This window comes from Segatella copri, from assembly GCF_009495355.1.
Classification (GTDB): Bacteria; Bacteroidota; Bacteroidia; order Bacteroidales; family Bacteroidaceae; genus Prevotella.
This window is the reverse complement of sequence record NZ_VZAD01000027.1, coordinates 1-57,671: the sequence shown is the minus strand read 5'-3', so window position 1 is coordinate 57,671 and position 57,671 is coordinate 1. Positions and strand designations below refer to the sequence as shown.

Sequence of the window (57,671 nt, the reverse complement as noted above, 5' to 3'; positions counted from 1 at the left end):
TAATGCAGATTTCCACATAAGCATCAGCTATCGAGGCGCTCACCATCACACGGCCACCCTGAGGGGTGAACTTGCGGGCATTGTCGGCCATGGTGTTAATCATGAAAAGCGTCAGCGTACGGTCGGCCTTCACCACTGCCTCGGTGGGCTCTACAACCAGTTCCACGCCCTTCATGTCGAAATTCATCTTGCCCTTCAGCACAATGTCGAACAGGGGCTGCAACGCAAAACTCGTAATACGGAGATTAAGAGTTCCCTGCCGCATCTGGATCCACCGGGTAAGCACCTCGTTGTACTGGTTGATTTTGGCAGTCAGCTCTGAGATGTACTGGTACCTATCCTTCTTCACCGAGTCGGGTTCGTCGCGGTGTTTCAGGCAGTCCACCTCGTGAATCATGCGGTCGATGAAGGGCGTTATGCTGTTGACCAATGCCACCTTGGCACGTTGCTCCAAATGGCGTTTCTTGTTGTCCCTCACGTGGAAGAGCGTCATTTGCAGTTCCTCCTCTATATCCTCCTTCCTGTCGTTCAACTCGCTGATGTGCTGAGCATTGCTATCCTTCCATTGCTGTAAGGGTTCAAGCAGTTTGGTGATAGAGCCACGGTGCACATTCCTGCGGCGCATCCTGTCGAAGAGATAGAGCAGGAACACCACAAGAACGATCATTCCTATCACGGATGCTATCATCCAGTTGAGCAGCACAGCATTGTTGTCGAGCACGGCTGCACGGGCTTCCAACTGCTTGTCCTGTCGGGTTCGCTCCTGCAGGTCGAGATACATGTTGCGGTAAAAATCGCTGTGTGGCTTGTCGTCGATGGCAGAATAGACCAGACAGAGGCGCTCAGCAATGGAGGCCACCAAGTCGGGTGCTGCCTTGATGCGCTTATTGTCGTTGAGCGCATGGTTGAGACAGTCTTCTGCCGAACGGTAGTCGTCTATAGCCCAGTAGCATTCAGCCAGTGTTCGGTAAGCTCCGGCTGTCTGATAAACATCGCCGTAAGACGAGAACAGATTGAGCGCCATCTGGGCCAGGTTGCCTGCCAATAAGCTGTCGGGCACCTGATCAATATTAAGATACTTAATGGAAGGTCTGTTGTTGCGAATCAGGTAACTGCGCAGACTGGGACTCTGCAGATGCTCACTAATGGCCTGCAAGGCGTTAGCCTGCCAATAGGGATAAGGGGTTCCTGAACAAGCCAGCATAAAGCATCGCATCAGGTAGTCGAACTCACCCTGTCCGATTTCCTCAGCTGTTCCGCTGACGATGGCTCCTCCAGCGCCAATATTGTATAAATAGTTGAGATACTGAGCCGTATCTGCCTCCAAGGCTTCAGCATCAATATCGTTTAGAGCCTGCAACATGGGTTTCTCCTGACCTACATAATAGAAATAGGTAGCGGCAACGATGTCTAACTCGGAATGGGCATAAAGGGCACGCTTACGTTCGCGCGGAGGCAGATTGTCGGCTTCCTCACCAATACGGCGGAGCAGGCGCATCGCTTTCTCACGATAAGCATAGAAATCCTTATTGCGCGACTCGCGCTGGCAAAGGCGCATGTTCTGTACGTGGGCAACAAGAATCTCTATCTGGTTGTCGCTGCGCTGTTCCACCTCCACCAAATGTCGGCGAGCCTGCTCGTAATCCATCTTGGCTATGGCTACGAAAGCCAGGTTGTTGTGCGCCTCAGCATAACCTGCAGGATAGTCATCGGCAAGCCTCAAAGCCCTATGTGCCAGAACCTTGGCAGAATCGAGATTACGGTAATGATAAGCATAAGAAAGAGAATTCAGCTCATCTACTTCGCCCTTATGCGACGGCGAACAAGCTGAAAAGAAAAACAGCGCTATCATCAGAAAGGTGATAGCGCTATTGTATAAACGATAATATGTGACTCTACGAATCTCCAATATTATACACGCATATTAAGCGCGAGCCTTTGCGATGTACCCCAAAGCCTCCTGGCACTTTGCTGTAATAGCAGCCCAGTCGCCAGCAGCTACGGTCTCCTTAGGGAAGAGCTTAGAACCCATACCTACACAGAGAACACCGGCCTTGATCCAGGGAGTAAGGTTCTCCTCGGTTGGCTCTACAGCACCTGTTACCATGATGTTGCTCCAGCGCAAAGGTGCCATCACGTTCTTAACGAATGAAGGACCACCTACGTTGCCTGCTGGGAATACCTTGGTTACGTCGCAACCTGCTGCCTGAGCATTGTTGATCTCGGTTACAGAACCACAACCTGGTGAATAAGGAACCAAGCGACGGTTGCAGACAGGAGCAATCTCTGGGTTGAAGTTAGGACCTACGATGAAGTTGGCACCCAACTGGAGGTACAAAGAAGCTGTACCTGCATCAACTACAGTACCAGCACCGAGAATCATCTCTGGGCACTCTTTGTCGGACCACTTCACCAACTCGCCGAAAATCTCGTGAGCGAAGTCACCACGGTTAGTAAACTCGAATACACGAACACCACCCTCGTAGCAAGCCTTGATGACGTTCTTACAAATCTCAATATCCTTGTTGAAGAATACAGGAACCATACCAGTCTCTTTCATGGCTGCCATGACCTGCATTTTGCTAAACTTTGCCATTATCTATATAATATTTATTGTTTATTATTTAATGTTTAGTTGAACTTTAGCAAGTTCAGAAGTTATCGCTGTACACGGCCATTGGCGTTACCACCAGCCAGACTCTCTACCTCGTCAGCAGAAACCAGGTTGAAATCGCCAGGGATAGTATGCTTCAAAGCAGAAGCTGCAACAGCAAACTCGAGAGCCTCAGCCTGATTTGGCTTGGTCAGCAAACCGTGAATCAAACCACCTGAGAATGAGTCACCACCACCTACACGGTCGATGATTGGGTTGATGTCGTAGTGCTTGCTCTGATAGAACTCCTTGCCGTTGTAGATAAGAGCCTTCCAGCCGTTGCGGGTAGCAGAGAGTGACTCACGCAATGTAGAAACTACATACTTGAAACCGAACTCCTTCATCATGCCCTGGAAAATACCATAGTAACCCTCGGCGTCGGTCTTACCGCCCTCTACGTCAGCATCTGGTTTGAAGCCAAGACAAAGCTGAGCATCCTCCTCGTTACCGATGCAAACGTCAACATACTGCATCAAAGGACGCATGACAGAGATGGCCTTCTCAGAAGTCCAGAGCTTCTTGCGGAAGTTGAGGTCTACAGATACTGTCACACCATGACGCTTGGCAGCCTCGCAAGCCAACTTGGTCAACTCGGCAGCCTTATCGCTGATGGCAGGAGTAATGCCACTCCAGTGGAACCACTGAGCACCCTCCATGATTTTATCAAAATCGAAATCAGATGAATCAGCCTCGGCGATTGAACTGTGGGCACGGTCATAGATAACCTTAGAAGGACGCATAGAAGCACCTGTCTCTGCATAGTAAAGACCAACACGCTCACCGCCACGGGCAATGAAGTCGGTATTTACGCCATAACGACGAAGAGCGTTCAGGGCGATCTGACCAATCTCGTGCTTTGGCAACTTAGATACGAAGTAAGCATCATGACCATAGTTGGCTACGCTGACAGCCACATTAGCCTCACCACCGCCAGGGATGATGCGGAATGACTCACTCTGAATGAAGCGATCGTTGCCTTCGGGTGACAAACGAAGCATAATCTCACCTAATGTTACAATTTTTGCCATTGTTGTTTGATAGTTTTTAATTTATTGTTTGTTATTACTTGAATTTATTTCCGCCTATAAGGAATTTCTTGATTTCATTTCTTCTATGATGAAGTTTCTTGGGGCAAAAATAAGCCTTTTTTCTTGAATAAAGAAATAAAAACGACTTTTTTTTTGTTTTTATAGCAAAAAACACGCTGTGCATTCGCACAATTCGATTTTTTATTGTAAATTTGCCCCAAAAATAACTTGTTGTGGTCGCACACAACACAATATACGAATAAGAAGAACTATCCACATTGTGGCTTCGCACAATCCTACTTAAATATATTAAGGTACGCGTGAGCCGCTAACAAAACAAACAAGAAGAAAGAGAATGGCCGAAAAAATCAGAATCAAAGACATTGCTGAAAGAGCTGGCGTTTCTGTAGGTACCGTAGACAGGGTCTTACATGATCGCCCCAATGTTTCGGAACCAGCCCGCAAGAAGGTAGAACAGGCTCTCAAGGAGATGAACTACCAGCCCAATATGTACGCCAGCGCACTGGCTTACAACAAGCAGTACACCTTCTACATGCTGCTGCCAAAGCACGAGTCGGAGGCTTACTGGGAGGAGATAGAAGAAGGGGCACGAAAATGCGAGGACACCAGGCGAGATTTCCACATCGACGTGGAAATCTGTTTCTTCGAACGCTCCAGCGATGAGTCGTTCCGTGAGAAAGCCAGCGAGATCATACAGGCTAAGCCCGAAGGTGTCGTTGTCGTTCCATCTTCACTCGATGTCACACGAGAGTTCACCGACCAATTGCACGAGCAGAACATTCCCTTCATTCTTCTCGACTCCTACATGCCCGACCTCAAGCCCCTGTCGTTCTACGGACAGGACTCTTTCTGCAGCGGATATTTTGCAGCCAAGATGCTGATGATGATTGCCTGCAGGGAGACGGAAATCATGCTCATGCGACAGACGAAGGACGGACGCGTGATGAGTAAGCAGCAGGACAACCGAGAAGTGGGATTTCTGCACTACATGCACGACCACTACCCTAACGTGAAGGTTACCGACCTCGACCTGCCACTCAACGGAACTCGTGCCGAATACAATAAAATGCTGGAGAAGTTCTTCTCTTCCAACCCACAGGTACACCATTGCATCACCCTGACATCCAAGGCACACATCGTGGGCGACTTTCTGCTGAAGACCAACCGACGCAACATCCAGATCATGGGTTACGATATGGTAGAGAAGAACGCCCGCTGCCTGCGCGAGGGAAGCATATCTTTCCTCATCGCCCAGCATGCATACATGCAAGGCTATGCGTGCATCGATACTCTCTTCCAGGCCATCGTGCTGAAAAAGAAAGTTACTCCGGTAAACTACATGCCCATCGAGCTTCTAATGAAGGAAAACGTGGACTTCTACCGCAGAACTCAACTCTAAGAACTCCCTCACATACGAAATAAAAAACAATATAAAAAACAACCTACAAAAAAATGAAACAATCAAGCTTTATCAAGATCAACCCTGCCGACTCGGTAGTGGTTTGTCTCCGCCCATTCAAGCAGGGCGAGATTATCGAGGTTGACGGCAAGACCATCACCTTGTTACAAGACACCCCAGCAGGACACAAAGTCCTCATCGACAATGCTGCTGAAGGAACCAATATCCTGAAATACGGCTACCCTATCGGTCATGCAAAGAAAGACCTGAAACAGGGAGAATGGGTCAACGAGAACAACCTCAAGACCAACCTTGCCGGAACTTTGGAATACACCTACAATCCTGTAGAGGAGATCCTGAACATCGAGAACGAGAACCGTACTTTCAAGGGCTATGTACGCAAGAATGGCGAGGTAGGTGTGCGCAATGAGATTTGGGTCGTTCCTACAGTAGGCTGTGTGAACGGTATTGCCGAGAAGCTCGTCGACCTGCTCAAGCAGGAAACCAAGTGCGAGGGCATCGACGCTATTCACGCATGGCACCACAACTTCGGCTGCTCTCAGCTTTCGGGCGACCACGAGAACACACGCAAAGTGCTTCGCGACATCTGTCTTCACCCTAACGCAGGCGCAGTACTCGTACTCTCCCTGGGTTGCGAGAACAACCAGCCAGACGAGTTCATGAAGATGCTGGGCGACTACGACAAAGACCGCATCAAGCTCTTGGTAACTCAGAAAGTGGAAGGCGACGAGCTCGAGGAAGGCATGAAACTGCTCCGCGAACTCTATGTTCTGGCCAAGGAAGACAAGCGACAGGAGGTTTCGGTCAGCAAACTGCGCGTAGGTTTGAAGTGCGGTGGATCAGATGGATTCAGCGGAATTACTGCCAACCCATTGGTAGGCGAGTTCTCCGACTGGCTCGTGGCACAGGGCGGAACTTCTATCCTCACCGAGGTGCCTGAGATGTTTGGCGCTGAGACCATCCTGATGAACCGTTGCGAGAACAAGGAACTCTTCGACAAGACAGTTCACCTCATCAACGACTTCAAGGAGTACTTTCTCTCTCATGGTGAGCCTGTAGGCGAGAATCCTTCTCCAGGCAACAAGGCGGGTGGTATTTCTACACTCGAGGACAAGGCTCTCGGTTGTACACAGAAGTGCGGTCGCGCTCCAGTCAGCGGTGTACTCCAGTATGGTGACCGTTTGGAGACAACGGGTCTGAACCTTCTCTCTGCACCAGGCAACGACCTCGTAGCTTCCACAGCCCTTGCTTCTGCCGGCTGTCAGCTGGTTCTCTTCACCACTGGTCGCGGTACGCCATTCGGCACCTTCGTACCAACCATGAAGATTTCCACCAACAGCAACCTCTACCGCAACAAGCCAAACTGGATTGACTTCAACGCAGGCGAACTGGTGGAAGGTACTGAAATGAAGGACTTGGTACGCAAGTTCATCGACAAGATTATCGCAGTAGCCAATGGCGAAGAAGCTCGCAACGAGTACAACGGCTATCGCGAAATCTCTATCTTCAAGAACGGCGTAACGCTGTAAATAAAGTGAATAAATAGACTAAAAAATGAGCAATAAGAAAGGATTACTGGCACTCTCGCCATTGTTTCTGTTGATACTGCTGATAGCTGTCTTTACCATCCATTCGGTAAGGAGCAACGGTTCGGGCGACAATCTGTCGCTTACGGTGGCTTTCATGATTTCCAGCATCTATGCTGTGGCAATATCAGGAGGACTGCCCATCAAGAAGCGCATCGACACCTACAGCCGTGGAGCCGGAGCCAGTAATCTGATGCTTATGCTCTGGATTTATGTGCTGGCAGGAGCATTTGCTGCATCTGCCAAGGCCATGGGAGCTGTCGATGCTACCGTCAACCTGGCTCTCAGCATCCTTCCTGCCAGCATGATTCTGCCAGGACTCTTCCTGGCGGCTTGTTTTATCTCTCTTTCCATCGGAACAAGTGTGGGCACAGTAGTAGCACTCGTTCCTATTGCTGCAGGACTGGCACTTTCGGTAGACGCCAACTTAGGGCTTACCGTAGCTGTCATTGTGGGTGGAGCCTACTTTGGAGACAACCTCTCCTTCATCTCCGACACCACTGTGGTGGCCACGCAGACGCAGGAATGCCGCATGAGCGACAAGTTCCGCATCAACTCACTCATTGTCGTTCCCGCTGCCATCATCATACTCATCGTCTACGCCATCATGGGAGCAGAAACCAAGGCTCCTACGCAGGTGGCAGAGGTAGAATACATCAAGGTGATTCCTTATCTCCTGGTTCTCGTCACAGCCATTGCCGGCATGAACGTGATGGCTGTTCTCACTATGGGAACTCTTCTTTGCGGAGCCATAGGCATTATCGAAAACCTCATGGGAATCCCGAACTCATACGATTTCTTCGGTTGGTTCTCGGCCATGGGAAACGGAGTCATCAGCATGGGCGAACTCGTCATCATTGCCATGATGGCTGGCGGAATGCTCGAAACCATCAGGGAGAACGGAGGCATCAACTTTATCATCAGCAAGATAACTGCTCACGTCAAAAACAAGCGGGGAGCCGAGCTCTCGATTGCTGCCTTAGTGTCGTTCGTCAACCTCTGTACGGCCAACAATACCGTAGCGATTCTTACCGTGGGAAATATCTCCAAGAAGATAGGCGACAAGTTCGGAGTTGACAACCGAAAGGCCGCAAGCATCCTCGACACTTTCTCGTGCTGCGTGCAGGGACTCATCCCGTACGGCGTACAGATGCTCCTGGCAGCAGGACTGGCGCACATCAGCCCCATCGACATTCTTCCCTATCTCTACTACCCCATGGCCATAGGCGTAGCGGCACTAATGGCCATTCTGTTCAGATATCCACGACGTTACAGCTGATAAAGAAAAGAGATTAGCTTAACTCTTTGATAACTTCTGAACTTGCAAAATTAAATAATTACCTACACCCCTAAAAATATAGTAAAAGAATGGACTTTTTGCAGCGCAACCTTTTCGCCCAGTTACGTACCGACAACTTCGGAACCAAAGAAGAACTGGAGCCTATGACTGTCTTCAAAAAAAAGAAGATAGCCCAGATGATGAAGAATCTCAATGCCGTTCCTGCCGGAGCTGTATTGATGAACAATAATTTCCTGAACAGACGACTCATCAAGATTCAAAAAGAGGAGCGCCACTCCATCGACACCTCCACTGAGACGCTCTATCTGTTGCGCTTACTGGTAAGCAACATCAACGGAATTCTCGCCAATGGAATCAGTATTAGAGGCATTATCCAGTTGGGACAATACCTCAGAACAAGAGGCGATAAGGTTGACTTCATCAAGTTAGAATCCTGGCTACGCAAACTCCACATCCAGCGCATGGCTCAACTGGAGGGCAGCGTGCTCATCACCTTCTTCAACTTCGAAAAAGACGAGATTCCCTTTGTACGCAGAGTGGAAAAAGGCGCCTACAAACTCACCCTACGCTCCCTCTATTACAACACGCAGGAGGCAAAAGACATCGAGTTCGAACAGACTGCCACTGGCTTTGTACGTACAACAGGAGGCACCATGCGCAAGAGCCTCAGACGAAGCATGCGCTACATAACTTATGCCCCCATTGAGACCATCAGCAACTTTACCCACAAGGTATTCCACTCGCTTTCTGAAATCGAAGAGTAAAATATATCTAAAAAATCACGCTCTTCGGTGGCAGATAGCATGTTTTTTAGTAACTTTGCAGTTATGAAGAAAATCATCATAACTATTATCACCACCCTACTCACCCTCAGCACCCACGCACAGTTCGTACAGTGTGAGGATACTTGCCAACATGTGCATGGCATCGACCTCAGCCACTATCAGGGAAATGTGTTCTGGGAAACCGTAGGCGACAACACCAAAATGGCGTATGTTTATCTCAAGGCTACAGAAGGAGGGACCAATGTAGACAGCAAATACAAACAGAATATAGACCTTGCCCACAGATACGGACTCAAGGTTGGTTCTTACCATTTCTACCGTGCTCGCATTCCACAGCAGACACAGCTCAAGAACTTCATGGCTCAATGCCGTCCAAGCGATCAGGACTTGCTGCCCATGATAGACGTCGAGACAAAGAGCGGAATGGACACAGAGCAATTCTGCGACTCCCTTTTCAAGTTTCTGTTGCTTGTAGAGAAAGCCTACAAGCAGAAGCCGCTCATTTATACGGGAGCCAACTTCTACGATCATTACCTTCTGGGCAAGCTCGACAGCTATAAACTCATGATTGCGCAGTACACCAAGCGCACACCTGTTCTTAAGGACGGACGCGACTTCGAGATGTGGCAGTACACGGGTAAAGGCAGACTCAATGGAGTCAACGGATATGTGGACAAGAGCCGATTCATGGGCAACCACAGGCTCAGGGAAATCAGATTCCGGCACCGATAAATATTCACCTATCAATACAAGGACTCAACTTTCCAAGTATGCAAAATAAAAAAAGTAGTTAGAAAAGTTAAAACCAAATACATCTCAATACAGGATGTGTAATGGTCTATGTTAAGTGCGGAGACAAATGCCTGGCATCCCCAGCAAAAAAGACAGTTGTCTTAACTCCCGGAAAATCTCATTTTAAGAATATACACTCAACTAAAAAACATAATAAAAATGGCGATTATAAAATGTCCAGAATGCGGACACCCCGTTAGCGACAAAGCACCCACATGTCCTACTTGTGGCGTAGAGATAGCTGGCAAGATTACCACTTGTACCAACTGCGGCACTGCATATTTCAGCAATCTGAATATGTGTCCCAACTGTCATTGTCCTAACACAAGAAGCGTTGCCACTCCTTCTGTACCAACGACTCAGAAAGGAGCAACAACACCTCCAGTTCCTACAATTCAACCAGGCACAGTCATTCCTCCCATTCCGGAATCACCAGCTGCCAACGAGGACAAAAAGGAGAAGAAGAAGTCCAACCGCACCATCTTGATTTGCTCGTTCATCTTTGCACTCATCGTTTGTGGCACACTCTTTTATTTCTATCACAACGCCAACGAGCAACAGGAAGAGGAAGCCTACGAATACGCCATGCAGAGCAACGATCCGGACGTTCTTCAGAGCTATCTCGACACCTACAAGGATGCCGACCAGGCTCATATCGACTCCATCATGTCGCACCTCAACGCCCTCAAGACCATAGACAACGACTGGACCAACGCCGTGGTGAGCGGTTCAAAAGAGGCAATAGAAGCCTACTTGCAGAAATACCCCAACTCGCCCCACAGACAGGAGGCATGGAACAAAATCGACTCCATCGACTGGCAGGTAGCCAAGAAAGCAGACACGGCTGAAGCCTATCAGATTTACCTCGACCAGCACACCGACGGATCACATATCGAAGAGGCAGAGAACGCCATGAAGAAAGCCTTGAGCCGCGACCTACAACCCGAAGAGAGCCAAATGGTCAGCAGTCTGTTCCGCAAGTTCTTCCAGAGCATCAACTCGCGCAACGAGGACGGACTCACCTCTACCTGCGAAGATGTCCTATCTTCACTTTTAGGCAAGACAGCCGCCACCAAGAACGACGTGCTCACCTTTATGCACAAGTTGTATAAAGAAGACGTCACCAATCTGAACTGGCGCCTTAACAACGATTATCAAATCAAGAAACGAGAGATTGGCGACGAGGAATACGAGTACCAGGTAGTGTTCACTGCCCGTGAGGATGTAAGCCGCACAGACGGAAGCACCCAGGAAGGCACATTCAAAATTACCGCCACCGTCTCACCCGACGGCAAAATCTCATCTTTCAACATGGCTAAGATTGACCTATAGTCACACCTTCTTCTGGGAGTAACAACGTGCATCTTTAAGGAGTAAGGAGGCTTATTCTTATCGGATGACAATGGCGTTACCGGTGTTGACACCAGATTAAGTTAACTTCATGAATAGATTAAGTTAACTTCTTGTGCTCGTTGAACTAAGTTCTTGCGCCCGTTAAGATAGATGCGCCCTGAAGAACTAAGACACAATCAAAATCTTGTGCTTTAGCTCATCAGGGCGCAGCTTTTATTGAAGTAAAAAGAATGCAAAAGAAAGGGAAATGCTGGACAGAGAAAACTCTGCCAACATTTCCCTGCAGTAAAGGATGAAGCGCTTACTTAACCTTAGCACCCCAGTACTTCACGTACTTTATCTTTTTGCCCTGAGTGCCCGTGGGTTTGTTCCACTTGCCACCCAGGATGAGGATAGTTGTCTTCTTACCAGCAGGCACTGCGTTAACAGCATCCTGAAGGGTCATGAAGTTGCCACGGCCTTCTGCTGACACCACATAATCGTAGTGACGGACATGCTTTCCGAGATCAGGAACAGCCTTACCAATAGCATCTGCCAAGGCTCCAGCTATGATGCGCGCGCCATAAACATTATAGTGGGTATTGTCCATACGGCCCTTAGGAATACTGGGAACCTCGCCTGGCTTATACCACATATGCAGGCTGCGGCTCCCCTTAATACCGAGGGAAGTCTCTATGTCGTGCGTGATTTTTGTAGCATCAACAAAAGGAACATTCAACTCCTGAGCAACACAGCGTGGGGCTACGACATAGGCTCCGTGAGTGTCGATAAGGGTATCGCTGTTGATTTTCTCTTCTCCATCGAACACAGTCTTGCGAAGCTTCTCATCGTCGTCATTCTTCAGGTTCTCAGCATACCAGCAACGACGAACCACAGAGTTGAACAATACAGGAATGCCGCCTTTCTGACGGGTTTCCTCTACGAAACGACGCAAGTTGGCATCGAATGTTGACCCCGGATCAGTATGACGGTCGGGCTTAGGCTTTTCGTCGTTATGACCAAACTGGATGAACACATAGTCACCTGGCTTCAGTCTGTCGAGAACCTTCTGCCATCGTCCCTCATTGATGAAACTCTTGGAACTGCGACCATTCACAGCATGATTGTCAACCAATATCTTGTCATCGAAAAATCCCTGCAACACCATTCCCCAGCCTCGCTCGGGATTGTCCTTGAAGTTAGATTTCTCGGCTGCAGTAGAGTCGCCAATAACAAAGATAGTTGTAATCTTTGTGCTCGACGTCATGACAAACAGCGTCATTGCAAGACATAATAAAAGTGATAGTTTTTTCTTCATATTTTTTTGTTCTGTTATTAGTTTTATTAGAGTAAAAAATCCATGACCTACTCACGCAGCCCATGGACATGAAATAGTTATGCCCTCACACCAGAGGGCTATGTAAAAAGTAATTTACTTATTGTTTTCTATGTAAAGGGCAATCGCCTCTCTCCTACTTCACGGTAGCAATCAGTTTCTCAGCTGTTACGAGGGTCTGCTCGCCACTTTCCATGTTCTTGAGAGTCACTTTGCCTGCAGCCATTTCATTCTCGCCCGCAAGTACAACAAACGGAATGTTCTTGGCATTAGCGTAGCTCATCTGTTTCTTCATCTTTGCCTTGTCGGGGAAGATTTCTGAACGGATTCCTGCCTGGCGAAGCTTGCCCACGATGGGCAGACAGTATGCAGTCTCGGTCTCGCCAAAATTGATGAACAACACCTGAGTAGAATTGACAGCCTCCTTGGGATAGAGGTCGAGTGCATTCAGCACATCGTAGATACGGTCGGCGCCAAAGCTGATACCTACACCGCTGAGACCTGGGAGTCCGAAGATTCCTGTAAGGTTGTCGTAACGACCACCACCCGTGATGCTTCCCATAGGTGTGTCGAGCGCCTTCACCTCGAAGATAGCACCTGTATAATAGTTTAATCCGCGAGCCAAGGTAAGATCGAGCTCTATCTCGTTGTTCAAACCTACGGCCTTCAACGTATCAAGGATAAAACGAGTCTCCTCTACGCCCTTTAGTCCTGTCTCTGAACCCGCGAGTACCTGCGAGATGACCTCCAGTTTTTCCTCGTTAGAGCCAGAAAGTGAGATGATGGGCTGCAACTTCTCGATGGCTTCCTCTGAGATTCCGTCATTACGCAGTTCCTCGTTCACCTTCTCGAGTCCTATCTTGTCGAGCTTGTCTATGGCGACTGTGATGTCTACGATCTTCTCTGCCTCGCCTATCACCTCAGCAATGCCAGTAAGGATCTTGCGGTTGTTGATTTTGATGCACACACGTACACCGAACTTAGTGAATACGGTGTCAACAATCTGCATCAGTTCAACCTCGTTGAGCAAAGAGTCGGAACCAACAACGTCGGCATCGCACTGATAGAACTCACGATAACGACCCTTCTGTGGACGATCTGCTCGCCATACAGGCTGAATCTGATAGCGCTTGAAAGGCAACTGCAACTCCTCGCGATGCTGTACCACATAGCGTGCGAAAGGAACTGTAAGGTCGTAGCGTAACCCCTTCTCGCAGAGTTTGGCTGCCAACTTCAGTGAGTTGAGAGAATGAAGATCCTCGTCACTCACCTTGTTCATATAGTCGCCAGAATTGAGAATCTTGAAGAGCAGCTTGTCCCCCTCTTCACCGTATTTACCCATCAGCGTCTGAAGTGTTTCCATCGCTGGGGTTTCTATTTGTTGAAATCCGTAAAGGGCATAGACTTCTTTGATGGTGTCGAAGATGTAGTTGCGCTTAGCCATCTCAACAGGTCCGAAGTCGCGTGTTCCCTTTGGAATACTTGGTTTCTGAGCCATTTAATTCTGTATGTTGTTTAAAGTTTAATGTTTAATGCCTAACGCAATGATTTACTCAGAAAGTAAACCATCAACACTAAACATTAAACACTATCAAATTATTTACGTACGATGGTCTGAGCACGGTCAGGACCGATAGAGATGATGCCGATACGTGTCTCGAGGAAATCCTCTACGAAGGCTATATAGTCCTTGAACTCCTGTGGGAACTCGTCCTCGGATGTAAACTGGGTCATGTCAGTGTTCCAGCCCTTGAACTCCTTGTAAACAGGCTCCACATCATCAATTTCGTAAGGGAAATCGGTTGTCACTGTGCCATCCTTCAACTTATAAGCCACACAAGCCTTGATAGTCTCGAAGCTGTCGAGTACATCGCTCTTCATCATGATCAGTTGGGTAACACCATTCACCATGACAGAGTATTTCAACTGTACCAAGTCGCACCAGCCACAACGGCGCTCACGACCTGTCACCGCACCATACTCATGCCCCAGGTCACGAATCTTGGCACCAGTCTCGTCAAAGAGCTCTGTTGGGAAAGGACCAGCACCCACACGTGTGCAGTAAGCCTTCATGATACCATATACATTACCTATCTTGTTAGGACCGACGCCCAATCCGATGCAAGCTCCTGCACAAATAGTGTTGGAAGAAGTGACAAAAGGATAAGAACCGAAGTCTACATCAAGCATGGTTCCCTGAGCACCTTCGCAAAGAATATCCTTGCCAGAACGCAACACCTTGTTGATTTCCACCTCGCTGTCTACCATACGGAACTGCTTCAGATATTCGATGCCTTCCATCCAGGTCTTCTCTACTTCTGTGATATCGAAATCAGTATAACCGAGCGAAGCTATCTGCTTGAGGTGCTTTGCCTTATGAGCCTCATACTTAGCCTCGAAGTTATCCAGAATATCGCCAACACGCAGACCAGTACGGCTCACCTTGTCGGTATAAGTAGGACCAATGCCCTTGCCTGTAGTTCCCACCTTGTTCTTACCCTTAGAGGCTTCGATGGCAGCATCGAGCACACGATGAGTAGGCATGATGAGATGTGCTTTTTTAGAGATATAGAGACGGCTCTTCAGGTCGTGACCGCTCTTCTCAAGATCCTTGGCCTCCTGCATGAAAAGGTCGGGAGCCAATACCACACCATTACCAATGATGTTTACCTTGCCACCCTGAAAAATACCTGATGGGATGGAGCGAAGCACATACTTCTGGCCTTCAAACTCCAAGGTATGACCGGCATTAGGACCACCCTGGAAACGTGCAATGACATCATACTTAGGGGTCAATACGTCAACCACCTTTCCCTTACCTTCGTCGCCCCACTGCAATCCGAGCAGGACATCAACTTTACCTGTGTTCATTTTTATATATTGTTATAATTCAAGTTTCTTTACCATGTTCACAGACCGGCAGCCTTGCCTTTCTGCTTGTTCTGGCAGGCAGCACAGAGTCCGTAGATATAGAGTGCAAACTCATCACACCTGAAATCGTGCAACTGCGTCTGTCCAATGGCCTGAGTCACTAAAGGTGCGTCAATATCGGTCACACCTCCGCAAACCGTACACACTTGGTGCACATGATTCTCGCGCCCTAAAGACGCTTCATACTTAGTGCCTTGCGCCAATCCATGCCTTACGACAAGCTTCAACTCTACCAGGAGATGAATCGTATTGTAAAGCGTAGCACGGCTTACACGAAAGCCACTCTTTGATAAATACTCCCCCAATTCTTCCAGCGTGAAATGCTTGTCAATGCTGTACACAGCATCCAAAATAGCATAACGCTCAGGGGTTTTGCGGTGTTGACAGGCCTCAAGATAATCGTCCAAGACCTTCTTCACCCGAACCTTTACGTCGTCTGTCATAATACTCGTTAGTTACATAAAACGCACAAAGATACTTATTATTTACGACATAGAGGAAAATCTTATTTTAAAAAATCTAAATTACTCCAGTTAGGCTGCAAGAACATCCTGTTGCAACCACGAGATTCCGCTTCATTTCTTCAGTTCCTCCATCTTTCGGAGTTCCTCATAAATGCGCTGCACAGGCAGTCCCATCACATTGAAATAACTGCCCTTGAGACCCACACATCCCACGTAACCTATCCATTCCTGGATGCCGTAGGCACCAGCCTTGTCGAAGGGTTTGTAATGATTTACATAATAGTTGATCTCCTGCTCGTCAAGTTTTTTGAAACTCACCTCGGTCACTACGGAGAACTGACGTTGCAGCTCACGTGTAGTGAGACAAACGCCCGTCACCACATGATGGGTCTTTCCACTCAACATACGCAACATGCTGTAAGCCTCCTCTGCATCGTGAGGCTTACCTAAGATAACACCCTTGCATTCCTGGTCGTTCAGAAAACCGTCAGATGGTGCTATCACAACCGTATCTGCAGTGAGAACCAACAAGTTATCATCACCTTCTTCAAGAAGTGATTGATAGGCATCAGCCTTCTTGCGAGCTATATACAGAGCCGTATCATACGCATTCAGCGTATCGGGAAAGCTCTCGTCTATACCCTGCATCACCCTTACCTCGAAAGGAATGTCGAGTCCTGCTAAAAGTTCCTTACGGCGAGGCGAATTGCTCGCTAATATGATTTTATATTTCATTTATCTTATCTTCTTTAACCCGGAATTATGAACGTCCAAACATACTTATCAAACACCTTATCTCTCTACCATCCAAACGCCTTGGCATCGGCTAGCCATTTGTTCTGTGCCCGCAACACCTGTTCTATAATGTCGCGTCCCACACCTTCGCCTCCTTTGCGCGATGACACATAGGCGGAAATGCCCTTAATGTCGGGACAGGCATCGGCAGGACAGCAAGGACATCCGCAAAGGCGCATGATTTCGTAATCAGGAATATCGTCACCCACATAGATAACTTCCTCATCCTGCAGACCATAACGGGTCAGGAAATCCTTATAGGTAGTAACCTTGACAGCACACCCCATGTAAATATCCTCCACTCCGAGTCCGGCATAACGCTTACGTACGGCCTCGGTGGTGCCGCCTGTTATGATGGCGATTCGGAGCCCCAATTTTTGAGCCAACTGGATGGAATAACCATCCTGTATGTTGACTGTACGCAGGGGTTCTCCCGCGGCAGAAAGGGTAATGGTCTGTCGTGAAAGTACGCCGTCGACATCAAATATCACGGTCTTTATCTTTGTCAAATCGTAATTGATCATAATCGTATTCTGTTTACTTCTCCTCACTCATTCTGTGGATGTTCATACTCATACGCTCATAGATGTCCTTGAGCAAGGGATTGTCGCGCAAGAGCGAAGACTGTGCACGAATAACATTCTGGTCGTACCTGACAGCAGGTCCTGTCTGAGCCTCCTGAGGCGTGAGCACATGCACCTTACGGGCTGTCTCATCGATAAGCGGAAGCATCACATCAAAAGGAATACCATGCTTCTTTAGAATATCATAACTAACTGCATAACAATGATTTACAAAGTTACAAGCAAAGACTGCCGAGAGATGCAGATACTTTCTATCCTCACTCGACAGCTGATAGATTTTAGTTGTCAACCCCTGAGCCAACTGCATCAGCACGTCGCGGGCATAGTCGTCATTTGCTTCTACGAAACAGGGAATATCATGGAAAGAAACCGTCTTCTCTTTCGAGAACGACTGCATAGGATAGAAAACACCATAATGAAGCGCCATGCCGGCAAACACGTCCATGTTGACCGAACCTGCTGTATGAAGAAAGACCTTCGTACTCCTGCCCGAACAGAGCGCCTGCACAAGATCGGGCAACACACTGTCCTTCACTGAGATAATATACACATCAGCATCCTTGCGCACCTTTTCGATTTCGGTAACAGGAGCTCCACCAGCAAGCGTTGCCAAGGCGCTGGCCGACTCCATCGTGCGACTATAAACCTGCAGGATATCGTGTCCTGCCTCCAAGAGAGCCTTGCCCAAATTAGTGGCTAACCGGCCCGCTCCAATCAATATTACTTTCATAATAGTGCAAAAATACTAAAAAGATTGGATATGAGAGGCATCATACTTGCTTTTTTAGAAATAATTTATTATTTTTGCCATGTGAACGAATGTTGTATTGATATTTATACAAAATCGAAAGACTTGCCAACTCTTCTCGAAGGCAACTACTTTCACAGCCGTGAGTTGTTTATTATCTACGAACAGACTCCCGGCTGTACTCCCTATATGGTTGTAGTTTCCAACAAAGAGGGACAGACTTTGGCGCAGCTTCTTGTGGCAGTGAACAGAAAGGGAAACTGGTTTCCTCCTTATATATATACACACGCGCACGCGCACGAGGAAGGAATCTATGCCAACGAAGCCTACAAGGAGGAGTTCTTCTGCAAAATGCTGCAGGCCATCACTCTGCGGCTCGACCGCCGACTGTGTCTGTACATTGAGTTCTCGGGCATCAGAAAGAAAATGTTTGGCTACCGCGCCTTCAGGCAGCAGGGCTACTTCCCCGTTGTCTGGCAGGAGGTTCACAACTCGCTCCACAGCAAGGTGCCCGAGGAAAGGCTCTCAGAGAAAATACAGCAGCGCATCAAAAAGCTGAAAGACAAGGGTATCATTACCCAGACAGCAACCAACAGGGAAGACATCCACTCGTTCCATCAACTGCTGAAACGATACTACCGTTTCAAGCCTCGCCGACATATTCCCAACGAGCAATATTTCCAAGAAATGGCAAAGAGCCACAATGCCAAGATTTTCCTTACCACCTATGGAGGGAAAAACATAGGCGGTTGCGCCTGTGTCTACTCCGAAGGCAATGCCTACCTGTGCTACTTAGCCGCCAAAAGAAAGACCTATTCCATGCTCCACCCTGACACCATGGTCGTATGGAACGCTATACAGTATGCCTACGAGCACAATTATAACCACATCTACTTTATGGATGTAGGACTTCCCTGGCACAGGAATCCTTTCCGTGAATTCATTCTCAGCTTTGGCGGAAAACCTGTCTCCAAGTACAGATGGTTCCGTTTCTACAGCCACACCATCAACAAAATCCTGTCATGGCTGTATAAGGACAAATAATTCGATATTATTTCTACAACTTCCAAACTTGCTAAAAAACGAACAAAGTTTTTTAAAGACAAAAACGTAAAAAACAGCAGAAAGAAAAGGACACGAAAAAAGGGCTCCGCTATGCGTGCCCCATTCCTCTGTTAAGCAATTCGAGTCCCCGCTCCGTGCAGATTCCCCGAACGATGACCATAAAGAAATTGTCGAAGATGGTCTGCATGGAATACATGCGGTAAAGCTGAAGGTGCATAATCTCATTCATGGTGATGTGCCCCACATTCGAGATAAAAGGATAGTCAATATCACTACGGAACAAGCCCTCCTTCACCCCACACTCATAGAAGCGCATTCTGTCCTCCACTTCATGTTCGTGTACAGACTTCATGTAAGCCACCACACGAGGCATGTGCTGTATCTCCTCATAAAACTTGACGCCCACCTGCTCACATAACTCCATCTGCACGCGATAGAAATAACAAATGATATCAATCACATTGTGATTATTCTCAGAAGCAAATTGATCAAGCATTCTTCTAAGTTCCTCATCCTGAGCTCTTATACCAGCCAACAGCAGTTCCTCCTTGTCGCCAAAAATCTCGTACACAGTACGCTTAGACACATGAAGCCCCCGAGAAATCTCATCCATTTTCACAGCTTTAATTCCCCTCTGACGAAACTCATTCATGGCGTATTCAATAATTTTGCTTTTCAATTCACGCCTATAGTCATTTGTTATGTTCATTGCAGTATTCGTATGTTTTCTTTCTTGTTTCGACTTTTTTTCTTCGCAAAGTTACAAAAAAAATCAAAGAAACCTACCATTATTCATTAGTTTTTTATTACCTTTGCACAAAAAATATGAGATTGTGCACAAAAAGCATAATTTTTGTAAGAATATAAAACTTTAAACCGCTATATAATTATGGTAAAAATTTCTAAAGAGGCAGCTCTCGCCTATCACGAGAACAATCGACCTGGCAAAATCGAGGTAAAGCCAACCAAACCTTACCACACCCAAACCGACTTGAGTTTGGCTTACTCTCCTGGTGTAGCCTATCCATGTTTGGAAATCCAGCAAACCCCAGACTCAGTCTATAAGTACACAGACAAAGGCAACTTAGTGGCAGTTATCAGTAACGGAACAGCCGTACTGGGACTTGGCGACATTGGTGCCATGAGTGGCAAGCCAGTAATGGAAGGAAAGGGTCTGCTGTTTAAAATTTATGGTGGAATCGACGTGTTCGACATCGAGGTGGCAGAGAAAGACCCCGAGAAATTCTGCGAAGCTGTAGAGAAAATTGCTCCTACCTTCGGTGGAATCAATCTTGAGGACATCAAGGCTCCACAATGTTTCTATATAGAGGACAGACTCAAGCGCACCCTTGACATTCCTGTGATGCACGACGATCAGCATGGCACAGCCATCATCTCGGCTGCAGGTCTCAAGAATGCCCTTGAGGTAGCAGGCAAAAATATTGCTGACGTAAAGATCGTAGTCAACGGAGCCGGAGCTGCAGCCATCAGCTGTACCAAGCTCTATGTGGCTTTGGGTGCACAGGTAAAGAATATTGTGATGCTCGACTCCAAGGGCGTCATCACCAGCGACCGTGAGAACCTGACCGAGCAGAAGAAGCTCTTCGCTACCGACCGTCGTGATGTTCATACTCTCGAGGAAGCAGTGAAGGGTGCCGACGTATTCGTAGGACTCAGCAAGGGCAACGTCCTCTCTCAGGACATGATTCGCTCGATGGCGGACTCTCCTATAGTCTTCGCCCTCGCCAACCCTGTACCTGAAATCAGCTACGAGGATGCTATGGCAAGCCGTCCAGACGTATTGATGTCAACAGGCCGCAGCGATTATCCAAACCAGATCAACAACGTGATCGGATTCCCATACATCTTCCGTGGTGCGCTCGATGTTCACGCACGTGCCATCAACGAGGAGATGAAGATGGCTGCCGTACGTGCCATCGCCGATCTGGCCAAGCAGCCTGTTCCAGATGTGGTGAACGATGTTTACCACGTCAACGACCTGACCTTCGGTCCTAAATACTTCATTCCAAAACCTGTAGACCCACGCCTTATCACAGAGGTGAGTGCAGCCGTAGCCAAGGCTGCTATGGAAAGCGGTGTAGCCCGCACACCTATCACCGACTGGGAAGGCTACAAGCAGCACCTGCGTGAGCTCTTAGGTCAGGAGACAAAACTCACCCGCAAGTTGCACGACACAGCCCGCCTGCATCCTCAGCGCGTGGTATTCGCCGAAGGCGGCAACCCCACCATGCTGAAAGCAGCCGTACAGGCCAAGGCCGAAAGTATTTGCCAGCCTATCTTGCTGGGCAACCCCGATCGTCTGAACCGTGTGGCTTCTCGTCTGAAGCTCGACTTGAGCGACATCGAGATTATCGATATGCGTGCAGACAATGAGCAGGGCCGTCGTGCCACATTTGCCAAGCACCTGGCAGAGAAGCGTGCCCGCGAGGGTTACACCTTCGAGGAGGCTTACGACAAGATGTATGAGCGCAACTACTTCGGTATGTCACTCGTAGAGCAAGGCGACGCTGATGCCTTCATCACCGGTCTTTACACCAAGTACTCCAACACGATCAAGGTGGCAAAGGAAGTCATCGGCATTCGTCCTGAGTTCAAGACTTTCGGTACCATGCACATTCTCAACACCCAGAAGGGAGTATTCTATATAGCTGATACATTGATCAACCGTCACCCCGACGAGGACGTGCTTACCGATATCGCCAAGTTGTCGGCTCACACCGTGAAGTTCTTCAATGAGGAACCTGTCATCGCCATGCTGAGCTACTCCAACTTCGGTACCGATGCTGCAGGTTCACCTGTCAAGGTTCACAAGGCTGTGGCAGAGATGCAGAAAATTTACCCCGACCTTGCCATCGACGGTGAGATGCAGGTCAACTACGCACTCAACAAGCAATTGCGCGATGAAAAATATCCATTCTCTCGCCTCAAGGGCAAAGATGTCAACACATTGGTATTCCCTAACCTGAGCAGCGCCAACGCTTCTTACAAGCTCCTGCAGGCTCTCAACCCAGAAGCCGAGATCATTGGTCCTATCCAGATGGGTCTTAACAAGCCTATCCACTTCACCGACTCTGAGGGAAGCGTGCAAGACATCGTCAACATCACAGCCGTGGCTGTCATCGACGCCTACGTGGAGAAGATCAAGAACAACAAGCAGTAAGAGGCTTTTTAAGAGATTTTCTCTGGAGTTGAAGAAGTTAAGGAGTTAAGGAAAATGCTTTAGTGGAATAGAAATTAAACACTAAACATCAAACATTTCCTCCAAAGTTGTTGGCTTTAACTTCTAACGATCGAAGGGAGTGGTAACTTCTCACAAATGACAACTTCTCTTAACTTGCGTACACCTGCAAAAAGTTGAAGAAGTAAAAAAAAGTGCAAGAGTCGCGAACAACGGCTTTTGCACTTTTTTTATTTTCTTTTTCATAACACTTATCAACTTAAAACTCGCTAACTTAAAATTATCAAAAAGGAGCCTAATGTAAACGATTGCATAATTTTTCAAGTTAAATTCTGTTAATAAAACAAATTGTGCGCCCACACAGCAAAAACATCAAAAAATAAACAAGAAAAAGTTTGGCTGTATCAAAAAAAGGCCGTATCTTTGCCATCGTTATCCTGAAAACAATCTTTTTACCTTAAAAGGAACTAATACCTATTGAAGATTTGGAGCGGTAGCCTGTGAAGGTCATCGCTTTTTTTTGTCTTTCGCAATTGTTTTTTTTAGCATCAGTTGTATTCTTTAATGCAGTTTTTCTCTATTTCGCAAAAAATATCGTATCTTTACATTCCGAACATTCAAATGCCCCATTGGGGAATCACAATATATGAGAAAAGAAATCATCCATCGCATCAATCAATTAGGCAAGGAAGGCAAGCCCTTTCTCTTTGTCATCGACTATCAGGGCAACCAAGCTTTCATAGAGCCACCAAGCGTGCCTTTCTCTTAGACCAAGGCGCCATCACCAAGAAAGGCCTTACTCCCGATGACCTCATGAAGGCAGACCACAATAACTTCCACAAAAACGATGCCTCAACTCCCCAAAATTCTTGATGTACGAAAGTGCAGTGAAAAGATAATCACTATTTAGAATCCGTCTAATCCCCATTTGTTGGTATTAGACGGATTCTAAATAAAGAAATAGGAAAAGAAGAATACCAATTTTTGAGTATTGTAAACAAAACAAAATCATTGTATATTTGCAAACGCAAAAACAAGAACAACCCAAACTCTTAGGGCAAGCCCCAACACCCCCAACCATGAGACGCAAAAAGAGAGAGTCTGAAACAAGATTCTATGCAAGAAGAAAGACTATAAAGATACAAAAACATTAAGAATGAAGAGAATTTATTTGATTATTTTAGGATGTATAGCCACCAGTATGCTGCAGGCACAGGAACTGAGCGGACAATATACTACAGAATGGCAATGGGACATGAACAAGAACACCAACTGGGTCAACCTGTTGCGCCTTGACCTGAGTGTTCCTTTAGGAAGCGACAGAAACACCATAGAGGCAGCCACGCTCCACCTCGCCAAGACCGGCGAAAGCGTCATTGGTGACTGGCAGGGATTCTCCAACATCGATGCCGACAACATGCTGGCATCCATTGCCGTCTTAGGCTTCATGCACCAGTGGAACTCGGGCCATCTGTTTATAGGTGTGAGGAATGTGAACGAAGACTTCTTCACATCCCCCATCACGGCGCTCTTTACCAACAGCTCCTGTGGCATCTTTCCCACGGTGGCTGCCAGCTATCCCATAGCCAACTATCCCTTTTCTGGACTCACCCTTTACTTCGACATCACCAAAAAGGGATGGACGTTCCGCAACAGCCTTTACAACGGGTCAGGCTACAATGGCTGGACAGCCCACGACAATCCGTTCCTGATAAAACCCAAGACGGACGGCATCTTCAACATGTCGCAGATAGAGTACACCCATCGCAGCGGAGAATATTATGCCGGCATAGCTGTTCACACCCGACAACAGCCCTTCGTCACGGAAGACGAAACTGCCTCGACAATGACTCAAACAAATGGAACTACGACAGATGAGAATACGCCGAACAAAACCTCGACGGATGAGAATTCATTGGCACGAACCACCTTTGCCTGGTGGCTCTATGGAGAGCAGAAGTTGTGGACATCGGGCGAAAAGAATATCTTGTGCATGGTGCAATATTCAGAGAATTCAAGCCGCAAGAACGCCTGCTACCGCTATGCAGAGATAGGCGGCGCCTATCTGGACGCGAAGAACGAGTGCGGCGTGTCGGGACAATACGCCCAATTCCAGCAAGGCGATGAATACTCGCTGGAACTCACCTGGAAACGACAATTCACCAAGGCCATAGCCGTGCAGCCTTCCTTCCAGTTCATCCACAACGACGACGGCAACTTCACCGCGCTCAGCGCCCGCCTCTATCTCAATTTCTGACGGGTTCCATTCCTGCCTATCCACTTGGGCAACACCAGTGTGCCCATCACCAAGAAGGGATAATAAAAGACAGCCCTCCAGAGCATGGCGGCAAGGATGGCAACCGATGCTTCGGGCAGATAGTCGGAGTAATACAGGCGGAACATCAGCTCAGCCACACCACTTCCTCCCGGCGTAGGACTCAGGATGGAAATCATCCACATCACCCACTGTCGGCACCAGGCCAGGAGCATGTTTCCATGGCATTGAAAAGCCAGCAAGATAGCCACGACGATGGCAAATCGTGCCAACCAAGCCAATGAAGTATAACCCATCAGCAGCAGCCAGAATCGCCATCCTTCCTGTCGGGCTTCTTCCGAAGCCAGAGTCATGTCGACAGAGAATTTCTCCACCTTGGGCAAAAATCGGCGCAGCACAGAAATCTTGCAACAAGCCTTCAGCACCCATCCCAAACTCTGTGGACGATGCAGGAGCAGCACATACAGAATGACTGTCCATACGGCTACAATAAACATGCTCACGATGAAGACCACCTGCACGCCGCCCTTGATCCATTCGTTGACAACATCGGCCGATACGCCCACGCCGTCAACCATACTGAAGAGCAGATGCGAGGGCACGAGGAAATACAGCAGACAGCAGCTCACGGCCAGAAAAGCCTCGTCGGCCAGTAGGGCAGCAAACATGGTGAAGATGCTTCTTCCCATCGTCACGCCCTCGCGGTTCAGATACACGAAAGCCAGTCCGCTACCGCCTACAGCCGAGGGAGTGACAGCCGAGGTGAACTCGCAAAGCACGTTGACCCGAAAGCTCTGCATGAGCGACAGCCTGCGATGGCAGAGATGCTGAAACCGCAGACTGAGCATCAGGTTCTGCAAGGCGAAAAGTCCCACAGCCATTCCTACTCCGAGAAAGAATCCCGGAGACAAGTCGATACTGCTCAATGCATCCACATCGAACTCTCTGATCATCATTCCAGCGATAACCACCAGTCCTATGGATGCCGCCAACCACAAATGCCATTTCTTCATATCTGTTCCTTCTTTTTTCACCGTCACTAAGGAGTTAAGAAAACCATTTTTTGTCAAGAATTAGAGAATTTGAGAATCTCTTGCTGATATGGAATTAATGAGATATTAGAGATTTGGGCGACTAAAGCCACCATTTAGCTGCTGAAAGCTTGCTTGATATTCGAATCATAAGCAGCACGTTTGTCGGTTGATTATCAATCGCAATGCTTCCTGTAATTGCTTTACCCTTCAGCCAGCGACCGTTGGTTCTCATTAAATCAAATGCGCAGATATGAATTCTCTAATTCTTGAAAAAAGACATTTGTCTTAACTCCTTAACTTCTGGAAAAACTCCTAAATTCCTAAGAAATCTCCTGAGATGAATCTTTTGAATAACTCCTCTATTCTATAATAACGCTTAAATGACCCATCTATTTTGTTGTCGGTCAATTAAATGTTGATATCGATCAGCCACTTCTTCTGCAATGCTCGCCCAGACGGCGCACGTGGAATGGCAGCTGAAGAGATAGACAGGCCTCGGAGAGAAAAGGGACACGGGGTAACGGAAATCTTCCAATATTCCAGTTCTTCCAATATTCCAATTAGCATTTGATTTTTCCAAATCCCTTATTATAGACTATATAACTATCTAATAATCAGATATATATATAAATATATAAGAAAAAAAGAATGCTCGAAAAATTAATTGGAAGAACTGGAATTGGAAGATTTTAATCTCAAATTCTCTTGTCTACTTCACCTAAAAGGCTATCAATCAGCAGTTTACATTTGTTTAACTAACCCTTCTGTTGTGGACAATATTCCAGAAGGCAATTGATTTCTAACAAAAAAATGACACAAAACGTGCAAAAATCAAAGTACGACATCAGTAAATCGACCGCACCAGCCATGCTTCGGCTCGGAAAAGGTATAGAATGTGTTCAACTGTTGCTCTCGCAAGTGTCCAAAGATATGCACGAACCGATGGTTCCGATGCTGTTTCCGATACTCGGGGCGCAGATTAGCGAGGCAAAATTTCGTTATCCCGACCTCATTTGGAAGGAATTATTCGGTATGATGAAAAACCTCGTGGCCGATTCGGGCTGTAATAAAGGACAGTTTACGAATATTTGATTATGATTCCAAAAGACATCTTCAATCACTTCCCTAACTGGAGAAAAAAAATCCCCAGTTGGGAAAATAAAAAAAACTATTTGCTTCGTCATCTTCAAAATCAAACACTAACCTTTATAACTTTCGCAAGTTCAGAAGTTATAGAAGTTATCACTCCCTTCGGTCGTTCGGGAAGTTAAGGGACAACAGCCTTTTTGGAATGGGAGTTTGGGGCATGTCCATAAAGACATTAATCCCTTAACTTCTCTTAACCCTCCTTTAACTTCCCTTAACTCCTTGGGGGGAAATATTCCTTCAAGACATATGGCTTTCACTTCGCGTTTTCGTTTTTCAAGTTATTAGTGTTAAAAATGTTCATTTTCTTTGTGGAATAAGAAAAAAGTATTACTTTTGCATTTGTTTTTTTAAAGAAAAGGAAGATTGGCAGAGTGACCGAATGCGCTGGACTCGAAATCCGGTATACCCTTTTCCGGGTATCGGGGGTTTGAATCCCTCATCTTCCGCAAACCTAAGGTGAAACCATCATGAAAAAATTAATCATTTCCATACTCTTATTTTTGCCCTTGATGTCTGTTCAAGCGCAAAGTGTCCTCACACCCCAACAGCAGTTGGAGGAGGCTCAGAAAAAGCTTGAGGAAGCCAAAAAGGCGGTAGAGGAAGCCAAGCAGAAGGCGGAAGCTGCCAAGAAGAAGGCGGAAGCGGAAGCTGCCAAACAAAAGGCTGCTGCCGAAGCTGCCAAGAAAAAAGCAGAGGAAGAGGCTAAGAGAAAGGCGGCTGAGGAGGCAAAAGCCAAGGCCGAAAAGATACAGCAACAGATAAAGGAAGCTGAGGCTGAGACTGCAAGACTGAAGGCAGAGGCGGCAAGACTGAACGCAGAAGCCAATGGTGCTGCGGCAACAACAGCGGCTCCTGCAGCAACCACAGCGACTCCTGCTCCTGCCACCACAGCATCGCAGGGCTCGGGATGGGTAATCCCTACGGCAACAAAGAAGGAGACACCTAAACCTGCAGCTCAGGTTAACGGCGCGAAACTGAAGGAAGACCCCAAATACCTGGAAGGCGCCATCACCTTCGACGAACAGGGCAAAATCGTGTTTGACACAGAGATAGAAGCCCCCGGCAAGAGCGCAGCCCAGCTTTACGACCTGGTGTTCGACTACATGAGCGGCCTGACTCACGACAAAGAGAGCAAGGCAAGCCGAATGGCGCTGGTGAACAAAGACGAACACATCATCGTAAACACGATGGACGAATGGCTCGTGTTCAGCAACTCCTTCATCTCGCTCGACAGAACAGAATGCAAATATAACCTCATCGCCAAGATAACAGATGGAAAGGTGAGCCTGTCGATCAACCACATTAATTATATTTATGAGGAGGGAAGACAGACCGGGTTCAAACTGCCAGCCGAAGAGGTGATCATCGACAAGGTGGCGCTGACCAAGAAAAAGAACGACCTGGCACGCATCTTCGGTAAGTTCCGCAAGAAGACCATCGACAGAAAAGACCAGATTTTCAACGAAATAGCAGCTCTGGTGAAATAAATTTCGAGGGAATAGAACAGTAACAAACGCAATATGACAACAGAACAAAATAACAACAATGCTGCCGAAAACAATGAGCAGCAACAGCAAGAGGCTCAGGAGAAGACAACCTACGCCGTGAGACCTCACCACCACTATAAACGACTGGACTACAGCGACCCGACCAACCTGAAAGTGCGCAACAAGTTGAACACGGCTTTCATCCTATTGGTCATCGTGGGCATCACGCTGTGGTACACAATGGACACACACACACCTGCCTACGTAGTTCTGCTCGTAGGAGTAGTGGTGAAAATCGCCGAAGTATGTATTCGACTATTCAGAAAATGATGAAGAAAAGTAAAGTAATCCTTACGATAACTCTGTTTTGTGCTGCGACATCGCCTGTCGTGGCACAAACCGATTTTAGCAACAACGAGGACTCGATGTTTGCACCCGTCAACAACAGGAACGTCAGAACCGACTCATTAGGGTCGGACAAAGAAATACCCAAGGGACTGAAGGTGTGGACCATAGACGAGCGATTCGGCGACCGACAGGAGGCACAGGTGGACACCCTGCAGCACATGTACATGAACACCCCATTCACCTCGGGACTGAGGGGAGAATACAACTCGCTGGGCAATCTGGGCTCGCCCCGCATCAACCGTATCTTTATCGACCGACGGCTGGACCAGGGGCAGTTTATCTTCGCACAGCCCTTCGACTGCATCAGCACGCCCGTCAGCGAATTCCACTTCACCAACACCTATTCGCCAATCACCAACGTGACGCTCAACAGCTGCGGAAACCGTACCAACGGCGAGGACGACTTCAAGGCGATGTTTGCCGTCAATGCGGGAAAACGACTGGGCATGGGATTCAGATTCGACTATAAGTACGGACGTGGCTACTACGACAGCCAGAGCACCTCGCACTTCAAGTACACCATGTGGGGATCGTACATAGGCGACAGATACCAGGCGCACCTGCTCTTCTCTACCCTGCACCAAAAGGCGACAGAGAACGGCGGAATCACCAACGACGACTACATCAAGCACCCAGAACTCTTCGAAGACACCTATGCCGAGAACGAGATTCCTACCGTGCTGCAGCAGAACTGGAACAGGAACAACAGCGTGCACGTGTTCTTCAACCACAGGTACAATGTGGGATTCAACAGAAAGGTGCGCATGACCGACGAGGAGATCAAGGCGAAGAAGTTTGCCATGGCCTCGAAAAAGGAGAATGCCGCCGAGGACGCCAAGGAGGAGGCAAGGAAAAAGGCTCGCCAGGAGGGCAAGAAGTTCGACGAGGATGCCTTCGGCAAGACACCTAAGTTTGCCGGACGACCCGACGACGCAAAGATAGCGGGCGACGAGCCTGCTGCCGACAAGAAGGATGCCAAGCCGACAGAGCGCATCGCCGTGAACGGTAAGAGCGCCGCCGACAGCATCATGGCACAGGAGAAGAAGGCGGCTCAGGACACGGCCTGGATGAAAAACGAATACGTGCCGGTGACAAGCTTTATACACACCTTGAAGTTCGACAACTACAGCCGTACTTATATCGCCTATCAGACACCTGCCGACTACTATCTGAACGAATACTACACGGCGGGAAAATACGAGGGCGACTCCATCTACGACAACACCAAGCACTGGGAGATGAAGAACACCCTGGCGCTGGCTACGCTGGAGGGATTCAGCAAGTGGGCTAAAGCGGGACTGAAGGCTTTCGTGAGCTACGACCTGCGCCACTTCGAGTTGCCTGACACCGAGGGCGGCGTGATGAAATACAACGAGCACTCGGTGAGTGTGGGCGGACAGTTGAGCAAGCGACAGGGCAAGCTGCTGCATTATAATGCCGTGGCCGAAATCGGTGTGGCTGGCGAGGATGCAGGAACACTGGCGGTCGACGGCGACGTGGACGTGAACATCCCCTTCCTCGGCGACACATTGTCGGTCATCGGTAGTGGTTTCTTCCACAGAATCACTCCTTCGTTCTACTTCCGCAACTATCACGGTCGTCACTTCTGGTGGGAGAACGACCTCGACAAGATTATCCACACACGCATCATGGGAACGCTGAAGTTTGCCAAGACAAAGACGATGCTCAGAGTGGCTGTGGACGAGATAAAGAACTATGCCTACCTGAGCCAGAGCTACAACGTGACAGACAACAACCAGGCGGCACGTACGGGAGTAACGGTGCAGGCCAAGCAGAGCGGAAGCCCCGTCAACCTGCTGACAGCCCAGCTGTTCCAGGACGTGAGATGGGGAATACTGAACTGGGAGAACGTCATTACCTATCAGCACTCGAGCAAGACGGACGTCATCCCCGTGCCTGCGCTCAACGTGTACAGCAACCTGTATCTGAAATTCCCTGTGGTGAAGGTGCTCAACATCGACCTGGGTGCCGACGTGAGATACTTCACAAGCTATGAGGCCCCCGACTATTCGCCTGCGCTGAGTCAGTACACCGTACAGGACAATGGCGACAAGAATGTGAAAGTGGGCAACTACCCCATCGTCAACGTCTATGCCAACGTACACATCAAGCATACACGTTTCTTCGTAATGATGACACACGTCAACAAGGGTTCGGGCGACAAGAACTATTTCTTCGTGCCCCACTATCCGCTCAATGGCAGCGTGTTCCGATTCGGTGTTAGCTGGAACTTCTTCAATTGATGATTGCAACAAATTCGATAAAGGCCTGGTTTTTGGCAGCGCGCCCCAAAACGCTGTCGGCTGCGGCTGTACCCGTACTGATAGCCATCGCACTCGCTATGCGCGACTGCTATCTGATGGAAACTGTTGGCGATGCTGCACAGCCTCACATCCTGCACATACCAGCCCTACTGTGTCTGCTCTTCGCATGGGTGATGCAGATAGACTCCAACTTCGTGAACGACTACTTCGACTTTAAACGGGGAAATGACGACGAGACACGATTAGGCCCCAAGAGGGCCTGCGCCGAAGGATGGATCACCGAACGCGCCATGAAGACGGGTATCATCGTGACCACGCTCCTTGGATGCGCCATCGGTCTGCCACTCGTCATCTACGGAGGAATGGCCATGATATGGGTGGGAGTGGCCTGCGTAGCGTTCTGCTTCCTCTACACCACAACCTTCAGCTACCACGGCATGGGCGACATACTGGTGCTGCTGTTCTTTGGCATCGTACCGGTGTGCTGCACCTATTATGTCATCATGCCCGAGGGCTACAAGACAGTAAGTACTGAGGTGGTGATGGCCGCTATCGCTTGCGGACTGGTGGTGGACACACTCTTGGTGGTGAACAACTTCCGCGACAGAGACAACGACCGCGAGGCTGGCAAACGCACACTCATCGTCAAGTTAATCGACAGATGGGACGAGAAGAGTGCACTCTGGCTCTATCTGCTCTTGGGGTATGTGCCCCTCGCCATCATGATGGGCATGGGAATCCACGATGCCGTAGTGCGCGACACCTCTACCTTCGCCCTCCCCCTCTACGCCGTCTACGCAGCCATGCACCATACTACCTACCGGCAGCTGAAAGCCATCAACCACGGCAGGGAACTCAACAGGGTGTTGGGAAGTACGGCACGCAATATTTTCATCTATGGACAAATCGTTTTCCTGACCATCGTCCTGGGATTTGCATTGGAAATATAATGAGGAGAAAAAGCAATGATACAACAAGTAAGTATGGAAATCATGGAGTTTGTGGAAACACAGATTCTGCCAAAATATACAGAGTTCGGTGAAAGCCACGGACTCAGACACGTCAACAGGGTGATCAAAAATTCTCTGGAGTTGGCACGCATCACGGGTGCCGACATCAACATGGTGTATGTCGTGGCTGCCTACCACGACCTGGGAATGAGCGGACCGAGAGCTATCCACCACATCACGAGCGGAAAGATTCTCATGGCAGATGCCCGGCTGAAGCGATGGTTCTCCCAAGACCAGATAAAGATCATGAAAGAGGCGGTGGAAGACCACAGGGCCTCGTCAAGCCGTCAGCCCAGAAGCATCTACGGCAAAATCGTGGCTGAAGCCGACCGCGACATCGACACCCACGAGATCTTCCTCCGTGCCATCCTCTATGCCAAGGAAAACAATCCCGGTAAAGACAAGGAACAAATATGGGAACTCTTCGCCCACCACATGGACGAGAAGTACTCAGTACATGGATACATCAAACTCTGGATTCCCAACTCGCCCAACGAGAAGGAACTGAAAATGCTGCGCGACATCATCGAGGACAAAGCGCTGCTAAGACAGGAATTCGACAAGATTTACGAGAGCATTCTCTGAAGTCAAGGAGAATTCAATGGAGTTAAAACAAAGGCTATCCTAACTCAAGAATTATTCTGAATGAGATATTTGATTCGAGCCAATAATTTTTAAGTAAAGAATTTGAGAAGCATTCCTGACAAAAATAAAATATTCCTGCCTCTTCTTCCCCTTTATCTTCTTAACAAAAAATCGCCCTAAATGGTTACTATTTCAATTAAAATTAGTAACTTTGCACTCAAATATAAAAAAGATAAAGATTAGGATGAAAAAAATGTTATTTACGCTGCAATTACTGCTGTTCGCAGTTATTGCACAGGCACAACTGCTTAGCCCTGTAAAATTCACCAGTCAGTTGAAAACTAACGGGACAGCAGTTGCAGAGATTGTATTCAGCGGAAAGATTCAACCAGGATGGCACGTCTACTCTACAGGTTTGGGAAGCGACGGACCTATCTCGGCAACCTTCAACGTCAACAAAATGGAAGGCGTAGAACTCGTCGGCAAACTGCAGGCACGAGGCAACGAGGTGTCGAAATACGACAATATGTTCGGCATGAAGCTGCGTTTCTTCGAAGGAAGCGCCACTTTCGTGCAGAAGGTAAAATTCACTGCTGCTCAGTATGTTATCGACGCATACTTGGAATACGGAGCCTGCAACGACCAGAGCTGTCTGCCTCCTTCAGAGGTCAACTTCAAGCACACAGGCAAGGCGCCTGCCATAGACAGCAAGGCTGCTCAGGAAGCCAAGACCGACAACAAGCAGGACGCTGCAATGGCAGCCAAGGCCAAAGCCGACTCTATCGCCATGATGCAGGCTGCCTTGACCGACACCGCACAGCAGAACACCTTGGACAGCGCAGCCCTGGCTCAAGCTGCCGAACAGCTCGACACCAAGGCGCTGTGGCAGCCCGTAGTGAAAGAGTTGCAGGCGTTCGGAGGCGCCAAAGACATAGTCAACCACTCGCTCATCTATATCTTCCTGATGGGACTCGTGGGCGGACTCCTCGCACTGGTAATGCCTTGCATCTGGCCTATCATTCCTATGACGGTGAGTTTCTTCCTGAAACGTGCCAAGAACGACAAGAAGAAGGGCGTTCGCGATGCCTGCACCTACGGACTCAGCATCGTGGTCATCTATCTGACTTTGGGTCTCGCCGTCACAGCCATCGCAGGTCCAAGCACACTCAACGCTCTGTCTACCAGTGCGGTATTCAACATCATTCTCTTCGTACTCTTGGCGGTGTTCGCCTTCTCCTTCTTCGGATGGTTTGAAATCAAACTGCCCGACCGCTGGGGCAACGCCGTAGACAACAAGGCATCGAGCACCACAGGACTGATCTCCATCTTCCTGATGGCCTTCACCCTCGTACTGGTGTCTTTCTCGTGCACAGCACCTATCATCGGACTGCTGTTGGTTCAGACGGTGACGTCGGGCGACTGGCTGGCTCCTACCGTGGGCATGCTGGGATTCGCACTGGCACTCGCCCTGCCCTTCACCCTCTTCGCACTCTTCCCTTCATGGCTCAAGTCGGCCCCTAAGTCGGGTTCATGGATGGAAACCATCAAGATTGTTTTGGGATTCGTCGAACTGGCGTTCTCATTGAAGTTCCTCTCTGTGGCCGACCTGGCTTATGGCTGGCACATCTTGGACCGCGAGGTGTTCCTGTCGCTCTGGATAGTCATCTTCGGCGCCCTGGGTCTCTACCTCATCGGTAAGTTGAAGTTCCAGGTAGACGCCATCGGTGGCGAGATAGACAAACCTATGCCCGTGCCCTGCATCATGCTGGGTCTGTGCTCGCTGGCCTTCGCCGTGTATATGGTTCCCGGTCTCTGGGGCGCTCCCTGCAAGGCGGTGAGTGCATTCGCTCCTCCTATCAACACACAGGACTTCAACCTGAACACCAAGACCGTGGAACCTGCCTACAAGGACTACGAGATGGGAATGGCAGCTGCCAAGGCTCAGGGCAAACCTGTGCTGATAGACTTCACCGGATTCGGCTGCGTGAACTGCCGCAAGATGGAAGCTTCGGTATGGACCGACGCCAACGTGGCTGACAAGCTGACCAAAGACTACGTGCTCATCTCGCTCTATGTGGACGACAAGACGCCATTGCCACAGCCTATGGAAGTGACATTCAACGGCGAGAAGTACACCCTGAGAACCGTCGGCGACAAATGGAGCTACCTGCAGGCAAGCAAATTTGGTGCCAACGCTCAGCCCTTCTACGTGGCTGTCGACAACGACGGCAATCCGCTCACCGCAGCTTTCAGCTTCAAGGAGGACGTAAACGCATATCTTGAGTTCCTGAACAAGGGACTCGACAACTACAGAAAATAAAACTCGAGTAAAATAAATAAAACTATGAACAGTAGAAAAGAAATTCCAGTCCTGTTGCTTACAGGCTATTTAGGCAGTGGAAAGACAACACTACTCAACAAGATTTTGGCTAACCAGAAAGGCATCAAGTTTGCAGTCATCGTCAACGATATCGGCGAGGTGAACATCGATGCTGCCCTCATAGAACAAGGAGGCGTGGTAGGAAAGAAAGACGACTCGCTCGTGGCTCTGCAAAACGGATGCATCTGCTGTACGCTGAAGATGGACCTCGTGGAACAACTCAAGGAAATCGTTGACATGCAGAAGTTCGACTACATCGTCATCGAGGCAAGCGGCATCTGCGAGCCTGCGCCTATCGCACAGACCATCTGCTCGATTCCTACTCTCGGTCCGCAATACATCAAGAACGGAGTGCTGAAACTCGACAGCATCGTTACCGTTGTGGACGCTCTGAGAATGAAAGACGAGTTTGCAGGCGGCGACGACCTGATGAAGGACAACATCGACGAGGAAGATCTGGCGTCGCTCGTCATCCAGCAGATAGAGTTCTGCAACATCATCCTGCTCAACAAGGCTGCTGAGGTGGAACCCAAAGACCTCGACAAACTGAAACACATCATCAAAGCCATACAGCCCAAGGCTGAAATCTTCGAGTGCAACTACGGCGACGTAGACCTCGACAAGATTGTCAACACACGTAAGTTTGACTGGGAAACCGTGGCCACATCGGCTGGATGGATCCAGGAGATTGAGGCAGAACGCAACGAAGATCATCACGATCACGACGATCATGATGATGACGATGAGCACGATGACGATGAGCACGATGACGATGAGCACGAGCATCATCATCACGACCACGACGATAAGCACGAGCATGATAAACACGAGCATCATCATCATCACGACCACGACCATCACCATCATCACCACGACGATGAGGGAGAGGCTGAGGAATACGGCATCGGCACCTTCGTGTACTACAGCCGCAAGCCTTTCGACCTGGGACTCTTCGACGACTTCGTGGCACGCAAATGGCCACGCGACGTGGTAAGAGCCAAGGGAATCTGCTACTTTGCCGACGAGAGAGACATGTGCTACGTGTTCGAACAGGCTGGAAGACAGAAGACCGTGAAGCAGGCTGGACAATGGATAGCCACCATGCCTAAAGACCAACTCGACGAGCTGCTGGCACGTGAGGAACAGCTCAGAAAGGAATGGGACGACAAGGTGGGCGACAGAATGATCAAGATCGTATTCATCGGTCAGCATCTGCAGAAAGAGGCCATCTGCAAGGAATTGGACAAATGCCTCGTGGATTAAGTCGACACACAGCAGAAAAATTACATAAATACGCAACTGAACTTCAGCAAGTTCGGAAGTTAAACACAACATAATACGCAACAAAAAGAAACAGCATGAAGATTGATTTTAGACCAGCTTTCATGAAAGACTTTGACGGTTGCTGGACGGTCATCAACGAAGCCAGAGAACAGATGATCAAGTCGGGACGTCACCAGTGGACAGAGCAATATCCTGCCTACAAGGACATCCTGGCAGACATCAACAACGGCAATGCCTATGTGCTCACCGTGAACGACCAGATAGCCGTTTACGGAGCGGTGGTGCTGAACGGAGAACCTGCCTACGAGTTTCTCGAAGGAAAATGGCTCACCAACAGCAACTATTACGTCATACACCGGTTCGCAACCCTGCCCAAACTGCAGAGAGAGGGATACGCACGCATTTTCATCAACAAGGTGTGTAGCCTGTGCGAAGTGGAGCACGTGCCCAGCATCAAGGTGGACACCAACTACGACAACCTGCCCATGGTGAGCCTGCTCTCGTCTATGGGATTCTGCCTTTGTGGAAAGGTGAGCTATGGTGAGAGAGGGCTGAGATTCGCCTTTGAAAAAATCACCATGCGGCCCAAAGGATAAAAAGAAGAAACTCCCAAAAATTCAGGAGAAAGAAATACAACGATGATCAGCAAGAACAAGATAAAATATATCAAGTCGCTCGAACTGAAGAAAAACCGCAACAAGGAAGGTAAGTTCGTGGCTGAAGGACACAAGGTGGTGGACGACCTCTTAGTACTGCAGCCTGCATCGCTTATTGTGGCTACCGAAGAATGGCTCAAAGACAAAAGCATTGACCCAAGGACGGAAGTGGTCACGGTAAGCGAGGAGGAACTCAGAAAGGTGAGCTTCCTGCAGCATCCGCAACAGGTGCTCGCCGTCTTTGACCAAAGGGACAACAGAGACTTCGCTTCTGCCAACGTCGACTTCAACTGTCTGAACCTCGCCCTCGACGGAGTGCAGGACCCGGGCAACCTGGGAACCATCATCCGCATCGCCGACTGGTTTGGCATAGAGAACATTTACTGTTCGCCCGAAACTGCCGATGTGTATAATCCCAAGGTGGTGCAAGCCACGATGGGAAGCATCGCCAGAGTGAAGGTCCTGTATGGCGACCTGATGGCGCTGTTCGCCTCGCTGCCTGCCGACGTGCCTGTCTACGGTACCCTGCTCGACGGTGAGGACATCTATGCACAACAGCTCGACAACCGTGGATTCATCGTCATGGGAAACGAGGGAAAAGGCATCTCGCCCGAACTCACCCAGAGGGTGAACCGCAGGCTGCTCATCCCCAACTTCCCTCCAGAAAGACCTACTGCCGACAGTCTGAACGTAGCAATAGCCACGGCCATCACCTGCTCGGAATTCAGAAGACAAGGAAGGAGATGAAACTAATGTTTAGTGTTTAATGTGCAGAAAGGTTGTTATCCCACAATTAAACACTAAACATTAAACATTAAACACTAAGCATTCAATGAAACTATGAAGATAAATGATTTGATAAAGCATCGCAGTGTAACTGCCTGCATGAAAGAAGCTTACAGTCTGATGACTGGCAATGTGAAGAACCTGCTGAAAAGTACATGGTGGGCTTTTATGATCTATGCATTCATGGTGGCATTCATGGTTTACCTGCGCACACCCAACAAGATGCTTCACGACTGGGGCGAGGAAAACATGATGCTGTCGTTCTGCCTGCAGACGGTCGTTTACTTGGGTGTCATCGTGGCGGCTTTCCTCATGGGAGCAGCAGCATGGCGCTGGCTGACCGACAAGCCTTTTGGCAGAATGATGAAGCGGTTTACTACGATTTATCTCGTTTCGGCTGTCGTCAGTTTCGTCGTCACATTCGCCGCAACGTTTGCCCTAACTTGCTTTTACCTTACGGCATTTCTCACAGCCTCAGGCTCGGCTGCTACGGCAGATTCGGCAGCAGGCTCGCCCTCGCTCCTCATCATCGTGCTCTTTGCACTCGCCATCGTCGCTGCCACCGCCCTCTGCATGGCGGTGAGTCTGCCTTTCGCCTATCTCACTCCCAAATACATGTTGCAGGAAAAGGGTGAAAAATTACGCCCCTGGAAATCATTCAAGTGCGGATTCCGCCACATGGGTTCCATCTTCAAGATGGGTTTCCTGGGCAGTCTTGTCATCCTGGTGGCAGGTATCCTGATCTACATTCCTCTCGCCATCCTGATAGGCGCACAGGTATCGGCACAGATGGGCACTCTCGAAGGCGACCCGGTAGGAACGCCCTCCTACTTCACCTTCCTCTTCATCATCGTGACAGCTCTCCTGCTGTTCATCTTCGCATACATCCTGCACTGGTTGTTTATCTCGTACGTCTTTCTCTATGGCAGTATAGAGAACGACGAAATGAAGAAAACTGAAATGCTAAATGCTAAAAATCATTCAACATAAAAAAGACATAGACATGAAACAAACCAGACTGCTATTCATCGACCGCGACGGAACCTTGATTCAGGAGCCGGAAGATGAACAGATTGACAGCTTCGAGAAGCTTGTCTTCACCAAGGGCGTGATGAGAAACCTCAGTTTCATTGCCCAACACACAGACTATCAGCTCGTCATGGTGAGCAACCAGGACGGATTAGGCACCGACTCCTTCCCGGAAAACACTTTCTGGCCTGTGCACAACTTCATCATCCAGACACTGGAAAGTGAGGGAATCCACTTCAAGGAGCAACTGATAGACCGCCATTTCCCCGAGGACAACTCGCCCATGAGAAAGCCTGGCACCGGCATGCTGACCCACTATATTGACAATCCAGAATACGACTTGGCCAACAGCTATGTCATCGGCGACCGTGAAACCGACGCTCAACTGGCCGAGAACCTGGGATGCAAGAGTCTGATACTGGGCAAAGATGGCATGGACTGGGACAAAATAGCCGAAATTCTCTTTGCCGGCGACCGCGTCGCCGAGGTAAAACGCACCACCAAGGAGACTGACATATATATTAAGGTGAACCTCGACGGTTCGGGCCACTGCGACATCTCCACAGGACTGGGCTTCTTCGACCACATGTTAGAGCAGATAGGAAAGCACGGAATGATGGACCTCACCATCCACACCAAGGGTGACCTCTACGTGGATGAGCACCACACCATCGAAGATACAGGCATTGCACTGGGCGAATGTCTGCTTCAGGCATTGGGCAACAAGAGAGGCATCGAGAGATATGGCTACAGCCTGCCTATGGACGACTGCCTGTGCCAGGTGGCTCTCGACTTTGGTGGACGCCCCTGGCTCGTTTGGGACGCTGAGTTCCATCGCGAGAAAGTAGGCGAAATGCCCACCGAGATGTTCAAGCACTTCTTCAAGAGTCTGAGCGATGCTGCCAAGATGAACCTCAACATCAAGGCAGAAGGCGAGAACGAACACCACAAGATAGAAGGTATCTTCAAGGCCCTCGCACGATCACTCAAGATGGCAGTGAAGCGAGATATCTATCACTTCGAACTGCCTTCATCGAAGGGAATGCTGTAAAAAAAAGAAGAACAAGCAGAAAGAATGCTGTAAAAAAATGCCAAAAAATTTGGCTGCATCAGAAGAAAGCAGTATCTTTGCAAATACATAAGGGTCGTTTCGGTTAGATTGGGATACTCATCACATTACAAATTATGAAACCGAGAAGACTTCTCTTGCCTATGGCGGGCCACAATAAGCTGGACTTCGTTCGGTGAAGCTGCAAAGCCGGTGGATTACAAAAGCGGGGGGCTCTCAAACTTATTGCTAAGTTCGGAGTTTCATCACATCATCGGGCGACCCTTTTCTTTTTATTCTTAGAACTTTGTCATTGAATACTCTCATCATTCTTTGAACAATATTCTACATCATAGAAAACATTCATCAACATTTTAAATTCATACGAATATCACATCATGTTTAGCGGAATCATAGAAAACATGGCTACTGTCGTGGCTGTGAAAAGGGACAAGGAGAATATCGACCTTACACTGGAATGCCCGTTTGCTGGCGAGTTGAGTATCGACCAGAGTGTGGCGCACAATGGAGTATGCCTCACGGTCGTGGCTTTAGAAGGCAACACCTATACAGTTACTGCCATGAAGGAAACACTCGACCGTTCCAACCTCGGACTGCTGAAAGAGGGAGACAAGGTGAATGTGGAACGTTCTATGATGCTCAACGGCAGGCTCGACGGACACATCGTACAGGGACACGTAGACCAGACTGCCACCTGTATTGACAAACGTGATGCTGATGGTTCCACCTACTATACTTTCGAATACAGACTCGACCGCGAGATGGCTCGCAAGGGCTACTTCACTGTCGACAAGGGTTCGGTCACTGTCAATGGTGTGTCGCTCACTGTCTGTGAGCCTACCGACAACACCTTCACTGTGGCTATCATTCCCTATACTCACGACCACACCAACTTCTGCAACATAGAAGTGGGAACCATTGTCAACATCGAGTTCGACATCCTGGGCAAATACATCGCACGCCTGCAGGCTGTATCGAAAGACTGATAAATCTCTCTATCCTCACTCTGCTTAAAAGGCAAGGCAAACAAAAAGGGATATAAAAACAAAAGGATATAAAAACAAAAGGAAGTTAGCTTCACTCGTCATGGAAGCTAACTTCATTTTTTTATTCCAGATACTCGGTCTTATCCTCGATACCGGCTTCGGCAAGAGCCTCCTTGCGCTCTACACACGTACCGCACTTTCCGCAATGCTTCTCGCCACCCTTATAGCAACTCCAGGTCTCAGAGTAGTCTATTCCCAATCGCTTGCCTATACGGGCAATGTCCGCCTTGGTGATGTTGGTATAAGGAGCTGACACGTGCACATCGACAAAGGTTCCTGCCTGGGCAGCCCGGTCAATGGCAGAGATAAACTCCGGACGGCAGTCGGGATAAATAGTGTGGTCGCCTCCATGATTGGCTATCAACACCTTCTTCAGGTTGTTGCTCTCAGCTATGCCGATGGCAATGCTCAGCATGATGCCGTTGCGGAAAGGCACCACCGTCGACTTCATGTTCTCGTCGGCATAATGTCCTTCTGGAATAGCATCGGCGCCTTCTAAGAGCGAGCTCTTGAAATACTGATGCATGAAACCCAAGTCGATGGTGATGTGCTTGATGCCCAAACGCTCACAGTGCATCTTGGCATAAGGAATCTCACGCTCGTTATGGTTGCTGCCATAGTTGAAACTGATACCCAAGGCAATCTCGTCTTTTTTATCGTAGAGCAGCGTGATACTGTCCATACCACCGCTCACAATGATTACAGAATCCTTCATTTTGTATTTGAATTTATTATTTATAAAATCATATTGCAATCCAATATTAGCAAAATCTGCGTACTCCACAAAATCTGCGTGCACACTTATCCGAACAGACAGCGGAGCGCCTCTTCCACCTTCCTCACAGGATGGATGGTGATGCTGTACTTCGACCTGTCGAGCGAATGATAGTTGTAACGGGGAATGATGATGTCATGAAAGCCCAACTTCTCGGCTTCGGCGATGCGCTGCTCGATGCGGCTCACCGGACGAACCTCACCACTCAAACCTACTTCGCCAGCCATACACCAGCCAGCCTCGATAGGCGTGTCCACATTACTGCTCAATACGGCGGCTATCACACTGAGATCCATCGCCAGGTCTGTGACACGCAGTCCGCCTGCTATGTTCAGGAACACGTCCTTCTGCATCAGTTTGAAGCCTACCCTCTTCTCGAGCACAGCCAAGAGCATGTTGAGCCGACGCTGGTCGAAGCCCGTAGCCGAGCGCTGTGGTGTGCCATAGGCTGCGGTAGATACAAGCGCCTGTGTCTCGACCAGGAAAGGACGGACACCCTCGATGGCACTGCTGATTGCCACTCCCGACAAACCGTCATGATCGTCGGTAAGCAAGAGCTCCGAAGGATTGCTCACCTGTCGGAGTCCACCCTGCTGCATCTCGTAGATACCTAACTCTGAGGTACTTCCGAATCGGTTTTTGATACTGCGCAGGATGCGATACATATAATGCTGGTCGCCCTCAAACTGAACCACCGTGTCGACAATATGTTCCAGAATCTTCGGTCCGGCCAAGGTTCCCTCCTTATTTATATGTCCGATAAGGATGACAGGAATGCCGCTTGTCTTGGCAAACCTCAACAAGGCAGCTGCGCACTCACGCACCTGTGAGATACTGCCTGGCGAGCTCTCCACCTCGTCGGTGGCAATCGTCTGTATGGAGTCTATTACCACCAGTCCGGGAGCCTGTTCCTGTATATGCGTGAAGATTTTCTCCAACGATGTCTCGCAAAGAATAGACACATTGTCGAGCGAGGCCCTGCCATCAGCACTCTCATCGCCCACCGATGCAGAAGCCAGTCGGTCAGCACGCAGTTTAATCTGATGGGCACTCTCCTCGCCGCTCACATACATCACTTTCATGTCGGGCAGATGAAGAATGGTCTGAAGTGTGAGTGTACTCTTTCCGATGCCCGGCTCACCGCCCAGGAGCGTGATACTGCCAGGAACCAGTCCTCCACCCAGCACACGGTTCAGCTCACCATCGTGCATATCAATGCGCGGCTCATCATGAGCAGAAATATCGCGCAGACGTACAGGCCTTGCTCCCCCATCGCTGTGATTGCCGCCAAACATCGTGGCAGCACCTCCATGCCGCATGCTCATGCCAGCGTTGCGGGCAGCCTGGGAGCCCGTATCATTGGCTATACGAATCTCCTTGAACGTATTCCATTGTCCACAACTCGGGCACTTTCCTATCCATTTCGACGACTCCTGACCACAGTTGCTGCAAACATAAGCTATCTTGTCTTTTGCCATATTCTGATGAGTATTAAAATCAAGGACAAAGGTACATTATTTTTTCACTTTCGCCAAATATTCGCCACACTTTCACATCAAAAGGTTACATTTTGCAAAGCCGATATTACATTACCAGCCTCTTCGATAAAAAAAATCCTTAAAAGAACACCAAAATTTGCAACATTCAGTTATTTTTCATACCTTTGCCTACAGTTTCAGCAGAGTCGACTTCAAATGAGTAAAACGCCAAAAAGGCAGCACCCACGACAGTTGGCACAAAGTCTAAAACACAAGTCCTGTTCATCATTGTCATGGAGAACAATAAACAGACAGAACGAACGAGACAGATTACAACAAAGAACATTCTATTCATAATATAGAGAGAAATTAAATAACTAATAATAAAAACGTTAGGTAAAATGAAAATCGAAGATTTTAACTTTGCCGGTCACAAGGCAATCGTACGCGTTGATTTCAACGTGCCATTGGATGAAAATGGTAATGTAACAGACGACACTCGTATCCGCGGTGCCCTTCCTACATTGAAGAAGGTGCTGGCCGATGGTGGTGCTCTCATCATGATGAGCCATATGGGTAAGCCAAAGGGCAAAGTTAAGCCAGAGCTTTCTCTTTCACAGATTGTAAAGAACGTATCCGACGCTCTCGGCGTTGAGGTGAAGTTTGCTAAAGATTGCGGCAATGCTGATGCAGAGGCTGCTGCGCTGAAGCCAGGTGAGGCTCTCCTGCTCGAGAACCTTCGCTTCTATCCTGAAGAGGAAGGCAAGCCAGTAGGCGTTGAGAAGGGTACTCCTGAGTACGATGCTGCCAAGGCTGAGATGAAGGAACGTCAGAAGAAGTTCGCTGCCAAGTTGGCTTCTTATGCTGATGTATATGTAATGGATGCCTTCGGTACCGCTCACCGCAAGCACGCTTCTACTGCTGTCATCGCCGACAGCTTCGACAAGGACCACAAGATGCTCGGTTTCTTGATGGAGAAAGAGGTAAAGGCTGTTGACGCTGTACTCGGCAACATTAAGCGCCCATTCACTGCTATCATGGGTGGTTCTAAGGTTTCTACCAAGATCGGTATCATCGAGAACCTCTTGACAAAGGTTGACAACCTGATCCTCTGTGGTGGTATGACATACACATTCTCTAAGGCTCTCGGCGGCAAGATTGGTTTGTCAATCTGCGAGGACGATAAGCTCGATGTAGCTCTCGACGTAATCAAGAAGGCTAAGGAGAACGGTGTAAACCTCGTACTCGGCACTGACTCTATCTGCGGTGATGCTTTCAAGAACGACTGCAACACACAGGTTTGCCCATCTAACAATATCCCTGACGGTTGGGAGGGTATGGACGCAGGTCCTGACACTCGCAAGGCTTTCGCTGCTGCCATCAAGGGTGCTAAGACTATCCTCTGGAACGGTCCTGCCGGTGTATTCGAGTTCGACAACTTCGCTGGTGGTTCTAAGGCAATCGCAGAGGCAATCGCTGAAGCTACTAAGGAGGGTGCATTCTCACTCATCGGTGGTGGTGACTCTGTAGCTTGTATCAACAAGTTCGGTTTGGCTGACCAGGTTTCTTACATCTCTACAGGTGGTGGCGCTCTGCTCGAGGCTATTGAGGGCAAGGTATTGCCAGGCGTAGCTGCTATTGAGAAGTAATTCATCAGAATGGAGATTCGTACACATACAATTCTTGATGGATGAACAAAGAAATATCTATCTTGTTTTGTTGTGACGAAGTATTGATTTATTGGATTCAATAGGTTACAATATATCAAACACTTTCAAGTCGGGGACACCCTTAATACGTGTCCCCGATTTTTCCATTTTTATTCACCCCAACTAAAAATCCTAAAATAAACATATTTTCATTTAGAAGACAGATCAATGGATTGGATTATCAACCTTTTTACGAACACCGAATCGGTGGCTCACATCGCCCTGCTCTATGCCATTGTCATAGCAGTGGGCGTGTATTTGGGCAAGATTAAGATTGGTGGCATTTCACTTGGCGTTACCTTCGTGCTCTTTGCCGGCATCCTGGCAGGACATGTAGGCTTCACTGCTCCCAAGGACATTCTGACCTTCATACAAGACTTCGGACTCATTCTCTTTGTCTTTATGATCGGTTTGCAGGTAGGTCCGGGCTTCTTCGAAAGCTTCAAGAAAGGCGGTGTGACGCTCAACCTGTTGTCGACGGCTGCGATATTCCTCAATGTCTGTGTAATGTTCGCATGCTATTATCTTTTCTTCGACACCAGCAACCCCAACAACTTGCCAATGATGGTGGGTACACTCTATGGAGCCGTCACCAATACGCCAGGTCTTGGTGCCGCCAACGAGGCGCTGCTCAGCGTCTTCCCCAATGGTGCCCCAAGTATTGCCAACGGTTATGCCTGCGCTTATCCACTCGGTGTGGTAGGCATCATCGGTGCCACCATTCTCATCAAGTACATCTGCAAGGTGAACACCGCGGATGAGGAGGAGAAACTAAACGAAGAAGACGCAGCCAACCCACATGCCAAGGCGCACAACATGCACCTTCGTGTGGAGAATACCTATATCGCAGGACGCACTCTCCGACAGGTTTCCGAGTTTCTGAACCGCGACATCGTATGCTCACGACTGCTCCACAATGGCGAGGTGAGCATTCCTAACAGCCAGACTACCTTCGAGGTGGGCGACGAACTGCTCGTTGTATGCGCCGAGGCTGACGCCGAAGCCATCAAGGCCTTCATCGGTCCTGAGATAGAGGCCGAATGGGATCGCGAGAAAGATGAGGTTCAGCACTTCGTGTCGCGCCGCATTGTCGTTACACGTCCTGAGATGAACGGTAAGACTCTTGGCAAGATGCACTTCTCGAGTGTGTATGGCGTCAACGTCACCCGTATCTCACGCCAGGGAATGGACATCTTTGCCGGTCGCAACCACCACTTCCACGTGGGCGACAAGATTCTCGTTGTAGGTCCCGAGGAGAATGTAAACCGTGTGGCTGAAATGATGGGTAACTCTGTGAAGCGACTCGATGCGCCTAACATCGCCACCATCTTCGTAGGTATCATGATTGGTATCATCTTCGGCAGTCTGCCTTTCGCAGTTCCAGGAATGCCTGTTCCGCTGAAGTTGGGTATTGCTGGCGGTCCGCTGATCATCGCCATCCTCATTGGCCGTTTCGGTTATCACTTCAAACTGGTTACCTATACCACCACCTCTGCCAACATGATGCTGCGAGAGATAGGTCTTGTGCTGTTCCTTGCGAGTGTGGGCATCAAGGCTGGTGCCGGTTTCTGGGACACTGTGGTACAGGGCGACGGTATCAAGTATGTGTACACAGGTTTCCTTATCACCATCATTCCTATCCTTATCGTGGGCACCATAGCCCGACTGAAGTACAAGTTCAACTACTTCACCATCATGGGTATGATAGCCGGAACCTATACCGACCCACCAGCCCTGGCTTATGCCAACGCTTCCTGCTCTAAGGAGGCTCCTGCCGTGGGTTACTCTACCGTTTATCCGCTGAGTATGTTCCTCAGAATCTTCTCAGCCCAGATAGTGGTACTTTTCTTCTGCGGAGCATAGCGAATCATTTGCTAAGCAAAGACTCTCCGACAGCAGAAAGTTCACTTACTATATTTGAATTTTTATAAACGAAAATTTATAAATTATAAAAGAGGTGCACATTTAAGAAAAAATGTGCATCTCTTTTGTTGCTTATTCCAAAAATCTTTGTAACTTTGAGGCTGTAAGAATACCTATTGATACACCAACCTTCAAAAAGAGAGAAAGCCTATGAAGAAATTTGGAATCCTATTAAGCCTGTTGGTCACTGCCACCTTGTCCACTTGGGCACAAGGAGCTAAAAGCATCCGCATAACGGAGTTGATGCCCAACAACCAAGCCAGTATCGTCGACGAGTATGGTGCCCACAAAGCATGGGTGGAACTGTCAAACACCTCGTTTACTACTTATAATATCCGTGGCATGTTCCTTACCACCGACCGACGTGTGCTCGACAAGAACATGTCGCCCGAGGAACGTCGCAAACTCATGTCTCCCCTACCCAACAATGAGCCGCGCACAACCCTTGCTGGCAAGAAAAGCGTGATCATCTACGACCGATACCTCTGGCAGGAAGATTCAGAGAAGACGTGTCCCGACTGTTTTCCCAAGGGCAAGGGACACTTCAGATGGCTGAGCGAGGGCAATGGTCCTTTCCATTTGAAACTCGGACTGGTGCCTCTCAAGGAAATTGCGGATGCTTTCCACGAGAAGAACAACTGGATAGCTCTTTACGACGGCAATGCTGTCGACCTGATAGACTCTGTCAGCATTCCCTGGATGGCAGCCGACCAGTCATATGCCCTCAGTAAAGACCTCAGCAGCTGGAAGGTTTGCGCTGCCAAGGATGTCACTCCGGGCTATCTTCCACAAGACACAGGACTCAGCAAGCCACAGATTCTCAAGACGACAGACCCTCATGGCTTCGGCATTGCAGCCCTTTCCATGGGCATTGTCTTCTCCTGTCTGGCCCTGCTCTTCGTCTTCTTTTGGCTCTTCGGTGCCTATATGAAGCACAAGCAGCGCATCGCACGTGCCACTGAGAAACACGCCACCTTATTATATAAGACGGGCAAGAAGACCATAGAGCTGACCACAGAGATCGGTCATAAGACCAACGTGATGCTGAAGGAAGGCCTAATCACCAAGGGCATCGACAAGGAAATCTATATGGCTGTCATCTCGCTGGCTCTCAAAGAATACTTGGAGGATGTGCACGACATCGAACCGGGCATCATCACCATTAAGCCCAAGCAGACGAGATGGAACGAACCGAGATTCAATAATAAGTGAAGAACGAAGGGTAAAGAACGAAGAGTGAAAAATTCAACAGCTTTACTGATAAAAAATAAAAATATTAAAGAATAAAACTATGGCAAAATACCAATATAAAGTAAAAGGCGTAGACTACGAAGTAGAGATACAAGATATAGAAGGCAATATCGCCAATGTAACCGTCAACGGCATACCCTTCGAAGTGGAGATGAAGCAACCTGTCAAGGCTGGCAAGCAGAAGTTCCGCATAGCGAATGAGGCTACTGATGACAAGGGCGGAGTATCGTCTGCCGACAGTGCCAAGACTACCCCAACAGGCAGTTCTTCCTCCTCTGCAAATGCCGAAGCTGCTGCCAGCAAGAAAGCCTCAGCAAGCACTGGTGGCAAGCCTGTGGTAGCTCCACTGCCTGGCACCATCAACGACATTAAAGTAAAGGTGGGCGACAAGGTGAGCGCAGGAGATACCGTAGTGATTCTCGAAGCCATGAAGATGCAAAACAACATCGAGGCTGAGACTTCGGGCACCGTCGCAAGCATCAATGTCAACAAGGGCGATGCTGTCATGGAAGGCGACACCTTGGTAACGATTGCTTAACCCCAGAGAGCATTGCTCTTGCCAAGAATCCATCAACATAAACCCCAACTTAACGAACAACTATTATGGATTTCATCATACAGAATTTTCAGGAGTTCCTGACCTATACAGGCTTTGCCAATGCCACGGCAGGAAACCTCATCATGATATTGGTGGGAATCGTCTGCATCTGGCTCGCCATCAAGAAAGACTTCGAGCCGCTGCTGCTGGTGCCCATAGGTCTCGGCATCATCCTGGGCAACATTCCCTTCCGCACCGACGCCGGACTGGAGATAGGTCTCTACGAAGACAACTCGGTGCTCAACATCTTCTATCAGGGTGTGCGACAAGGCTGGTATCCCCCACTCGTCTTCCTCGGCATCGGAGCCATGACCGACTTCTCGGCATTGATTTCCAATCCGAAGTTGATACTCATCGGCGCCGCAGCCCAGTTTGGCATCTTCGGAGCCTACATGATAGCCTTAGCTTTAGGCTTCGAGCCCAACCAGGCAGCAGGCATCGCCATCATCGGAGGTGCCGACGGCCCTACAGCCATCTTCCTGTCGAGCAAACTCAGTCCTAACCTCATGGGAGCCATCGCCGTGTGCGCCTATTCCTATATGGCACTGGTACCAGTCATCCAGCCCCCGCTGATGCGCCTGCTCACCACGAAGAACGAGCGTGTCATCAAGATGAAGCCAGCCCGACAGGTGAGTCAGACCGAGAAGATACTCTTCCCTATCATCGGCCTGCTGCTCACCACCTTCATCGTGCCCAGCGGTCTGCCGCTGTTGGGAATGCTCTTCTTTGGCAATCTGCTGAAAGAGAGTGGCAAGACCACACGCCTTGCCAAGACTGCAGGCAGCAGCCTCAACGACGTGATAGTGATGCTCTTGGGACTTACCGTAGGCTGCTCCACCCAGGCCTCAGAGTTCCTTACCCTCAACACGGTAAAGATCTTTGCCCTCGGAGCCTTGGCGTTCATCATCGCCTCAGCCAGCGGAATACTGTTTGTCAAACTGATGAATGTGTTCTTGCCAAAGGGCAAGAAGATCAACCCACTGATAGGAAATGCCGGAGTGAGCGCCGTACCTATGAGCGCCCGTATCTCCAACAATCTGGGGTTGGAATACGACCGACACAACTTCCTGCTCATGCATGCCATGGGACCCAACGTGGCGGGTGTCATCGGTTCGGCCGTAGCCGCAGGAGCTTTGCTGGGTTTTCTCAACTAAAGTTTCCACTTCATAGCCTGCCAAGCCTTCACTTGACACACAGTAAAAAAACATTCGGAGCCAGTTAAGCCTTCGCTTAGCCGACTCCGATTTATTTTTCATAGCCTGCCAAGCCTTCGCTTGGGGCTCTGTCTGACTTCTTTCTCTTGCTCTGTCTGACTTCTTTCTTGCTCTGTTAAGCTTCCTCTTCGTCAGCCAACTGCTCGAGAGAGTGCTTGCTGCTTCCATCGAAACAATGGGTGCACACCTGGCACTTGGGCAGTCCGATAGCCTCTATGAGCTGCTCGATGGTATTGAACTTCAATGTGGTCAATCCCAACTGTCGGGCTATCTCTGCCACCATTCGCTCATATTCAGGCGAGCCTGTGGTGGCATATTTGTCAAGGTTCTTATTCGCATCGCCCTCAAACTTCTCGATGATGCGGCGTGTGATCAGCTCCATGTCGCTCTTTGAGGAGGTGAAGTTGATGAACGGACAACCATAAACCAATGGAGGACAGGCAATACGCATGTGGCACTCCTTGAGTCCTGCCTGTTCGAAGAGCACCTTCACATTGTCGCGCAACTGGGTGCCTCGCACGATACTGTCGTCGCAGAACAGCACTCGCTTGCCTTTCAGCATATCCTTGTTGGGGATGAGTTTCATCTTGGCCACCAACGAGCGCATGGCCTGGTTGGAAGGTGTGAACGAACGTGGCCAGGTGGGAGTATACTTGGCGATACAACGCTGGTAAGGCACTTGCTTACCAGCAGCATAACCCATCGCCATACCTGTGCCCGAGTCGGGGATACCGCTGCAGCAGTCCACCTCCACTCCGTCGGTCTTAGCCATGTTGAAACCATTCTTGAAGCGCACTTCCTCCACGTTTCTGCCCTCGTAGGTAGATGTAGGGAAACCATAGTACACCCAGAGGAATGAGCAAACCTGCATGCGCTTGTTGGCAGGACGTATCTGCTCCATGCCGTCGGCTTTGATCTTGACAATCTCGCCCGGACCTACATTATACTCCACCTCGAAGTCGAGATTAGGAAACGAGGTCGACTCGCTCGAAGCCGCATAGGCGCCTTCCTTCTTACCTATTATAATAGGTGTGCGTCCCCAGCTGTCGCGTGCACAGATAATGCCGTCCTCGGTCAGGACGAGCATAGTGCAGGAACCCTTGATGTGGTGATATACATTTTCGATACCCTCTTTGAAGGTCTTGCCTTGAATAATGAGCAAGGCGATGAGCTCCGTAGGGTTGGTCTTGCCCGACGACATTTCAGCAAAGTGCATGTTCTTGTCGAGCAGGTCCTTGGTAAGTTCCTCTATATTCAGAATCTTGGCCACTGTACAGATGGCGAATCTGCCAAGATGCGAGTTCATGATGAGTGGCTGGGCATCTGTATCGCTGATGACTCCGATACCCGATGTGCTGCCTTCGAACTTGTCGAGTGATGGCTCAAACTTGGTACGGAAGTAAGAACTCTCCAGGTTGTGGATAGACCGTATGAATCCCTTCTCCTTGCTGAATGTTGCCAAACCGCCTCGACGTGTGCCGAGATGTGAATTATAATCTGTGCCGTAGAACAGGTCTGCGACACAGCTTTTCTTGGATATTGTCCCGAAAATGCCTCCCATAAAATTTTATGTTAAAGTGTGTAAGAATCAAAATTCCGGTGCAAAGGTAATACAAAATTTGCGATTATGGAATATTTATGTATAAAATGTTACTATCTTATTGCACTTTTTTTCTAAAAATGCATTCTTACATCCACTCCACACTGTATGGGATTGCCTCTCTGGGCAAAGTACTGCTTGGTGCCTGTGGCAGCATTGTCCACGGCGAAGGTGTTGTAGCGGGTATTGCTCAGGTTGCGTCCCCACAGGCTCACCACCACCTTACCCATGTCGGCATCGATATGTGCGCCTGCCACGGCATAGAACTTCTGCGCATAGGTGTTGGCGTTGTCCCAGTAGGTCTTGCCCTGTGCATTGACGTTGGCACCGAGGGTGACGCTTCTCAGCCAAGGCTTTTCCACGTCGAAGCGATAGTCGGCCGAGGCTGCCAGGGTGTGCTGTGGCACATAGGGCACGTACTTGTCCTCGTAGCTCACAGCCTTATCGCCCTCACCGTCCACATACTCGTCGAACACGGCACGGGTATAGCCATACGACAGCATCCAGTCCAAGTGTCCGTCCACGAACTGTCCCTTGGCCGACAGCTCCAGTCCGCAGGTATGGCTCTTGCCGGCATTCACCATCATACGTCCGAAACCATAGTTGCCCGCCATCACCGACAGTTGCTGGTTTCTCACCTTCATATAGTAGGTGCTCACATCCACATGCAACTGGCCGTCCATGAGGTTGAGATGCGTTCCCGCCTCATAGTTCCACGAGGTCTCGGGCTTGTAGGCGATGGTGTGGTTCACGTTGTCATAGTCTTCCGGTGTATGGGGCACATCGTAGCTTCCTCTCATGGCCTGCTGGCGGTTGGCGTTGAGTTCGGTCTGCAGGATATCGCTGAACATCTGTATGTTGTAGCCTCCTGCGCGATAGCCTTTGCTCAGGGTGGCATACACGTTGCTGCCCTTTGAGCCTAAGCGGTAGCTCAGTCCCAGCTTGGGCAGCAGTTGCTCGAAGCCATCGTGTGCCTTGCCGTCGAGCATCGAGCGCAGCGTGTTCGTAGCCTTTGAGCCCATCACGTTGGCATTCATCTTCATGTATGCCATGCTCTCATAGTGTATCTTGGTGAGCATATAGTCGTAGCGGGCACCGAGGGTGAGTACCAGTCGTGGGGTGATGTCGATGTTGCTCTCATGATAGAAGCCGATGTTGTACTGGGGTGTATGGTAGGTTCCGGGTGCTCCCATCTCCACGTTCATGCTCACGCCTCCAGCCTGCTCTATCACCTGTGCAGCCAGGGCGAGGGCCTGTTCATGGGTCATGCCGGGACGCATCATGCGCTGGGCCATAGACTGCAACATGGCACCATACATCTGCTGCTGTATGGCATTGCCTATGGGAGTGGTCATGGCAGAGTCGAAGAACACGGGGCCGTTGGTCTTCAGCCATTGTGCCGAGAAGAAGGCTCCCGCAGCCCAGTGCCACACGCCTCCTACGGGTTTGCGGCTCTTCAGCGAGAACTCCTGTGTCATAGCGTTCTGCAACTGGTCCTGCATCATGCGCATATAGTCAGCCTCCAGATAGTCCTGGTCCATGTACATGTGGTCTTTCAGATACTGATAGCTCGTGGTGGATGCCAGCGAGAAGGTGTTGGCATCGTAGCTCAGCGTGAGTCCGGTGATGAGATTGTTGCGGCGATAGCTGCCTGGGAAGGTCGATGCTGGCTGCTCTGCCTTGCCCGTATTCAGGTCGAGCGATCCATAGGGGAAGGCACTCTGGTCTACATACTGATAGTCTGCCGTCACATTCACCTTCCATCCCGAATGCAGTCTGCCGGTCAGCATCAGCTTTCCGCCAGCCTCCTGGTAGTCGTCAGCCCTCTCGCCCGTGGTGGTATTGCGGAAGAAGCCTGTCTGAGCATTGTAGAATCCGCCCACCATCAGGGCTACGTCGTCTCCTAAACGCTGATAGTGCGAAGCCTCAAGATTGCTGTAACGACGGCTGCCATAGCCTATCCTCACGTCGGTGCCCTGATAGTCGAAGGCATTGCGCGAATAGAGTCTCACCAGTCCGCCCTCGGTATTCTGTCCGTAGAGTGTGCCCTGCGGACCTCGCAGCACGTCCACACGACTCAGCTGATAGGTGTGCAGATTGAAAGCCGACTTGCTCATCACGGGTATTCCGTCCACATACACACCGATGGCAGGACTGTTCACACGGCTGCCTATGCCTCTCACATAGACTGCCGACGAGAGACGGCTGCCATAGTTGGGCATTACGAAGTTGGGGATATACGACGACAGCTCGCGCAGGTCGCGGGCTCCCAACCTGTTCATCTCGAAGTTTCCGAAAGAAGTGCTGCTTAGTGGTTGCTGACGCAGGCGGAAAGCCTCCTTGGGTTGCGACACGACGATCACCTCGTCTATGTCGTACACCTTACTGCTATCCACCGAAATACTCTCTGCCTTGCCTGTGGCTGCTGCCAATATCATGGCAACGCCCATCATGATTCTTTGTGACATGTACCTTTACTTTTTTTCTTGTATTATTTTTTTCGTTGTTTTCTGTTTTCGGGTGCAAAGGTACGTAGTTTTTCTGCACTGTGCAATCCCCATTTATATGGAAAATGAAGGGTTAGCAGGTTCAGAAGTAAGAGAATTCAGAGAGGTCAGAGTTTCTTGAATCCAGAGCCACCACAGTATTGACAGGTGATTTTTCCACCGCAGACTTTACACGGAGTACGATCCTTGGAGCTGGAAGTGGCTTTGCCTGGATGGTTTTTGCAAGACTGGCATACGCCTTTGCCATTGCATGCAGTACACCTGGTAGCGGTCTTGGTAGAAGCAGAACTGCCAGCCGCTGCCGTACTTGCCGACGAGGCTGCACCTCCACCGCCCGAATAGGCCACACCAGACGACTGGTTGCAGCTGCCAGTGATGTTGGAAACCGTGGTGCCCAATGCACCCAAGAGAGCTGCCGCAAAAATTGCATTGTTGCGTTCGCGCTCTTCCTGCAGAGTCTGACATTCCTTGCACAAAGTCAACATCTTGGATTTAAAATTAGTCTCTACGTCTTCCGAGACACCTGCACACACGACGATAGATTTCGACTGAGGAGAAAAATACATGCCGTCGGCCAGATAGTCGGCCCTCTTCAGATAGTCCATAGCAGCGAGCACATCATTGTATTTCTTTAATTCCCTGTAACATTTCAGCTGCATATATTTCAGTTCATAAGCGAACATTCCGTTTCGGTCGTTCATACCATCAATATCAAATGCCATAAACTGCTCGATACAGTGCAAAGCCTTACGGTATTCGCCCAAGGCATAATACCTTTCGGCATCTTGCACCCACACATTATCCTTATACAGTTCTCTGTCGTCCGACACCTTACTCGTGTAATAATAATGCTTCCACCGATCCATATAGTCGGCATACTCCATGCTTTCTGCTTTGGCGCTATCCTTACGGCAAAGGTCGGCAACCTGCAGAGAGTTCAAAGCATTGATATCGATAACCGAAAAGAAATATTTGTCGTCGAGCGAAGCCAAAACGTTCGAATAACCAAAAGACTCTTTGATATTAGACAGGGCACTGTTCAGAAAAGGCTGATAGACGATTCCGTCGAGACTGTAGGCAAGAACATTTATCACACCCCTGTTCACATTATACAATTGGATGGGCTGAGTTTCCATCATCGTATTGCGTATGGCAAACACAGAGTCGTTGTACCGGCACAAGGGCACATAAGCCTCAGGAATGGGCAAAGGCTTGCCAAACAAGTCCCACGACTTCGTCTGTCCCTGTATCCACGTGCCATGCAGGATGGCATTGTCTTTCTTTGCCATCTTGAGCACCTCTTTCGGAATGTCTTCACGATACTTGTAGGCAGCTTTGCGCAGCCGCTCTTTATCCTTCTCCAACGAGAACGAAAGAGCATTCACCAGCGACTTCGACTTAGCTTTGTCGTAGGCTTTCTGATAGGCACTCTGTGCTGAGGCACCAGCACAAAACATCATGCAAAACAAAGCCAAAAGGCTTGTCATTTTCTTTTTCATAGGCTTTTTATCATTTATTGAATGTATGACAAAGATAGTCAATTTCTTTGTCATCTGCAAACGCCTTTTCGGCCCAGACGGTTTCAAAACATCAGTAAAGATGCCTAAGCGGACAAATTCCGTGCTTATCTGGTAAAAGAAAAATTCCCCCAGACCCTGGGTGATTGATATAGGGTCTGGGGGGAAAGATACTGGACCTATTAGACCTGGAAAAACAGGTGGCGGTTGTTGGGACTGCATCATTTACAATTGGACAGCTAAAAAACTTGTCATGACAAGTGTCACTATTGAATATATGGATGGCACTGAGCTAAAGATATCAAAAAAAGAAATTAAATACATAAGATAATATCGGCAACTAACATTTCTATATCTTTTTCTAACAATTTCGCCCCCGACAGTTCTACTTACAGAACTATCGGGGACGAATTTTCTTTATATATCCACTTTTCACATCGGCAAGACCTCATGCTTCTGCCGTCTCTCTCCACCGGCTGCATCTGGTTGAAGGTTATCACAGTTGGTTGTGATAAGAGGCAGAAAGATACCCGAATGTTCAAAATCATGCCCTATGAGCATAAATGCTTACGATTTGTATCCCCATACATTCTATTTCCCCATTCTCGAATGCAGCAGTAGCAAAATCCTCGGCTTGAGCCTCATCCATCGCCGCTACATAATAGGTCAACATCTCCCCCAGTTCCGTTTCTATATCAACATAAAAGTAATCCATAGGCAACAATACTATTTATTCGATTCTACATTATTATTATTAAACATATCATTTGGTACAGAATTTCTTACCAAAGCCTCCCTATAAACATCCATCATTCGTTTTCTGAGATGCATCGGCGCAATCACTTCCAAAGAACGGCTTCGAGACAACAATGCCATCACAAAGTCGTTGGTAATCTTGACATGCACAGAAATCTTGAACACTTTACCATCATCCACTAAAACCCTCTGAGTATGATGCAGCGGCATTGCCTTCAAGAAATAGCCATCCCTATTATCATATTGCAAGATAACCTCCTCTACGGGCAAACTCTCATCATTCCAAATACCATAACAATCACGATACATCCCATTCACATCAATATCTACGTTTCGTTCAAACAGGGTATCATGCACCACCAGATTGCGGATTCTATCAATGCCATATGCCTTTAGCTGATATCCATCTGCATCATAAGCCAAAACATACCACAGTTGGTTAGATTCCTTGATATAATGAGGCAAGATATTCTCTTTCGTTATCACCTCACCTCCATGTCGATAAAGGACATATTGGAAAGAGATGGTATGCTGATTCCTCACCGCATATATCAGTTGAGGCATATACTTGCTGAAGACAGCCCGATGATGCTCTGGCAAGATATACGACCTCATGTTAGGACTTTCATCCACGGCATTGAGCAATTCGAAGTTAAGGAGCATTTCAGAAAGCCTATCCTCCCTGCTCGAAAACCTCTCATTGATGCGATAACTATTCGTTGCCCTATCAAAGGAAATTTCTATATGAAACAGCATTTCTATGTCATTGATGTCTCTTTGCAGAGTTCTTTCTGAGATAGGAGCATCCACATGGTCATTAATATAACTCAATAGTTCATGTACGGAAACACAGCTGTCCCCATACTGACCATTGGTTGCATAAATCTTATTGATGATAAGCAACATTCGACGAATGCCATCTATTTGTCTTGCCATAACAGGAACTGTTTACTTCTTACTTATCACATCTCAGTTCATGCACTCTTTGTAAAGTTGCGGCCTTACTGCCCTCCACATTAAGAGGTGGCAAAAGACTGTCGATTAAAAAAGATTCCAACTCTTTACTCTTGTCATTGGCAAGATAAGCAAAAAGCAAATTACGCTCCATCCATCCGGTCAAGCTATTTTCATCTTCCGCACCAAACTTCGTTTTTTTATTGATTTGGTAATTTTTATCACGAGGAATCTTCTGATATCCAAACAAACTGCCCAAAGTTTTTCTGAGCGTAGAATTACCTCCATTACCATGCAGATGATTTGTCCATATTCGTCTTTTCAAATCAGAAGCTATACCTGTATACAACACACGATAATCCACTCCGTGCAAAGAGACTTCTGTATATTTGAAATTACCCAAAACGTCAGGAATATTACAGCCAGCCTTTAACACCACGATATAATTGCCTTCCACAGCAGGAAGTTCTGCTCTTTGCCCTTTTGCTGAGTCAAAGAGTGTAAACTGATCTAACAATTCTTTTATATCCATATTTTTTATCTTTATTGTTTGACATTCCAATTAATACTGCAAAAATAAAAAATCTCAGCGACAAAACATGTCTGCGAGAAAAATATTTTCTATAGACTTTAAAAATAGCCCATATCATGCAAGCAATTGCACTACAAGATATGGTGAGTCAGCCATCAGAATGCTCCACGATATGTGGAAACAGAACAGCCCTATTGAAAACTTCCAAATAAGAAAAATGTAGCTATGATGGTACCAGAAGATATAGGTTAAACCTATGATACTGGAAAATGCATACTAAAATAGAGTAGATGTGGGGAGTTACCCCCAGCACCTCTCATTGCACCGTACGTACG

Annotated in this window: 49 protein-coding genes and 1 tRNA gene (1 of these 50 running past the window's edge); 30 read left to right on the top strand and 20 right to left on the bottom strand. The window is 48.7% G+C overall.

The window, feature by feature from the left end:
• The 3 genes from F7D20_RS03100 to F7D20_RS03090 form a co-directional block, all read right to left on the bottom strand.
• Positions 1-1,852, bottom strand: partial view of a sensor histidine kinase gene (locus F7D20_RS03100; protein ID WP_158462801.1) — the 5' portion only. The gene continues 1,634 nt to the left of window position 1, outside the view; only the first 1,852 of its 3,486 coding nucleotides appear in the window; it begins with the start codon at positions 1,850-1,852; its stop codon lies beyond the left edge, outside the window.
• A 72-nt stretch (positions 1,853-1,924) separates the two neighbouring features.
• A complete protein-coding gene (locus F7D20_RS03095) occupies positions 1,925-2,596 on the bottom strand; it encodes a bifunctional 4-hydroxy-2-oxoglutarate aldolase/2-dehydro-3-deoxy-phosphogluconate aldolase (protein ID WP_022253012.1) in 672 nt (223 codons plus the stop codon).
• Between the two features lie 62 nt (positions 2,597-2,658).
• The gene (locus tag F7D20_RS03090) at positions 2,659-3,681 is read right to left on the bottom strand and encodes a sugar kinase (RefSeq protein WP_158462800.1); all 1,023 of its coding nucleotides are present in this window, start codon (positions 3,679-3,681) and stop codon (positions 2,659-2,661) included.
• Between the two features lie 355 nt (positions 3,682-4,036).
• Between F7D20_RS03090 and F7D20_RS03085 the strand changes: the two genes are divergently transcribed.
• From F7D20_RS03085 to F7D20_RS03060, 6 genes are all read left to right on the top strand, one after another.
• Entirely contained in the window at positions 4,037-5,101 is a 1,065-nt protein-coding gene (locus F7D20_RS03085; RefSeq protein ID WP_158462799.1) for a LacI family DNA-binding transcriptional regulator, read from the top strand.
• Between the two features lie 53 nt (positions 5,102-5,154).
• Positions 5,155-6,651 (top strand): UxaA family hydrolase, encoded by a 1,497-nt coding sequence (locus F7D20_RS03080; protein WP_158462798.1) that lies wholly within the window; start codon positions 5,155-5,157, stop codon positions 6,649-6,651.
• A 25-nt stretch (positions 6,652-6,676) separates the two neighbouring features.
• Entirely contained in the window at positions 6,677-7,987 is a 1,311-nt protein-coding gene (locus F7D20_RS03075) for a Na+/H+ antiporter NhaC family protein (RefSeq protein WP_158462797.1), read from the top strand.
• A gap of 89 nt (positions 7,988-8,076) precedes the next feature.
• Entirely contained in the window at positions 8,077-8,772 is a 696-nt protein-coding gene (locus F7D20_RS03070) for a hypothetical protein (RefSeq protein ID WP_158462796.1), read from the top strand.
• A 63-nt stretch (positions 8,773-8,835) separates the two neighbouring features.
• Positions 8,836-9,525 (top strand): glycoside hydrolase family 25 protein, encoded by a 690-nt coding sequence (locus F7D20_RS03065; RefSeq protein WP_158462795.1) that lies wholly within the window; start codon positions 8,836-8,838, stop codon positions 9,523-9,525.
• Between the two features lie 219 nt (positions 9,526-9,744).
• On the top strand, positions 9,745-10,917 hold the full coding sequence (locus tag F7D20_RS03060) for a double zinc ribbon domain-containing protein (RefSeq protein WP_158462794.1): 1,173 nt from the start codon (positions 9,745-9,747) through the stop codon (positions 10,915-10,917).
• A 322-nt stretch (positions 10,918-11,239) separates the two neighbouring features.
• On the opposite strand, the gene F7D20_RS03055 is transcribed toward F7D20_RS03060, so the two are convergent.
• The 7 genes from F7D20_RS03055 to F7D20_RS03025 all read right to left on the bottom strand — a co-directional run bounded on the left by F7D20_RS03055 (position 11,240) and on the right by F7D20_RS03025 (position 17,757).
• On the bottom strand, positions 11,240-12,235 hold the full coding sequence (locus tag F7D20_RS03055; protein ID WP_158462793.1) for a rhamnogalacturonan acetylesterase: 996 nt from the start codon (positions 12,233-12,235) through the stop codon (positions 11,240-11,242).
• A 154-nt stretch (positions 12,236-12,389) separates the two neighbouring features.
• Positions 12,390-13,751, bottom strand: coding sequence for a histidine--tRNA ligase (hisS, locus tag F7D20_RS03050; protein ID WP_158462792.1), 1,362 nt, complete (start codon positions 13,749-13,751; stop codon positions 12,390-12,392).
• Between the two features lie 98 nt (positions 13,752-13,849).
• Positions 13,850-15,124: an adenylosuccinate synthase gene (locus tag F7D20_RS03045; RefSeq protein WP_158462791.1), complete on the bottom strand. Its 1,275-nt coding sequence runs from the start codon at positions 15,122-15,124 to the stop codon at positions 13,850-13,852.
• 38 nt (positions 15,125-15,162) lie between these two features.
• Positions 15,163-15,627 carry a Fur family transcriptional regulator gene (locus F7D20_RS03040; RefSeq protein WP_158462790.1) on the bottom strand — a complete coding sequence of 155 codons (465 nt, stop codon included), beginning with the start codon at positions 15,625-15,627 and terminating at the stop codon, positions 15,163-15,165.
• A 132-nt stretch (positions 15,628-15,759) separates the two neighbouring features.
• A complete protein-coding gene (locus F7D20_RS03035; RefSeq protein ID WP_158462789.1) occupies positions 15,760-16,383 on the bottom strand; it encodes a Maf-like protein in 624 nt (207 codons plus the stop codon).
• A gap of 65 nt (positions 16,384-16,448) precedes the next feature.
• A complete protein-coding gene (locus F7D20_RS03030; RefSeq protein ID WP_022251429.1) occupies positions 16,449-16,967 on the bottom strand; it encodes a KdsC family phosphatase in 519 nt (172 codons plus the stop codon).
• A gap of 13 nt (positions 16,968-16,980) precedes the next feature.
• A complete protein-coding gene (locus tag F7D20_RS03025; RefSeq protein WP_022251430.1) occupies positions 16,981-17,757 on the bottom strand; it encodes a Rossmann-like and DUF2520 domain-containing protein in 777 nt (258 codons plus the stop codon).
• Between the two features lie 123 nt (positions 17,758-17,880).
• Between F7D20_RS03025 and F7D20_RS03020 the strand changes: the two genes are divergently transcribed.
• On the top strand, positions 17,881-18,819 hold the full coding sequence (locus F7D20_RS03020; RefSeq protein ID WP_228114087.1) for a GNAT family N-acetyltransferase: 939 nt from the start codon (positions 17,881-17,883) through the stop codon (positions 18,817-18,819).
• A gap of 109 nt (positions 18,820-18,928) precedes the next feature.
• On the opposite strand, the gene F7D20_RS03015 is transcribed toward F7D20_RS03020, so the two are convergent.
• Positions 18,929-19,549, bottom strand: coding sequence for a TetR/AcrR family transcriptional regulator (locus F7D20_RS03015; protein WP_022251432.1), 621 nt, complete (start codon positions 19,547-19,549; stop codon positions 18,929-18,931).
• 180 nt (positions 19,550-19,729) lie between these two features.
• Here F7D20_RS03015 and F7D20_RS03010 point away from each other — a divergent pair, with 180 nt between their 5' ends.
• The 3 genes from F7D20_RS03010 (at position 19,730) to F7D20_RS03005 (ending at position 24,296) form a co-directional block, all read left to right on the top strand.
• On the top strand, positions 19,730-22,021 hold the full coding sequence (locus F7D20_RS03010; protein WP_158462787.1) for an NADP-dependent malic enzyme: 2,292 nt from the start codon (positions 19,730-19,732) through the stop codon (positions 22,019-22,021).
• A 664-nt stretch (positions 22,022-22,685) separates the two neighbouring features.
• Entirely contained in the window at positions 22,686-22,808 is a 123-nt protein-coding gene (locus tag F7D20_RS13140) for a hypothetical protein (RefSeq protein WP_262884591.1), read from the top strand.
• A 387-nt stretch (positions 22,809-23,195) separates the two neighbouring features.
• Positions 23,196-24,296 carry a carbohydrate porin gene (locus F7D20_RS03005; protein WP_158462786.1) on the top strand — a complete coding sequence of 367 codons (1,101 nt, stop codon included), beginning with the start codon at positions 23,196-23,198 and terminating at the stop codon, positions 24,294-24,296.
• Here F7D20_RS03005 and F7D20_RS03000 read toward each other — a convergent pair.
• Positions 24,281-25,327 (bottom strand): lysylphosphatidylglycerol synthase transmembrane domain-containing protein, encoded by a 1,047-nt coding sequence (locus F7D20_RS03000; RefSeq protein ID WP_158462785.1) that lies wholly within the window; start codon positions 25,325-25,327, stop codon positions 24,281-24,283. The genes F7D20_RS03005 and F7D20_RS03000 overlap by 16 nt on opposite strands.
• An 831-nt stretch (positions 25,328-26,158) precedes the next feature.
• On the opposite strand from F7D20_RS03000, the gene F7D20_RS02995 reads away from it, so the two are divergent.
• The 15 genes from F7D20_RS02995 (at position 26,159) to F7D20_RS02930 (ending at position 40,462) form a co-directional block, all read left to right on the top strand.
• Positions 26,159-26,440, top strand: a complete 282-nt coding sequence (locus F7D20_RS02995; RefSeq protein WP_228114086.1) for a hypothetical protein — start codon at positions 26,159-26,161, stop codon at positions 26,438-26,440.
• A 2-nt stretch (positions 26,441-26,442) separates the two neighbouring features.
• Complete coding sequence (locus tag F7D20_RS13010; RefSeq protein WP_228114085.1) at positions 26,443-26,619, top strand: hypothetical protein; 177 nt, start codon at positions 26,443-26,445, stop codon at positions 26,617-26,619.
• 235 nt (positions 26,620-26,854) lie between these two features.
• A tRNA-Ser gene (locus F7D20_RS02990) sits at positions 26,855-26,943 on the top strand.
• 21 nt (positions 26,944-26,964) lie between these two features.
• A complete protein-coding gene (locus tag F7D20_RS02985; protein ID WP_158462784.1) occupies positions 26,965-27,984 on the top strand; it encodes a DUF4468 domain-containing protein in 1,020 nt (339 codons plus the stop codon).
• A gap of 33 nt (positions 27,985-28,017) precedes the next feature.
• Entirely contained in the window at positions 28,018-28,314 is a 297-nt protein-coding gene (locus tag F7D20_RS02980; RefSeq protein WP_194253478.1) for a mechanosensitive ion channel protein MscS, read from the top strand.
• The gene (locus tag F7D20_RS02975) at positions 28,314-30,656 is read left to right on the top strand and encodes a putative porin (RefSeq protein ID WP_158462809.1); all 2,343 of its coding nucleotides are present in this window, start codon (positions 28,314-28,316) and stop codon (positions 30,654-30,656) included. Before F7D20_RS02980 ends, F7D20_RS02975 begins: the two co-directional genes overlap by 1 nt.
• Complete coding sequence (menA, locus tag F7D20_RS02970; RefSeq protein WP_158462783.1) at positions 30,656-31,627, top strand: 1,4-dihydroxy-2-naphthoate octaprenyltransferase; 972 nt, start codon at positions 30,656-30,658, stop codon at positions 31,625-31,627. Before F7D20_RS02975 ends, menA begins: the two co-directional genes overlap by 1 nt.
• Positions 31,628-31,642: 15 nt before the next feature.
• Positions 31,643-32,272, top strand: a complete 630-nt coding sequence (locus F7D20_RS02965) for an HD domain-containing protein (RefSeq protein ID WP_158462782.1) — start codon at positions 31,643-31,645, stop codon at positions 32,270-32,272.
• Between the two features lie 244 nt (positions 32,273-32,516).
• Complete coding sequence (locus tag F7D20_RS02960; protein ID WP_158462781.1) at positions 32,517-34,592, top strand: protein-disulfide reductase DsbD family protein; 2,076 nt, start codon at positions 32,517-32,519, stop codon at positions 34,590-34,592.
• A gap of 24 nt (positions 34,593-34,616) precedes the next feature.
• Positions 34,617-35,915 (top strand): CobW family GTP-binding protein, encoded by a 1,299-nt coding sequence (locus F7D20_RS02955; protein ID WP_158462780.1) that lies wholly within the window; start codon positions 34,617-34,619, stop codon positions 35,913-35,915.
• A gap of 95 nt (positions 35,916-36,010) precedes the next feature.
• The gene (locus tag F7D20_RS02950) at positions 36,011-36,532 is read left to right on the top strand and encodes a GNAT family N-acetyltransferase (protein ID WP_158462779.1); all 522 of its coding nucleotides are present in this window, start codon (positions 36,011-36,013) and stop codon (positions 36,530-36,532) included.
• A gap of 42 nt (positions 36,533-36,574) precedes the next feature.
• Positions 36,575-37,339, top strand: coding sequence for an RNA methyltransferase (locus F7D20_RS02945; RefSeq protein WP_158462778.1), 765 nt, complete (start codon positions 36,575-36,577; stop codon positions 37,337-37,339).
• Positions 37,340-37,432: 93 nt separating this feature from the next.
• Positions 37,433-38,368, top strand: coding sequence for a hypothetical protein (locus F7D20_RS02940; RefSeq protein ID WP_158462777.1), 936 nt, complete (start codon positions 37,433-37,435; stop codon positions 38,366-38,368).
• Between the two features lie 13 nt (positions 38,369-38,381).
• On the top strand, positions 38,382-39,458 hold the full coding sequence (gene hisB / locus F7D20_RS02935; protein ID WP_158462776.1) for a bifunctional histidinol-phosphatase/imidazoleglycerol-phosphate dehydratase HisB: 1,077 nt from the start codon (positions 38,382-38,384) through the stop codon (positions 39,456-39,458).
• A gap of 395 nt (positions 39,459-39,853) precedes the next feature.
• Positions 39,854-40,462: a riboflavin synthase gene (locus F7D20_RS02930; RefSeq protein ID WP_158462775.1), complete on the top strand. Its 609-nt coding sequence runs from the start codon at positions 39,854-39,856 to the stop codon at positions 40,460-40,462.
• A 121-nt stretch (positions 40,463-40,583) separates the two neighbouring features.
• Here F7D20_RS02930 and queC read toward each other — a convergent pair whose 3' ends face one another.
• The gene (gene queC, locus F7D20_RS02925) at positions 40,584-41,237 is read right to left on the bottom strand and encodes a 7-cyano-7-deazaguanine synthase QueC (RefSeq protein ID WP_158462774.1); all 654 of its coding nucleotides are present in this window, start codon (positions 41,235-41,237) and stop codon (positions 40,584-40,586) included.
• Positions 41,238-41,323: 86 nt separating this feature from the next.
• Positions 41,324-42,775 (bottom strand): DNA repair protein RadA, encoded by a 1,452-nt coding sequence (gene radA, locus F7D20_RS02920; protein ID WP_158462773.1) that lies wholly within the window; start codon positions 42,773-42,775, stop codon positions 41,324-41,326.
• 401 nt (positions 42,776-43,176) lie between these two features.
• On the opposite strand from radA, the gene F7D20_RS02915 reads away from it, so the two are divergent.
• The 5 genes from F7D20_RS02915 to F7D20_RS02895 all read left to right on the top strand — a co-directional run bounded on the left by F7D20_RS02915 (position 43,177) and on the right by F7D20_RS02895 (position 49,410).
• A complete protein-coding gene (locus F7D20_RS02915) occupies positions 43,177-44,424 on the top strand; it encodes a phosphoglycerate kinase (RefSeq protein WP_022252952.1) in 1,248 nt (415 codons plus the stop codon).
• Positions 44,425-44,652: 228 nt separating this feature from the next.
• Positions 44,653-46,347: a putative transporter gene (locus F7D20_RS02910; protein WP_158462772.1), complete on the top strand. Its 1,695-nt coding sequence runs from the start codon at positions 44,653-44,655 to the stop codon at positions 46,345-46,347.
• A gap of 210 nt (positions 46,348-46,557) precedes the next feature.
• On the top strand, positions 46,558-47,619 hold the full coding sequence (locus F7D20_RS02905) for an OadG family protein (RefSeq protein ID WP_158462771.1): 1,062 nt from the start codon (positions 46,558-46,560) through the stop codon (positions 47,617-47,619).
• Positions 47,620-47,698: 79 nt separating this feature from the next.
• On the top strand, positions 47,699-48,196 hold the full coding sequence (locus F7D20_RS02900; RefSeq protein WP_158462770.1) for an acetyl-CoA carboxylase biotin carboxyl carrier protein subunit: 498 nt from the start codon (positions 47,699-47,701) through the stop codon (positions 48,194-48,196).
• 65 nt (positions 48,197-48,261) lie between these two features.
• Positions 48,262-49,410 (top strand): sodium ion-translocating decarboxylase subunit beta, encoded by a 1,149-nt coding sequence (locus F7D20_RS02895; RefSeq protein ID WP_022252948.1) that lies wholly within the window; start codon positions 48,262-48,264, stop codon positions 49,408-49,410.
• Positions 49,411-49,585: 175 nt separating this feature from the next.
• Here F7D20_RS02895 and F7D20_RS02890 read toward each other — a convergent pair whose 3' ends face one another.
• The 6 genes from F7D20_RS02890 to F7D20_RS02865 form a co-directional block, all read right to left on the bottom strand.
• Positions 49,586-51,031: an amidophosphoribosyltransferase gene (locus F7D20_RS02890; RefSeq protein WP_158462769.1), complete on the bottom strand. Its 1,446-nt coding sequence runs from the start codon at positions 51,029-51,031 to the stop codon at positions 49,586-49,588.
• Positions 51,032-51,144: 113 nt separating this feature from the next.
• Positions 51,145-53,538 (bottom strand): TonB-dependent receptor, encoded by a 2,394-nt coding sequence (locus tag F7D20_RS02885; protein ID WP_158462768.1) that lies wholly within the window; start codon positions 53,536-53,538, stop codon positions 51,145-51,147.
• Positions 53,539-53,684: 146 nt separating this feature from the next.
• The gene (locus tag F7D20_RS02880) at positions 53,685-55,076 is read right to left on the bottom strand and encodes a hypothetical protein (protein WP_158462767.1); all 1,392 of its coding nucleotides are present in this window, start codon (positions 55,074-55,076) and stop codon (positions 53,685-53,687) included.
• A gap of 562 nt (positions 55,077-55,638) precedes the next feature.
• Positions 55,639-55,809, bottom strand: a complete 171-nt coding sequence (locus F7D20_RS02875; protein WP_158462766.1) for a hypothetical protein — start codon at positions 55,807-55,809, stop codon at positions 55,639-55,641.
• A gap of 11 nt (positions 55,810-55,820) precedes the next feature.
• Positions 55,821-56,786: a helix-turn-helix transcriptional regulator gene (locus F7D20_RS02870; RefSeq protein ID WP_158462765.1), complete on the bottom strand. Its 966-nt coding sequence runs from the start codon at positions 56,784-56,786 to the stop codon at positions 55,821-55,823.
• Positions 56,787-56,805: 19 nt separating this feature from the next.
• A complete protein-coding gene (locus F7D20_RS02865) occupies positions 56,806-57,336 on the bottom strand; it encodes a GIY-YIG nuclease family protein (protein ID WP_158462764.1) in 531 nt (176 codons plus the stop codon).
• Positions 57,337-57,671 lie beyond the last annotated feature (335 nt).

Coding starts and splice junctions, on each gene's coding strand:
- F7D20_RS03095 (WP_022253012.1), bottom strand. CDS start 2,596: ATGGCAAAGTTTAGCAAAATGCAGGTCATGGCAGCCATGAAAGAGACT.
- F7D20_RS03090 (WP_158462800.1), bottom strand. CDS start 3,681: ATGGCAAAAATTGTAACATTAGGTGAGATTATGCTTCGTTTGTCACCC.
- F7D20_RS03085 (WP_158462799.1), top strand. CDS start 4,037: ATGGCCGAAAAAATCAGAATCAAAGACATTGCTGAAAGAGCTGGCGTT.
- F7D20_RS03080 (WP_158462798.1), top strand. CDS start 5,155: ATGAAACAATCAAGCTTTATCAAGATCAACCCTGCCGACTCGGTAGTG.
- F7D20_RS03075 (WP_158462797.1), top strand. CDS start 6,677: ATGAGCAATAAGAAAGGATTACTGGCACTCTCGCCATTGTTTCTGTTG.
- F7D20_RS03070 (WP_158462796.1), top strand. CDS start 8,077: ATGGACTTTTTGCAGCGCAACCTTTTCGCCCAGTTACGTACCGACAAC.
- F7D20_RS03065 (WP_158462795.1), top strand. CDS start 8,836: ATGAAGAAAATCATCATAACTATTATCACCACCCTACTCACCCTCAGC.
- F7D20_RS03060 (WP_158462794.1), top strand. CDS start 9,745: ATGGCGATTATAAAATGTCCAGAATGCGGACACCCCGTTAGCGACAAA.
- F7D20_RS03055 (WP_158462793.1), bottom strand. CDS start 12,235: ATGAAGAAAAAACTATCACTTTTATTATGTCTTGCAATGACGCTGTTT.
- hisS (WP_158462792.1), bottom strand. CDS start 13,751: ATGGCTCAGAAACCAAGTATTCCAAAGGGAACACGCGACTTCGGACCT.
- F7D20_RS03045 (WP_158462791.1), bottom strand. CDS start 15,124: ATGAACACAGGTAAAGTTGATGTCCTGCTCGGATTGCAGTGGGGCGAC.
- F7D20_RS03040 (WP_158462790.1), bottom strand. CDS start 15,627: ATGACAGACGACGTAAAGGTTCGGGTGAAGAAGGTCTTGGACGATTAT.
- F7D20_RS03035 (WP_158462789.1), bottom strand. CDS start 16,383: ATGAAATATAAAATCATATTAGCGAGCAATTCGCCTCGCCGTAAGGAA.
- F7D20_RS03030 (WP_022251429.1), bottom strand. CDS start 16,967: ATGATCAATTACGATTTGACAAAGATAAAGACCGTGATATTTGATGTC.
- F7D20_RS03025 (WP_022251430.1), bottom strand. CDS start 17,757: ATGAAAGTAATATTGATTGGAGCGGGCCGGTTAGCCACTAATTTGGGC.
- F7D20_RS03015 (WP_022251432.1), bottom strand. CDS start 19,549: ATGAACATAACAAATGACTATAGGCGTGAATTGAAAAGCAAAATTATT.
- F7D20_RS03010 (WP_158462787.1), top strand. CDS start 19,730: ATGGTAAAAATTTCTAAAGAGGCAGCTCTCGCCTATCACGAGAACAAT.
- F7D20_RS13140 (WP_262884591.1), top strand. CDS start 22,686: ATGAGAAAAGAAATCATCCATCGCATCAATCAATTAGGCAAGGAAGGC.
- F7D20_RS03005 (WP_158462786.1), top strand. CDS start 23,196: ATGAAGAGAATTTATTTGATTATTTTAGGATGTATAGCCACCAGTATG.
- F7D20_RS03000 (WP_158462785.1), bottom strand. CDS start 25,327: ATGAAGAAATGGCATTTGTGGTTGGCGGCATCCATAGGACTGGTGGTT.
- F7D20_RS02995 (WP_228114086.1), top strand. CDS start 26,159: ATGACACAAAACGTGCAAAAATCAAAGTACGACATCAGTAAATCGACC.
- F7D20_RS13010 (WP_228114085.1), top strand. CDS start 26,443: ATGATTCCAAAAGACATCTTCAATCACTTCCCTAACTGGAGAAAAAAA.
- F7D20_RS02985 (WP_158462784.1), top strand. CDS start 26,965: ATGAAAAAATTAATCATTTCCATACTCTTATTTTTGCCCTTGATGTCT.
- F7D20_RS02980 (WP_194253478.1), top strand. CDS start 28,018: ATGACAACAGAACAAAATAACAACAATGCTGCCGAAAACAATGAGCAG.
- F7D20_RS02975 (WP_158462809.1), top strand. CDS start 28,314: ATGAAGAAAAGTAAAGTAATCCTTACGATAACTCTGTTTTGTGCTGCG.
- menA (WP_158462783.1), top strand. CDS start 30,656: ATGATTGCAACAAATTCGATAAAGGCCTGGTTTTTGGCAGCGCGCCCC.
- F7D20_RS02965 (WP_158462782.1), top strand. CDS start 31,643: ATGATACAACAAGTAAGTATGGAAATCATGGAGTTTGTGGAAACACAG.
- F7D20_RS02960 (WP_158462781.1), top strand. CDS start 32,517: ATGAAAAAAATGTTATTTACGCTGCAATTACTGCTGTTCGCAGTTATT.
- F7D20_RS02955 (WP_158462780.1), top strand. CDS start 34,617: ATGAACAGTAGAAAAGAAATTCCAGTCCTGTTGCTTACAGGCTATTTA.
- F7D20_RS02950 (WP_158462779.1), top strand. CDS start 36,011: ATGAAGATTGATTTTAGACCAGCTTTCATGAAAGACTTTGACGGTTGC.
- F7D20_RS02945 (WP_158462778.1), top strand. CDS start 36,575: ATGATCAGCAAGAACAAGATAAAATATATCAAGTCGCTCGAACTGAAG.
- F7D20_RS02940 (WP_158462777.1), top strand. CDS start 37,433: ATGAAGATAAATGATTTGATAAAGCATCGCAGTGTAACTGCCTGCATG.
- hisB (WP_158462776.1), top strand. CDS start 38,382: ATGAAACAAACCAGACTGCTATTCATCGACCGCGACGGAACCTTGATT.
- F7D20_RS02930 (WP_158462775.1), top strand. CDS start 39,854: ATGTTTAGCGGAATCATAGAAAACATGGCTACTGTCGTGGCTGTGAAA.
- queC (WP_158462774.1), bottom strand. CDS start 41,237: ATGAAGGATTCTGTAATCATTGTGAGCGGTGGTATGGACAGTATCACG.
- radA (WP_158462773.1), bottom strand. CDS start 42,775: ATGGCAAAAGACAAGATAGCTTATGTTTGCAGCAACTGTGGTCAGGAG.
- F7D20_RS02915 (WP_022252952.1), top strand. CDS start 43,177: ATGAAAATCGAAGATTTTAACTTTGCCGGTCACAAGGCAATCGTACGC.
- F7D20_RS02910 (WP_158462772.1), top strand. CDS start 44,653: ATGGATTGGATTATCAACCTTTTTACGAACACCGAATCGGTGGCTCAC.
- F7D20_RS02905 (WP_158462771.1), top strand. CDS start 46,558: ATGAAGAAATTTGGAATCCTATTAAGCCTGTTGGTCACTGCCACCTTG.
- F7D20_RS02900 (WP_158462770.1), top strand. CDS start 47,699: ATGGCAAAATACCAATATAAAGTAAAAGGCGTAGACTACGAAGTAGAG.
- F7D20_RS02895 (WP_022252948.1), top strand. CDS start 48,262: ATGGATTTCATCATACAGAATTTTCAGGAGTTCCTGACCTATACAGGC.
- F7D20_RS02890 (WP_158462769.1), bottom strand. CDS start 51,031: ATGGGAGGCATTTTCGGGACAATATCCAAGAAAAGCTGTGTCGCAGAC.
- F7D20_RS02885 (WP_158462768.1), bottom strand. CDS start 53,538: ATGTCACAAAGAATCATGATGGGCGTTGCCATGATATTGGCAGCAGCC.
- F7D20_RS02880 (WP_158462767.1), bottom strand. CDS start 55,076: ATGAAAAAGAAAATGACAAGCCTTTTGGCTTTGTTTTGCATGATGTTT.
- F7D20_RS02875 (WP_158462766.1), bottom strand. CDS start 55,809: ATGGATTACTTTTATGTTGATATAGAAACGGAACTGGGGGAGATGTTG.
- F7D20_RS02870 (WP_158462765.1), bottom strand. CDS start 56,786: ATGGCAAGACAAATAGATGGCATTCGTCGAATGTTGCTTATCATCAAT.
- F7D20_RS02865 (WP_158462764.1), bottom strand. CDS start 57,336: ATGGATATAAAAGAATTGTTAGATCAGTTTACACTCTTTGACTCAGCA.